Origin of the sequence: Streptacidiphilus jiangxiensis, assembly GCF_900109465.1 — a bacterium.
Taxonomy (GTDB): domain Bacteria; phylum Actinomycetota; class Actinomycetes; order Streptomycetales; family Streptomycetaceae; genus Streptacidiphilus; species Streptacidiphilus jiangxiensis.
Genome location: NZ_FOAZ01000011.1, coordinates 206,871 through 263,184, shown reverse-complemented (window position 1 = coordinate 263,184; position 56,314 = coordinate 206,871). Strand labels below are relative to the sequence as shown.

51 protein-coding genes, 2 tRNA genes and 1 pseudogene (1 of these 54 running past the window's edge) are annotated in these 56,314 nt (G+C 72.4%); 12 read left to right on the top strand and 42 right to left on the bottom strand.

Annotated features, from left to right (window positions below; all coding sequences use genetic code 11):
* Together BMY61_RS22295 and BMY61_RS22290 are read right to left on the bottom strand one after the other, a co-directional pair.
* Positions 1 to 80: the beginning of a hypothetical protein gene (locus tag BMY61_RS22295; RefSeq protein WP_042444512.1), read on the bottom strand. Its footprint begins 106 nt before the window's first position; only the first 80 of its 186 coding nucleotides appear in the window; its start codon is at positions 78 to 80; its stop codon lies beyond the left edge, outside the window.
* A gap of 9 nt (positions 81 to 89) precedes the next feature.
* The gene (locus tag BMY61_RS22290; RefSeq protein ID WP_042444510.1) at positions 90 to 518 is read right to left on the bottom strand and encodes a GNAT family N-acetyltransferase; all 429 of its coding nucleotides are present in this window, start codon (positions 516 to 518) and stop codon (positions 90 to 92) included.
* Positions 519 to 676: 158 nt separating this feature from the next.
* Here BMY61_RS22290 and BMY61_RS22285 point away from each other — a divergent pair, with 158 nt between their 5' ends.
* Positions 677 to 1,510, top strand: coding sequence for a lysozyme (locus BMY61_RS22285; RefSeq protein WP_042444508.1), 834 nt, complete (start codon positions 677 to 679; stop codon positions 1,508 to 1,510).
* Between the two features lie 33 nt (positions 1,511 to 1,543).
* Here BMY61_RS22285 and BMY61_RS22280 read toward each other — a convergent pair whose 3' ends face one another.
* Entirely contained in the window at positions 1,544 to 2,350 is an 807-nt protein-coding gene (locus BMY61_RS22280) for a helix-turn-helix domain-containing protein (protein WP_042444506.1), read from the bottom strand.
* A 66-nt stretch (positions 2,351 to 2,416) separates the two neighbouring features.
* Here BMY61_RS22280 and BMY61_RS22275 point away from each other — a divergent pair, with 66 nt between their 5' ends.
* On the top strand, positions 2,417 to 3,004 hold the full coding sequence (locus BMY61_RS22275; RefSeq protein ID WP_042444504.1) for a TIGR03086 family metal-binding protein: 588 nt from the start codon (positions 2,417 to 2,419) through the stop codon (positions 3,002 to 3,004).
* Positions 3,005 to 3,077: 73 nt separating this feature from the next.
* On the opposite strand, the gene BMY61_RS22270 is transcribed toward BMY61_RS22275, so the two are convergent.
* Together BMY61_RS22270 and lepA are read right to left on the bottom strand one after the other, a co-directional pair.
* Positions 3,078 to 4,994 (bottom strand): serine/threonine-protein kinase, encoded by a 1,917-nt coding sequence (locus BMY61_RS22270; RefSeq protein ID WP_177240384.1) that lies wholly within the window; start codon positions 4,992 to 4,994, stop codon positions 3,078 to 3,080.
* A 130-nt stretch (positions 4,995 to 5,124) separates the two neighbouring features.
* On the bottom strand, positions 5,125 to 6,999 hold the full coding sequence (lepA, locus tag BMY61_RS22265) for a translation elongation factor 4 (RefSeq protein WP_042444499.1): 1,875 nt from the start codon (positions 6,997 to 6,999) through the stop codon (positions 5,125 to 5,127).
* Positions 7,000 to 7,086: 87 nt separating this feature from the next.
* Between lepA and BMY61_RS22260 the strand changes: the two genes are divergently transcribed.
* Together BMY61_RS22260 and rpsT are read left to right on the top strand one after the other, a co-directional pair.
* Entirely contained in the window at positions 7,087 to 7,386 is a 300-nt protein-coding gene (locus BMY61_RS22260; protein WP_042444497.1) for an antibiotic biosynthesis monooxygenase family protein, read from the top strand.
* A gap of 107 nt (positions 7,387 to 7,493) precedes the next feature.
* Positions 7,494 to 7,760, top strand: a complete 267-nt coding sequence (rpsT, locus tag BMY61_RS22255) for a 30S ribosomal protein S20 (RefSeq protein ID WP_042444495.1) — start codon at positions 7,494 to 7,496, stop codon at positions 7,758 to 7,760.
* 344 nt (positions 7,761 to 8,104) lie between these two features.
* Here rpsT and holA read toward each other — a convergent pair whose 3' ends face one another.
* The 10 genes from holA to BMY61_RS22205 form a co-directional block, all read right to left on the bottom strand.
* On the bottom strand, positions 8,105 to 9,085 hold the full coding sequence (gene holA, locus BMY61_RS22250; protein WP_042444494.1) for a DNA polymerase III subunit delta: 981 nt from the start codon (positions 9,083 to 9,085) through the stop codon (positions 8,105 to 8,107).
* Positions 9,086 to 9,151: 66 nt separating this feature from the next.
* Positions 9,152 to 9,832, bottom strand: coding sequence for a DUF4232 domain-containing protein (locus BMY61_RS22245; protein WP_063773206.1), 681 nt, complete (start codon positions 9,830 to 9,832; stop codon positions 9,152 to 9,154).
* Between the two features lie 147 nt (positions 9,833 to 9,979).
* Entirely contained in the window at positions 9,980 to 11,236 is a 1,257-nt protein-coding gene (locus BMY61_RS22240) for an arsenic transporter (protein WP_042444804.1), read from the bottom strand.
* A gap of 80 nt (positions 11,237 to 11,316) precedes the next feature.
* Positions 11,317 to 11,580 (bottom strand): hypothetical protein, encoded by a 264-nt coding sequence (locus BMY61_RS22235; protein WP_042444492.1) that lies wholly within the window; start codon positions 11,578 to 11,580, stop codon positions 11,317 to 11,319.
* A gap of 14 nt (positions 11,581 to 11,594) precedes the next feature.
* Positions 11,595 to 13,922: a ComEC/Rec2 family competence protein gene (locus BMY61_RS22230; RefSeq protein WP_244904219.1), complete on the bottom strand. Its 2,328-nt coding sequence runs from the start codon at positions 13,920 to 13,922 to the stop codon at positions 11,595 to 11,597.
* A 188-nt stretch (positions 13,923 to 14,110) separates the two neighbouring features.
* Positions 14,111 to 14,800 carry a ComEA family DNA-binding protein gene (locus tag BMY61_RS22225; protein ID WP_063773210.1) on the bottom strand — a complete coding sequence of 230 codons (690 nt, stop codon included), beginning with the start codon at positions 14,798 to 14,800 and terminating at the stop codon, positions 14,111 to 14,113.
* A gap of 274 nt (positions 14,801 to 15,074) precedes the next feature.
* Positions 15,075 to 15,419 carry a hypothetical protein gene (locus BMY61_RS22220; protein ID WP_075004016.1) on the bottom strand — a complete coding sequence of 115 codons (345 nt, stop codon included), beginning with the start codon at positions 15,417 to 15,419 and terminating at the stop codon, positions 15,075 to 15,077.
* A gap of 98 nt (positions 15,420 to 15,517) precedes the next feature.
* Entirely contained in the window at positions 15,518 to 16,357 is an 840-nt protein-coding gene (locus tag BMY61_RS22215; RefSeq protein WP_042444486.1) for a DegV family protein, read from the bottom strand.
* Between the two features lie 83 nt (positions 16,358 to 16,440).
* The gene (leuS, locus tag BMY61_RS22210) at positions 16,441 to 19,335 is read right to left on the bottom strand and encodes a leucine--tRNA ligase (RefSeq protein ID WP_042444484.1); all 2,895 of its coding nucleotides are present in this window, start codon (positions 19,333 to 19,335) and stop codon (positions 16,441 to 16,443) included.
* 330 nt (positions 19,336 to 19,665) lie between these two features.
* Positions 19,666 to 21,654, bottom strand: a complete 1,989-nt coding sequence (locus BMY61_RS22205; protein ID WP_052438481.1) for a S53 family peptidase — start codon at positions 21,652 to 21,654, stop codon at positions 19,666 to 19,668.
* Positions 21,655 to 21,951: 297 nt separating this feature from the next.
* Here BMY61_RS22205 and BMY61_RS46390 point away from each other — a divergent pair, with 297 nt between their 5' ends.
* Entirely contained in the window at positions 21,952 to 23,616 is a 1,665-nt protein-coding gene (locus BMY61_RS46390) for a hypothetical protein (RefSeq protein ID WP_052438480.1), read from the top strand.
* The gene (locus BMY61_RS22195) at positions 23,613 to 25,097 is read left to right on the top strand and encodes an NADH-quinone oxidoreductase subunit NuoF family protein (protein WP_042444482.1); all 1,485 of its coding nucleotides are present in this window, start codon (positions 23,613 to 23,615) and stop codon (positions 25,095 to 25,097) included. The genes BMY61_RS46390 and BMY61_RS22195 overlap by 4 nt, the downstream gene beginning before the upstream one ends.
* Before the next feature lie 86 nt (positions 25,098 to 25,183).
* Here BMY61_RS22195 and BMY61_RS22190 read toward each other — a convergent pair.
* Positions 25,184 to 25,256: transfer RNA gene (locus tag BMY61_RS22190), tRNA-Ala, on the bottom strand.
* Between the two features lie 65 nt (positions 25,257 to 25,321).
* Positions 25,322 to 26,785: an MFS transporter gene (locus BMY61_RS22185; RefSeq protein ID WP_042444480.1), complete on the bottom strand. Its 1,464-nt coding sequence runs from the start codon at positions 26,783 to 26,785 to the stop codon at positions 25,322 to 25,324.
* Between the two features lie 109 nt (positions 26,786 to 26,894).
* On the opposite strand from BMY61_RS22185, the gene BMY61_RS22180 reads away from it, so the two are divergent.
* The gene (locus tag BMY61_RS22180; protein WP_042444478.1) at positions 26,895 to 27,755 is read left to right on the top strand and encodes a helix-turn-helix transcriptional regulator; all 861 of its coding nucleotides are present in this window, start codon (positions 26,895 to 26,897) and stop codon (positions 27,753 to 27,755) included.
* Between the two features lie 51 nt (positions 27,756 to 27,806).
* Here BMY61_RS22180 and BMY61_RS22175 read toward each other — a convergent pair.
* The 7 genes from BMY61_RS22175 to BMY61_RS46380 form a co-directional block, all read right to left on the bottom strand.
* Positions 27,807 to 27,879, bottom strand: a tRNA-Ala gene (locus tag BMY61_RS22175).
* A gap of 97 nt (positions 27,880 to 27,976) precedes the next feature.
* Complete coding sequence (locus BMY61_RS22170) at positions 27,977 to 28,624, bottom strand: histidine phosphatase family protein (protein WP_042444799.1); 648 nt, start codon at positions 28,622 to 28,624, stop codon at positions 27,977 to 27,979.
* Positions 28,621 to 29,106 carry a ribosome silencing factor gene (rsfS, locus tag BMY61_RS22165; protein WP_082014849.1) on the bottom strand — a complete coding sequence of 162 codons (486 nt, stop codon included), beginning with the start codon at positions 29,104 to 29,106 and terminating at the stop codon, positions 28,621 to 28,623. Before rsfS ends, BMY61_RS22170 begins: the two co-directional genes overlap by 4 nt.
* Positions 29,107 to 29,263: 157 nt before the next feature.
* The gene (locus tag BMY61_RS22160; protein ID WP_052438479.1) at positions 29,264 to 30,979 is read right to left on the bottom strand and encodes an LCP family protein; all 1,716 of its coding nucleotides are present in this window, start codon (positions 30,977 to 30,979) and stop codon (positions 29,264 to 29,266) included.
* A complete protein-coding gene (nadD, locus tag BMY61_RS22155; RefSeq protein ID WP_042444476.1) occupies positions 30,976 to 31,644 on the bottom strand; it encodes a nicotinate-nucleotide adenylyltransferase in 669 nt (222 codons plus the stop codon). Before nadD ends, BMY61_RS22160 begins: the two co-directional genes overlap by 4 nt.
* 75 nt (positions 31,645 to 31,719) lie before the next feature.
* Complete coding sequence (locus BMY61_RS46385; protein WP_169791841.1) at positions 31,720 to 31,866, bottom strand: hypothetical protein; 147 nt, start codon at positions 31,864 to 31,866, stop codon at positions 31,720 to 31,722.
* A 64-nt stretch (positions 31,867 to 31,930) separates the two neighbouring features.
* Entirely contained in the window at positions 31,931 to 32,074 is a 144-nt protein-coding gene (locus BMY61_RS46380; protein ID WP_169791840.1) for a hypothetical protein, read from the bottom strand.
* A gap of 134 nt (positions 32,075 to 32,208) precedes the next feature.
* On the opposite strand from BMY61_RS46380, the gene BMY61_RS22150 reads away from it, so the two are divergent.
* A complete protein-coding gene (locus BMY61_RS22150; RefSeq protein ID WP_042444474.1) occupies positions 32,209 to 33,300 on the top strand; it encodes a M48 family metallopeptidase in 1,092 nt (363 codons plus the stop codon).
* A 58-nt stretch (positions 33,301 to 33,358) separates the two neighbouring features.
* Here BMY61_RS22150 and BMY61_RS46375 read toward each other — a convergent pair whose 3' ends face one another.
* The 13 genes from BMY61_RS46375 to BMY61_RS22085 form a co-directional block, all read right to left on the bottom strand.
* A complete protein-coding gene (locus BMY61_RS46375) occupies positions 33,359 to 34,720 on the bottom strand; it encodes an SCO2583 family membrane protein (protein ID WP_052438478.1) in 1,362 nt (453 codons plus the stop codon).
* 143 nt (positions 34,721 to 34,863) lie between these two features.
* Positions 34,864 to 35,331, bottom strand: a complete 468-nt coding sequence (locus BMY61_RS22140) for an SCO2583/SCO2584 N-terminal domain-containing protein (protein WP_052438477.1) — start codon at positions 35,329 to 35,331, stop codon at positions 34,864 to 34,866.
* Positions 35,332 to 35,427: 96 nt separating this feature from the next.
* A complete protein-coding gene (locus BMY61_RS22135) occupies positions 35,428 to 36,738 on the bottom strand; it encodes a glutamate-5-semialdehyde dehydrogenase (RefSeq protein WP_042444472.1) in 1,311 nt (436 codons plus the stop codon).
* A 238-nt stretch (positions 36,739 to 36,976) separates the two neighbouring features.
* Positions 36,977 to 37,474 carry a hypothetical protein gene (locus BMY61_RS22130; protein WP_042444470.1) on the bottom strand — a complete coding sequence of 166 codons (498 nt, stop codon included), beginning with the start codon at positions 37,472 to 37,474 and terminating at the stop codon, positions 36,977 to 36,979.
* Positions 37,475 to 37,532: 58 nt separating this feature from the next.
* Entirely contained in the window at positions 37,533 to 38,666 is a 1,134-nt protein-coding gene (proB, locus tag BMY61_RS22125; RefSeq protein ID WP_042444794.1) for a glutamate 5-kinase, read from the bottom strand.
* 133 nt (positions 38,667 to 38,799) lie between these two features.
* Positions 38,800 to 40,281: a GTPase ObgE gene (obgE, locus tag BMY61_RS22120; RefSeq protein WP_042444467.1), complete on the bottom strand. Its 1,482-nt coding sequence runs from the start codon at positions 40,279 to 40,281 to the stop codon at positions 38,800 to 38,802.
* Between the two features lie 127 nt (positions 40,282 to 40,408).
* On the bottom strand, positions 40,409 to 40,663 hold the full coding sequence (gene rpmA, locus BMY61_RS22115; protein WP_042444465.1) for a 50S ribosomal protein L27: 255 nt from the start codon (positions 40,661 to 40,663) through the stop codon (positions 40,409 to 40,411).
* A 14-nt stretch (positions 40,664 to 40,677) separates the two neighbouring features.
* Positions 40,678 to 40,992 carry a 50S ribosomal protein L21 gene (rplU, locus tag BMY61_RS22110; protein WP_042444463.1) on the bottom strand — a complete coding sequence of 105 codons (315 nt, stop codon included), beginning with the start codon at positions 40,990 to 40,992 and terminating at the stop codon, positions 40,678 to 40,680.
* A gap of 257 nt (positions 40,993 to 41,249) precedes the next feature.
* Positions 41,250 to 44,990: an Rne/Rng family ribonuclease gene (locus BMY61_RS22105; RefSeq protein WP_075004015.1), complete on the bottom strand. Its 3,741-nt coding sequence runs from the start codon at positions 44,988 to 44,990 to the stop codon at positions 41,250 to 41,252.
* A 201-nt stretch (positions 44,991 to 45,191) separates the two neighbouring features.
* Entirely contained in the window at positions 45,192 to 45,995 is an 804-nt protein-coding gene (locus BMY61_RS22100) for a TIGR03936 family radical SAM-associated protein (protein WP_042449304.1), read from the bottom strand.
* 97 nt (positions 45,996 to 46,092) lie between these two features.
* Positions 46,093 to 46,518 (bottom strand): PIN domain-containing protein, encoded by a 426-nt coding sequence (locus tag BMY61_RS22095; RefSeq protein WP_052438785.1) that lies wholly within the window; start codon positions 46,516 to 46,518, stop codon positions 46,093 to 46,095.
* On the bottom strand, positions 46,494 to 46,733 hold the full coding sequence (locus tag BMY61_RS22090) for a type II toxin-antitoxin system VapB family antitoxin (protein WP_042449302.1): 240 nt from the start codon (positions 46,731 to 46,733) through the stop codon (positions 46,494 to 46,496). Before BMY61_RS22090 ends, BMY61_RS22095 begins: the two co-directional genes overlap by 25 nt.
* Position 46,734: 1 nt before the next feature.
* Entirely contained in the window at positions 46,735 to 47,253 is a 519-nt protein-coding gene (locus tag BMY61_RS22085; protein WP_042449299.1) for a CGNR zinc finger domain-containing protein, read from the bottom strand.
* 87 nt (positions 47,254 to 47,340) lie between these two features.
* Here BMY61_RS22085 and BMY61_RS22080 point away from each other — a divergent pair, with 87 nt between their 5' ends.
* A complete protein-coding gene (locus tag BMY61_RS22080) occupies positions 47,341 to 47,700 on the top strand; it encodes a VOC family protein (protein ID WP_042449296.1) in 360 nt (119 codons plus the stop codon).
* A 161-nt stretch (positions 47,701 to 47,861) separates the two neighbouring features.
* Positions 47,862 to 49,010 (top strand): GDSL-type esterase/lipase family protein, encoded by a 1,149-nt coding sequence (locus tag BMY61_RS22075; RefSeq protein WP_042449294.1) that lies wholly within the window; start codon positions 47,862 to 47,864, stop codon positions 49,008 to 49,010.
* Positions 49,011 to 49,048: 38 nt separating this feature from the next.
* On the opposite strand, the gene BMY61_RS22070 is transcribed toward BMY61_RS22075, so the two are convergent.
* From BMY61_RS22070 to BMY61_RS22060, 3 genes are all read right to left on the bottom strand, one after another.
* Positions 49,049 to 49,972 (bottom strand): RNA polymerase sigma-70 factor, encoded by a 924-nt coding sequence (locus BMY61_RS22070; RefSeq protein WP_042449292.1) that lies wholly within the window; start codon positions 49,970 to 49,972, stop codon positions 49,049 to 49,051.
* Between the two features lie 25 nt (positions 49,973 to 49,997).
* Entirely contained in the window at positions 49,998 to 50,471 is a 474-nt protein-coding gene (locus tag BMY61_RS22065) for a carboxymuconolactone decarboxylase family protein (protein WP_042449289.1), read from the bottom strand.
* 91 nt (positions 50,472 to 50,562) lie between these two features.
* A complete protein-coding gene (locus tag BMY61_RS22060; RefSeq protein WP_042449286.1) occupies positions 50,563 to 51,447 on the bottom strand; it encodes an AraC family transcriptional regulator in 885 nt (294 codons plus the stop codon).
* Positions 51,448 to 51,524: 77 nt separating this feature from the next.
* Between BMY61_RS22060 and BMY61_RS22055 the strand changes: the two are divergent.
* Positions 51,525 to 52,638 (top strand): annotated as a pseudogene (locus BMY61_RS22055) (serine hydrolase domain-containing protein).
* A gap of 69 nt (positions 52,639 to 52,707) precedes the next feature.
* Here the strand turns inward: BMY61_RS22055 and BMY61_RS22050 are convergent.
* Complete coding sequence (locus BMY61_RS22050) at positions 52,708 to 54,636, bottom strand: TIGR03960 family B12-binding radical SAM protein (RefSeq protein ID WP_042449283.1); 1,929 nt, start codon at positions 54,634 to 54,636, stop codon at positions 52,708 to 52,710.
* A 109-nt stretch (positions 54,637 to 54,745) separates the two neighbouring features.
* On the opposite strand from BMY61_RS22050, the gene BMY61_RS22045 reads away from it, so the two are divergent.
* Complete coding sequence (locus tag BMY61_RS22045; RefSeq protein WP_042449280.1) at positions 54,746 to 55,753, top strand: adenosine deaminase; 1,008 nt, start codon at positions 54,746 to 54,748, stop codon at positions 55,751 to 55,753.
* A gap of 42 nt (positions 55,754 to 55,795) precedes the next feature.
* Here the strand turns inward: BMY61_RS22045 and BMY61_RS46370 are convergent.
* Positions 55,796 to 56,314: hypothetical protein (locus BMY61_RS46370; protein WP_218161999.1), on the bottom strand; the 519-nt coding region annotated here is incomplete at its 5' end.

The following is a 56,314-nucleotide window of genomic DNA, read 5'->3' as shown; positions in this document are numbered from 1 at the left end:
ACAGTGATCAGCAGGCCACCGGCCCCCGCCAGGCGCGGATCGAGCAGGGGGTTGCGCGGCGGGTCCTCGTCGCGGGCCATCGGCCCAGGCTAGGACAGCTCCTTGAACATGTGAACATCCTGGTGACCACCCGGGATGCCGAGCGTGCGACCGGTCTCCCGGTAGCCGTGGCGCTGGTAGAAACCGGGCGCCTGGAAGGTGAACGAGGAGACCGCGGCGCGGTCGCAGCCGCGCCGCCGCGCCTCCTCCTCGGCGGCGTGCAGGATCCGGCTCCCCCAGCCCTCCGCACGGCTCTGCTCGCGCACCCAGAACATCTCGATCCCGAGCAGGCCACCCCAGGTCCAGCCGGCCAGACCCCCGACGATCTCACCCTCGTCGTCCAGGACCTTCACCGACAGCTGGCGCTGGTCCGCCGCGGTGGTTCCGGTGGCGGGGAAGTTGACCTCGTCCAGCCCGGCGGACAGCCGCGCGTTCAGCTCCGGATCGCGGTCGCCGACGCTCATATGATCACTCGTCATGGGCGCGAGTCTCGCACGGCCGCTCTTTCCCGGCGGCGGTCCACCCGCGTAGCATCCCTGTGGCATGGCTGCGACAAGCACCCCGTCCGGCCATCAGTTCGGCGTTCTCGCAAGCCCCTTGCCGTCCCTGCACGACGACACCACGGAGGCGCGACGCAATGAACTCACGCTCTTTGAACAGCCCAGCCTTCCGTCACAGACTCACCGCTGCCACGACGCTGCTCGCCGCCCTCGGCGTGCTCACGGCCGCACCGGCGAACGCCGCCCAGGCGTCGAAGCCGCCGCGTGGCGGCGCCTACATGGGCATCGGCGTCCGCGCGCACGGCGGCGCCGCAGGCGGCACCGGAGCCCTGCAACCCCTGGTCACCCAGACCGAGGGCGTGGACGTCTCCAGCTACCAGGGCAGCGTCGACTGGACGACGCTGTGGAACAGCGGCGTCCGCTGGGCCTACACCAAGGCCACCGAGGGGACCTACTACACCAACCCCGACTTCGCCCAGCAGTACAACGGCCCCTACAACGTCGGCATGATCCGGGCGGCCTACCACTTCGCCACTCCGGACACGACCTCGGGCGCCACGCAGGCGGACTACTTCGTCAACCACGGCGGCGGCTGGTCCGCCGACGGCAGGACCCTGCCGGGCGTCGTGGACCTCGAGTGGGACCCCTACGGCTCCGCCTGTTACGGCCTGTCGCCGAGCGCGATGGTCAACTGGATCGCGAGCTTCGTCAACGAGTACCACTACCGCACCAGCCGCTGGGCCGTGATCTACACGGCGACCTCCTGGTGGGTCCAGTGCACCGGCAACTACGGCGGGTTCGCCGCCAACGACCCCCTCTGGGTGGCCAACTACAACGGCTCCCCCGGCACCCTGCCGGCCGGCTGGGGCTACTACACCATGTGGCAGTACACCGACTCCGGCCCCTACGTCGGCGACCACGACAGGTTCAACGGTGACATCAGCCGCGTGCAGGCGCTCGCGCTGGGCTGAGTCCGGGCCGAGTCCGGGCCGAGTCCGGGCCGATCAGCGCTCGCCGCGTGCGTAGCGGCTGGGCGGGACGCCGACGACGGCGGTGAAGTCGCGGGTCAGATGGGCCTGGTCGGCGTAGCCGAGGTCCGCGGCCAGGGCCGCCCAGTCGAGGGACCCGGCATCGGCGCGCTGCGCCGCCTCGTGCAGACGGGCGCGGCGCAGCACCGCCTTCGGCGCGACGCCCACGTACTCGGCGAAGAGCCGTTGCAGGGTCCGCGGCGAGAGGTCGAACCGGGCGGCGACCTGCTCGACCCGCAGCATGGTGCGGTCGCCGGTCATCTCCCGCACCATCGCGGCCACCTGCACCGCCTGCGGGTCCGGCTCCGACGGCACGCGGGCGGTCAGGAACTCCTCGACCAGGACGACCATCGCGTCCGTCTCCGCGCAGGCCAGCACGCGCGGGCACAGGTCGTCCACCGCCGCGCCGAAGACCCGGTCGGCCGGGAGGACCTGGTCGGTGAGCTCCTGCACCGGGCCGGACGCGAACGCGCGGAAGCCGCCCGGCAGGAAGCGGACCCCGTGCACCTGGCCCGCGTCGACCAGGCGCCGTGTGTAGACGCCCCGGATCACGCCGTAGACCAGCGGGCCGACCGGCTCGAGGACCAGGTGGACGTTGGGATGCGAGAGCACCTGGGAGTCGTAGGGCGGCTGCCCCGTCACGTCCCAGCGGACGATCCAGTGGTACTCCACGTACGGGGCCAGCGCGGGCCCCGGCGGCGCGGTCGTGACCGTGAACCGGCTCGCGCCCTGCTCCGGGTGCAGGACGCCCCTGGGGGCCGTCCGGTCCTTGTCCTGCTCCATGACGGCCACCCTACGTCTGTCGCGTTTCTTCAAGACCGCGCGGCGCGCGACCCGTAACGTCGGGGCATGAACGCCAAGTCCGAACTTCCCGAGCTGTACGGCCCGCTCCACGCCGCCGCCACCGAGACCGTCCGCGTCGTGCGCGGCATCGACCCCGCCACGCTGGGCGCGGCGACGCCGTCGGCCGAGTGGGACCTGCGGGCCGTCGTGAACCACCTGATCCTGTGGACCGCCCACAACTTCGCACTCCGCGCAGAGGGCGGCTCGGTCCCCTCCGAGTGGTACGAGCGCGACTTCACGGCGGAGCCCGGCTGGGCCGAGGCCTACGCCCAGCAGGTCGACAAGGCCCTGCAGGCGTGGTCCGACCCCTCCGTCTGGGAGCGGGACATGCCGATGGGCGACTCCGCCGTCCCTGCGACGGCGATCGCCGGGATGATCATGCTGGAGTTCGCCCTCCACGGCTGGGAGGCCGCGGAGGCCTCCGGCCAGACGTACACCCTCGACGAGACGACGGCCACGGCCCTGCTCGGGCAGGTCGAGCAGTGGGCGGAGATGTTCCGCCAGTACGACGGCTTCGCCGAACCCGTGACGGTGCCGGACGACGCCCCGACATTCGCCCGCGCCCTGGCCCTGTCGGGCCGGGCACCGCGCTAGGGCCTTTCCTCCGCCCTGCGATGCGCCGCACCGGACAACCCGCGCTGATCCGACGCGGGTTCGAAGCCAGGCCCTAGCAGTTCTTGCTTCCCCGCAGGACGGGCCAGGTCAACGGACCGACGCCACCGTCGTTGCTGAGGCCGACGCAGGACTGGAAGGTCTCCACGGCCTTCTGGGTGCCAGGGCCGAACTGACCGTCGACGCCGCCTGACGACGAAATGAGGTTCGCAAGCTGCCCTCCCCTGTTGAGGAGCAGGCACTGCACCTCCTCGATCGCCGCGGTGCTGCCGTGACCGTGGATGTCGGTCTCCTCGCTCCCGGAGTAGTAGGTGCAGGCCTGGTCCCAGCTCGGGGTGCTGGGCGGCGGCGGAGGCGACGAGTGCGTCGCGGCGGGCGTCGTCTGCTGCGAGGCCGGGGTGGTCGCGGGGGAGCCGCCCGGGCCCGGCCCGCCCGGCTGCCCCGGAGCGCTCGCCGCGCCGGACGTGCCCGGACGGGCCGCCGTGGAGCCGGCCGGGCCCGAGGGGCGGACACCGGCGGTCCCCGTGGACGCCGTGGCGGACGGTCCCGCCGCACCGGAGGCTCCCGGGCTCGCCGGCACACCGTCCATGCTGCTGCCGCCGCCCTGCTGCGCGACCGTCTGCGAGCCGCCCGGCTTGCCGTTGCCGCCGGTCATGGCGATCGCGGTACCGGTGAGCGCGGCCACCGCGAGCACCGCCCCGACGGCGAGCAGGACGCCGCGGCGGCGCCCCTGCCGTGGCTCGGGTGCCGCGCCGGGTGCCGTGTCGGGGCCGACGGAGACGTAGGAGGGCAGGACCGGGGCGGGGGCCTGCGGTTCCGGCACCACCGGCACGGTCGGCGGGGTGGCCCGCACCGGACCGTGCAGCGGCGCCTGCGCCGTCGGCGGCGTGGGCGGTGCGGACGGCGAGAACGGCGCGGACGCCGCGGCGGTGGCGCGGCCGAGCAGCAGGGTGCCGTCGTCGGCGACCGGCGCCGGCGGCGCGTCCGGCGCCGGGAGCGGGAGGGCCTGGACGGCCTGGACCACCTCCACGCGGGACATGACGGTCGCGCTCAGCTCCGGCGGCCACGGCGCCGCTACTTGGCGCAGCGCCGCGCGCTCGGCCACCTCGGACGCGGTCGGACGGGCCTGCGGGTCCTTGTCGAGACACGTGCGGACGAGCTCGGCGAGCTGCGGGTCGGCCTGCTCGACCCGGGCCAGCACCTCTTCCTTCGGTTCCTCGAAGGCGACGCGGTGCAGCACGTCGACGCTCGTCCCGTCGCCGAAGGGGCCGTTGCCGGTCACCGCGAAGGCGAGGACGGAGCCGAGCGCGAACACGTCGGAGGAGCTGGCGACGGTCTGACCGCGCACCTGCTCGGGCGACATGTAGGCGGGGGTGCCCACCTGCTGGCCGGTGGTGGTGATGGCGCTGGTGTCGGCGGCCTGCGAGATGCCGAAGTCGATGACGCGGCAGCCGGCCGGACCCAGGATGACGTTGGACGGCTTGATGTCCCGGTGGACCACACCGACCCGCTCCATCGCCGTGACGGCCTGGGCGAGGTCGAGCGCGAGGCGCCAGGCGCCGGCCGCGCCGAGCGGGCCGGACGCGGCCACGGCCTCGGAGAGGGTGGGCCCGGGTATGTACTCGGTGGCCATCCACAGCAGGTCGCCGTCGTAGCCGCTGCCGAGCAGCACCGCGGCCTGCTCGCCGCGCACCCGCGCGAGCGCGGCGGACTCACGCTCGAAGCGCCTGCGGAAGCCCTCGTCCTCGGCGTACTCGGGCCGGATCACCTTGACGGCAGCCGGCGCTGACGTCACGTCATCAAGGTTGCGGCCCAAGTAGATCCGGCCCATCCCGCCACCGCCGAGCACGGCGACGACCGCGTAGGGGCCGACCCGGCGCGGGTCCGTCGCACGCAGCGGCTTGGCCCCCAGGCGGTCGAGGCCGACCGAGCTGAACATCCTGGGATCTGTGAATCCGTCCTGCTGCGTCATGTCCTGTCCCCGTCGGTGTAGATCCGCCCCCATCGGCACCGGGAGGTTACCGCAGTCGCACGCGCGTACGGCAAAGGCGAGGCCCCCACAGGTCTCACCTGTGGGGGCCTCAACTCCGGGCGGATCAGACCTACTTCTTCTTCTCCGCGGCGGCGGCGTTGTCGTCGGTCGACAGCGCGGCGATGAAGGCCTCCTGCGGGACCTCCACGCGGCCGACCATCTTCATACGCTTCTTGCCTTCCTTCTGCTTCTCCAGCAGCTTCCGCTTACGGGAGATGTCACCGCCGTAGCACTTGGCCAGAACGTCCTTGCGCATCGCGCGGACGGTCTCACGGGCGATGACGCGCGAGCCGATGGCGGCCTGGATCGGCACCTCGAACTGCTGGCGCGGGATCAGCTTCTGCAGCTTGCCGGCCATCATCACGCCGTAGCTGTAGGCCTTGTCGCGGTGGACGATCGCGGAGAAGGCGTCGACCTGCTCGCCCTGGAGCAGGATGTCCACGCGGACCAGGTTGGCGCTCTGCTCGCCGATGGGCTCGTAGTCGAGCGAGGCGTAGCCGCGGGTCTTGGACTTCAGCTGGTCGAAGAAGTCGAAGACGATCTCGGCGAGCGGCAGGTTGTAGCGGATCTCGACGCGGTCCTCGGAGAGGTAGTCCATGCCCTGGAGCACGCCGCGGCGGGCCTGGCACAGCTCCATGATGGCGCCGACGAACTCGTTGGGCGCCAGGATCGTGCCGCGCACGATCGGCTCGTGCACCTCGGCGATCTTGCCGCTCGGGAACTCGCTCGGGTTGGTGACGATGTGCTCGGTGCCGTCCTCCATGACCACCCGGTAGACCACGTTCGGGGCGGTGGAGATCAGGTCGAGGTTGAACTCACGCTCCAGGCGCTCCCGGATGATCTCCAGGTGCAGCAGGCCGAGGAAGCCACAGCGGTAGCCGAAGCCGAGCGCGACCGAGGTCTCCGGCTCGTAGACCAGCGCGGCGTCGTTCAGGCGCAGCTTGTCCAGCGCGTCGCGCAGCAGCGGGTAGTCCGAGCCGTCCAGCGGGTACAGGCCCGAGAAGACCATCGGCTTCGGGTCCTTGTAGCCGCCGAGCGCCTCGGTGGCGCCCTTGTGCATCGAGGTGATGGTGTCACCGACGCGGGACTGGCGGACGTCCTTCACACCGGTGATCAGGTAGCCCACCTCGCCGACGCCGAGGCCGTCGGCCACCTTGGGCTCCGGCGAGATGACGCCGATCTCCAGCAGCTCGTGGGTGGCGCCGGTCGACATCATCGCGATGCGCTCGCGCTTGTTGAGCTGGCCGTCCACGACACGGACATAGGTGACCACGCCGCGGTAGGCGTCGTAGACCGAGTCGAAGATCATCGCGCGGGCGGGGGCGTCCTTGACGCCGACCGGCGCCGGGACCTTCTCGACGACCGCGTCCAGGATGTCCTCGACGCCTAGACCCGTCTTGGCGGAGGCACGCAGCACGTCGGTGGGCTCGCAGCCGATGATCCGGGCGATCTCCTCCGCGTACTTCTCCGGCTGCGCGGCCGGGAGGTCGATCTTGTTCAGCACCGGAATGATCGTGAGGTCGTTCTCCAGCGCCAGGTACAGGTTGGCGAGGGTCTGCGCCTCGATGCCCTGCGCGGCGTCGACCACCAGGAGGGTGCCCTCGCAGGCCGCCAGCGAGCGGGAGACCTCATAGGTGAAGTCGACGTGGCCCGGCGTGTCGATCATGTTCAGGATGTGCGTGGTCCCGGTGCCGGCACCGGTGAGCGGCGCCCAGGGCAGACGCACGGCCTGCGACTTGATGGTGATACCGCGCTCGCGCTCGATGTCCATCCGGTCCAGGTACTGGGCGCGCATCTGCCGGGGGTCGACCACACCGGTGATCTGCAGCATCCGGTCGGCCAGCGTGGACTTGCCGTGGTCGATGTGGGCGATGATGCAGAAGTTGCGGATCAGCGCCGGATCGGTCTTGCTCGGCTGCGGAACGTTGACAGGGATGGCTGACACGCAGGATCCAGTTCTTCTGATCGGCCGGGGACACAGTTCTTCCCACCTATCGTCCCATGGCGTGGCGCTGGTGCAGAATCCTGGGTCATGATCATGGAATCCGCGCTGCTCGACGTCCGCCCCGGCCAGGAGGACGCCTTCCTCGCCGCGTTCGCCCAGGCCCGCCCGCTGATCGCCGTCCAGCGCGGCTTCCGCTCGCTGGAGCTGCGCCGCTGTGTGGACGAGGGCCGCGGCTCGCGCTTCCTGCTGCTGGTGGAGTGGGAGACCCTGGAGGACCACACCGAGGGCTTCCGGCAGTCCGCGGAGTACGGGCAGTGGCGGGAGCTGCTGCACCACTTCTACGACCCCTTCCCGCTGGTCGAACACTTCGGCGAGTCGGTGGTGTGAGCGGGGTCTGATATCGTTGACCCTCGTGTCTGTGCTGTGCCATGCCCTCTAACCTGGCTCGGCGCCGACGCAGTCCCAGAAGAATCAACTCAGACTGAGGCTCATTCGTGGCGAACATCAAGTCCCAGATCAAGCGCATCAAGACCAACGAGAAGGCTCGTCAGCGCAACAAGGCTGTCAAGTCCTCGCTGAAGACCGCCGTCCGCAAGACCCGTGAGGCTGTCGAGGCCGGCGACTTCGCCAAGGCCCAGGAGCTGGCCCGCGCCGCGTCCCGTGAGCTGGACAAGGCCGTCAGCAAGGGCGTCATCCACAAGAACCAGGCCGCGAACAAGAAGTCCGCGCTGGCTGTCAAGGTTGACGCGCTCAAGGCCTGAACCCCTTGATCTACCGCTCGCCGGACGCGATCCCTCTCAATCGCCCCGACCGAGCCGCACAACCCCGCAGCCCACGCGGCCTGCGTTCGCCACGCGGGTGGGCTGCACATAGCTGAAGCTGACGGAAAGGTCCTGCGCTCCCTTCGGGGAGGGCGGGACCTTTCTGGTTTTGCAGGCGAGACAGTTGCACCACCTCAGGAGGCGCAGCCTCCAGGGGCGCGAGGAACTGCGCGACAAGCCACTGACGTGCGGATGGTCCTCAACGCGCAGGGCCATCCGCACAGGGTGGTTTCTCGCGCAGTTCCTCGCGCCCCTGGGGAGTGCAACCGGGCCAAGCTGAAGCGCTATCGCGCTCGAGCGGCCTGGGCGACGGCGACGACACACTGCTCCAGCGCGTACGCCGGGTCGCCGCTGCCGCCCTTGACCGCGGCGTCCGCCTCGGCGATGGCCCGCAGCGCCGTCGCGACGCCGTCGCCCGACCAGCCGCGCATCTGCTGGCGGACGCGGTCGATCTTCCACGGCGGCATGCCGAGCTCGCGGGCGAGATCCGCCGGACGGAGCGAGCGGTCCGCCGTGGCGACGCGGCCGATCGCGCGGACGCCGGAGGCGAGCGCGAAGACGATGCCCGTGGGCTTCTCCCCCACCGCCAGCGCCCAGCGGAGCTGGCCGAGGGCGTCGGCCGTGCGGCCGGCCACCGCCAGGTCCGCGACCTGGAAGCCCGTCGACTCGGCCCGGCCGGTGTAGTAGCGGGCGACGACCGTCTCGTCGATCGTGCCCTCGGTGTCCGCGGCCAGCTGGCTGGCCGCGCTCGCCAGCTCCCGCAGATCGCCGCCCACGGCGTCCAGCAGGGCCCGGCAGGCGTCCTCGCTGGCCGACCGGCCCGCGCTGCGGAACTCCGCGCGGACGAAGGCGAGCTTCTCGGCGGGCTTGGTCAGCTTGGGGCACACCACCTCGCGCGCCCCGGCCTTCTTGCCCGCCTCCAGCAGCGCCTTGCCCTTCACGCCGCCGGCGTGGACGAGCAGCAGCAGGACGTCCGGCGCCGGATCCTCGATGTAGGCCTTGAGCTCCTTGACCACGTCCGCGCCCACGTCCTGCGCCGCGCGCACGACGATGACCTTGCGCTCGGAGAAGAGCGAGGGGCTGGTCAGCTCGCTCAGCATGCCGGGCTGGAGCGCGCCGGGCGCGAGATCGCGCACGTCGGTGTCCGGGTCGTCGGCGCGGGCCGCGGCGACCGTCTGCGCGACGGCGCGGTCGAGCAGCAGCTCCTCCTGCCCGACGATCACGGTCAGCGGGGAGAGCAGATCTTCGGAAGGTTTCCTGGCCATCGCCGACCACCCTATCCGGCACGACCGACAGCGGGGAGCGCGTCGCTCCCCGCCGAAGGGGTGGGCTCAGGGGCGGGTGCCGAGGAAGGGCGCAACCCAGACGACGTCGTCGCACTCGCCGAACCCGCGGTTCACGGAACCGATCTGAATCGCCCCGCCGTTGGCGAAGCCGCCGATCACCAGCGTCGGTGCGGACGTGGGGGTGGCGCCGGAGGCGCAGTAGCCGTCGGCCTCGCCCATCACCACGCGGAAGGTCAGCCGCAGCCACGCGCTGTGGCCGGGCGCCAGGCGCACCGGGTGCGCGGTGCCGCGCCGAGTGACCTTGAGCGGCCGGTTGCGGGTCGGGTCGCCCTCGCCGGCCACCGCGACGGTCGGGAAGCCCGTCAGGGTGCAGGTGTGCCCGCCGGTGTTGGTCAGCTTGACGAAGTCGTCGTAGGTCGAGGTGGCCGCGTCGGACGGCTGTGCCTCGGCGGGCGATGCCGTCAGCGACTCGGCCGTGCAGCGGACCGGGTCCACGGCCAGGGGCACCCCGGCGGAGGCCGTCGCGGTGGCCGCCGGGCCGCCGTCGGAGACGGGAGAGGCCGCCACGGCGCCCGCGGAGGCAGACGAGGCGGCGGAAGCGCCGGAGCTCGGAGCAGAGGCCGAGGCGGCCGAGGTGCCCGACCCCTGACAGGCCGTCAGCAACAGGCAGGCCGAGGCCAGGAGCGTCGCGGTCACGGTGGCGGGGCGTATGCGGGCAGTCGTCATGGTGGATCCCCCCATGGGATGACGCGGCACGTCTCGTGCGTGCCGTCATTCCGCGAGGACGAGAGTCCCGAACGTCCGGTTGCGCCCTGATACGTCTGTGACGCGGGCGTGACATGATCGCCACAGGTGGCGGACAGACCAGGACGTTCAGACCCCGATGAGCTGCAGCCCGCCCCACAGCGCCACGACGGAGGCGACGAGTGCGGCCGGGACGGTGAGCAGCCCGAGGCGGGTGAACTCGCCCAGCTCCACCTCCGCGCCGTGCTCACCCACGATGCGCCGCCACAGCAGCGTCGCCAGGGAGCCGGCATAGGTCAGGTTGGGGCCGATGTTGACGCCCAACAGCACCGCGAGGACCGCACCGGGTCCGGCCGGGGCTGCGAGCGGGACCAGGACCAGCGTCGCGGGCAGGTTGTTGATGACGTTCGCGAGCAGCGCCGCGAGCGCCGCGACGCCGAGCAGGGCGGGCAGCGCGGTGCCGGCGGGCACGAGATGGGCGAGGGCGGTGGCCATCCCGTTGTCGACCACGGCCCGCACGACGATGCCGAGCCCCAGTACGAACGCGAGGAACGGCAACGCGGCCGAGCGCACGATCGCCCGCGGCGTGGTGTGACGGCGGACCAGCGCGCGGACCGCGAGGACGAAGGCGCCTGCCGTCGCCGCCCAGGCCGGGTTGATCCCCAGCGCGGAGGTGAGCACGAAGCCACCCAGCGTGCAGGCGACGGTGACGAGAGCGAACAGCGGCAGCGCGGGCGGCGGCCCGGCATCCGGCTCGGTCGCGCCCGCGTCGAGGTCGGCGGCGAAGAACCGGCGCAGCACCACGTACTCGATGCCGACGGCCACCAGCCAGGGCAGCGCCATCAGCGCGGTGAAGCGGGTGAAGCTGAGGCCCGCCGCGGTGAACGCCAGCAGGTTGGTCAGGTTGGAGACCGGAAGGAGCAGGGAGGCGGAGTTGGACAGGTGCGCGCAGGCGTAGACGTGCGGCTTCGGGCGGGCGCCGAGCCGGGTCGCGGTCGCGAAGACCACGGGCGTGAGCAGGACGACGGTGGCGTCGAGGCTCAACACGGCGGTGGTCACCGCCGCGACGACGAAGACCTGTGCCAGCATGCGCCTCGACCGGCCGGCGGCGGTCCGCGCCATCCACGCACCGCAGGCCTCGAAGAGCCCCTCGTCGGCACAGAGCTGGGCGAGCACCAGCACCGCCGCGAGAAACCCGATGACCGGCCCGAGCCGCGCGGCCTCGGTGGCGGCGTGCGCGGGCGTGACGGCCCCCAGCGCGACCAGCAGGCCGGCCGCGGGCACCGCGACGACGGCCTCCGGCCAACCGAACGGCCGCACGACGGCGCAGACGAGCACGACCGCGAGCAGCAGGATCGACAGGCTCTCGGCGATGGGCGTGCTCAGCGGTACTCCTCGGACGGACCTTCGGTTGCACCATCCAGGGGCGCGAGGCTCTGCTGAGGTGTTGCAACCGACCCTAGTGCCTAGAAGTCCTCGAGCCAGCCGTCGAACTCGGCGGCGAGGTCGTGCAGGTCGGCGACGGAGAGGGTGATCGGGAGGGGCGGGTCCAGGACCACGAGCCACTGGGCGTCCTCCGCGTCGTCCTCGCCGGCCAGGGCCTCGCGGTGGAGTTCGGGCTCGGGAAGAGTCGGGTGGGCGGCGGTGAGGCGTGCCGAGAGCTCCTCCGCCGCGTCGCGGTCGGGGACTACGAGCACGTAGTGGTCGGTCTGGTCACTCGTCGTGGTCACGTGGCCATTATCCGCTACGCTCCGCGCACCGCGACGGCGAGGGCTCCGTCCGTGAGCAGGACCGCCAGGTCACCCTGCTGGTCCGTGCGGACGACGGTGGTGCCGAGGGAGCGCAGCAGGCGGAGCGTGGTGGGGGCCGGATGGCCGTAGCGGTTGCCGCGGCCGACCGAGAGCAGCGCCAGGCGGGGATGGAGCGCGGCGATCAGTGCCGGGTCCTGCTTGGCGGAGCCGTGGTGAGCGACCTTGAGCACGTCCACGGGCCCGACGGCGCCGAGGAGCCGCTGTTGGGCGGGAGGCTCCAGATCGCCCAGCAGCGCCATCCGCAGGCCCGGGAGGGTGACCAGGAGCGCGACCGAGGCGTTGTTGGGGCCGGGCGGGACTCCCTCCCCGGAGGGATCCGGCGGCCACAGCACCTCCCAGTGGAGCGCGCCGAGCGCGCGCCGCTCGCCGCGCACCGCGCGGATCAGCGGGACACCGGCCTCGGCGGTCCAGCGGCGGACGCGGGCGTACTCGGCCGGCGGGTCGTCGACCGTCGTGGTCTCCACCGCGCCGACGCGGCGGTCGTGCAGCACCCCGGGGAGGCCCTCGACGTGGTCGGCGTGGTCGTGGGTGAGAATCACCAGCGGGATCGTGGAGACGCCGAGGGCGCGCAGGCAGCCGTCGACGGCGTGCGGGTCGGGGCCGGTGTCGACGAGGACGGCGGTGCCCGGGTCGTCGCCGGGCGAGAGGACGAGGGCGTCGCCCTGGCCCACGTCGCAGGCGACCAGGCGCCAGCCGGGCGGGGGCCAGCCCGTGGCGAGCCGGGCCAGCGGGGGCGGACGGAGCAGCACCAGCAGCAGGCAGACCGCCAGGAACGCGGCCACCAGCGGGCGGCGCAGCCACGCGGCCGCGGCGACGAGGGCGCAGGTCACGGCGATCAGCAGGGCGGCGCCGAACCAGCCCACGGGCCAGTCCGTCTCGGCTCCGGGCAGGGCCGCGCCGAGGCGGGCCACCTGGATCAGCGCCCAGACCGGGACGGCGCCGACCCGGGCGATCCACTGCGCTCCGGTCAGCCACAGCGGGGCGACCGCGAGGGCGGCGAAGCCCAGCACCGTCGCCGGGGCGACGCACAGCTCGGCGAGCAGGTTGCAGGGGACGGCGACCAGGGAGAGCCGCCCGGAGCGCAGCACCAGCAGCGGACCGCACCAGGCCTGTGCCGCCGCGGCGGCGGCCAGCGGCTCGGCGAGACGGGCCGGGCAGCCGGCCGCGCGCAGGGCCTCGCCCCAGCGCGGGCCCACCGTGACCAACCCCGCCGTGGCGAGCGCGGAGAGCGCGAAGCCGTAGGAGTGGGCGAGGGCCGGGTCGGCGAGGATGAGCACCAGCGTGGCCCCGGCCAGGGCCGGCAGGGGGCTGCCGCGGCGGCCGGTGGCCAGGCCGAGCAGCATCACCAGGCCCGTCGCGGCGGCACGCAGCACGCTCGGGTCCGGCCGGCACAGGACGACGAAGGCGGCGGTCAGCAGGGCGCCGGCGAGGGCGGCGGCGCGCAGGGGCAGCCCGAGGCGGGCGGCGAGCCCGCCGCGCTCGGGGGTGCGGGCCCGGGAGGCGCGGCCGATCAGCAGCACCATCATGATCGACAGGTTGGAGCCGCTGACGGCGGTGAGGTGGGTGAGGTCGGTGGCCAGGAAGGCCTCGTCCAGCTCGGGGGTCATGGCGCTGGTGTCGCCGTCGACGAGGCCCGGCAGAAGGGCCCGCTCGTCCTCCGACAGCGGTGCGACGGCCTGCCGCAGCCCCGACCGCAGCGCGCCCGCCGCGCGCTGCGGGGCGTCGGGGCCGACCAGGACCCGGGGCTGATCCGCCGTCAGCAGTGTGGCGGCGATGTCGGGCGGCCCGTCGGGTGGGACGGGGCGGGCCCGGGCGGTGACGGCGACCTGTGTCGAGGGCAGCAGTCGCAGCCACTCCCCCGCCGCCGGGCCGCGCACGACCACACGGACGGGGGCGCTGGTGGCGGCGTCCGCGACGGCGTCGACGACGCCGCGCAGGACGACGTTGCCGTCGGTGGCGCGGCGCTGCGGATCCGTCGTCACCGTCAGCCGCACCGCGGCCGGACGGCCGGAGCGGGCCAGCGCGGGCACCGGGCCGCGTGTCAGGGCGGCTCCCGCCAGCCCGGTGCTGCACGCGGCGGCCGCCGCGCTGAGCAGCAGGGCCGCGAGCAGACGCGGCCGTACCCGGCCCAGCAGCAGCCCGAGCCCGAGCACCCCGGCGCCGCCGGCCGCGCCGAGCACCCACGCGGTGTGTGCGCCCCGCAGCGGCAGCAGCGCGGCGCTGAGGCCCCACACCACCACGGCGGGCCCCACCAGTCGCACGTCCAGCGGCCGTTCCTCCGCCGCGCGGGGGCCCTCCCCGGCCCGGGCCCCACCCGCGACCCTGCCGGCAGCCTCCGGGACGGCCCGGGGCACGGCAGACTTGGGCGCAGCGGGCTTCGGCGCGGCAGGAGCCGACTCCACCGAGGACAGGCCGCGGACCGACGCCGGGGGCTCCTCCCCACTCCCCCTCATGGGCGGAGCTGCGCGCGGAGGTCGGCCAGGCGGCGTTCGCCGAAGCCCGGGACCTGGCGGAGCTGGTCGACGGACTGGAACCCGCCGTGTTCCTGGCGGAACTGGATGATGCGCTGGGCCAAGACCGGGCCGATGCCGGGCAGGGCGTCCAGTTGGGCCTCGGTGGCGGCGTTGAGGCTGAGCGGACCGGAGGCGCGGGCGGCGGCGCCGGGCGGCGGGGGCGAGCCGGAGACGATGATCTCCTCGCCGTCGTTGACCTTGCGGGCGAGGTTGAGGCCGGTCAGGTCCGTACCGGGCAACGGGCCGCCCGCCGCGTTGAGGGCGTCCTGGACGCGCGAACCGGGCGGGAGGGTGCGCAGCCCGGGGCTGCGCACCTTGCCGGACACGTCGACGACCAGCGCGGTGATGGTCGTGCTGCCCGCCACCGGGACGCCCGGCCCGGGTGTGGGCGAGGAGGACGCGCCCGCCCCGACCGTCCCCTCCACGGCCGGGGCGGGGACGGCGACGGGCTCCGGGCGGCCGGCCCAGAAGTGCTGGATGCCGTAGCCGAGGGCGAGCAAGAGCAGGACGGCGAGCCCGAGCAGGGCCTTGCGGTCCAGGTCCCATCGCTCCTTGAGCGCGAGCGCGAGCGAGGAGGCGAGCGGAGGACGCAGCCGTGGTGGATCCGGGGCGGCCTGCGGCAGCACGGCCGTCACCTCCGGCCGCGGCATCGGGGCGGGAGGTGGGGCGGGAGGGGAAGGCGGAGTCCGAGCCGAGGCAAGGGCTTGGGCCTGAGGACCGAAGAGGGTGTCGACGCGGTGGCGTACCAGGGCCGTCGTCGCCTCACGACGGGCCCGGGCCGCAGGGGTCAGAGCGGTTCGCATGCGGCCGACGTTAGGAGCCCGCACACACAGGCGTCCCGGACGAACTGACGGCCTGTGGAAAACCTGCGTCTGTGGAGAACCGGCTCACTCGCGCGAGTTACCCGCCGGGCTCCTCCGGCACGAAACGGATCGCGCAGTGGCGGCAGAACATCTGCCGCTCCCAGTGCGCACGGGCCCGGCGGGCCTCGTCGACACCGCGCGAGACGACCATCGCGAGCACCGCGGCGACCAGCAGGAGCAGCAGGCCCAGCACCACGGCGCCGTCGATCACGAAGAACGCCCCGACGGCGGCGACGACGAGCGGCACCCCGTAGCTCGAGGCGCGCGTCGCCGGCGGCGCGAACGAGGACTTGAGGCCGCTGCCGTCGGGCAGGGCCAGATAGAAGTGGTCGAGTTTGACGACCTGTTCGGCCATCCCGCAGCTGGGGCAGGCGTGGGCCATGGCGTTCTCCTCCCGGTGCCCCTGGTGCGCCTGATGCTCGGAGGATGCCCGCGTGCGGGCGCGTCAATCCATGTCGTACACGGACCGGGGAAACGGGTTCAGCGCGGCGAGACGACGACCGCGAGCAGGCCCGGCCCCACGTGCGCGCCGATGACCGCGCCGACCTCGGAGACGACCAGTTCGCCCAGGTGCGGTACCTGCTCGCGCAGCCGGGCGGCCAGGGCCTCCGCGCGGTCGGGGGCGGCGAGGTGGTGGACCGCCAGGTCGACCTCGTCGCCGCCGGCGTGGGCGACGGCCAGCTCCTCCAGCCGGGCGATGGCGCGACTGGAGGTGCGGACCTTCTCCAGCGGCTGGATCTGACCGTCGGCCAGGTGCAGCAGCGGCTTGACCGCGAGTGCGGAGCCGAGCATGGCGCGGGCGGCGCCGATGCGACCGCCCCGGCGCAGGTACTCCAGGGTGTCGACGTAGAAGAGACCGGCCGTGCCCTTGGCCCGGGCGGTCGCGGCCTCGACGGCCTGGTCCGCGGTGCCACCGTCGCGGGCGGCCTCGGCGGCGGCGAGGACGCAGTAGCCGAGCGCCATGCCAACCATACGGGTGTCGACGACGCGCACCGGCAGCGGTGCCTCCTCGGCGGCGAGCAGCGCGGCCTCGTAGGTGCCGGAGAGGGCGGCGGACAGGTGCAGTGAGACGACCTCGCTCGCGCCCGCCTCGGCCGCGGCCCGGTACGCCTCGGCGAAGGCCTCGGGGTTGGGACGGGAGGTGGTGACCGGTGCCCTGCGCTGCAGCGCGGCGGCGACCTCGGCCGGGGAGATCTCGGTGCCCTCGGCGAGGGCCTGGTCGCCGATGACCACGCTGAGCGGGACGACGGAGATCCCGTGGCGGGCCACCTCCTCCTCCGGAAGGTACGCGGTGGAGTCGGTGAGGATGGCGACGGACATGGCCTGGAGGTTACCCGCCGGAAGACCGGAAGGGACAGGCGGACCCGTCCCTTCCGGTATCAGTTGTCGAACATCTCGGAGGATCAGACGACGATGTTGACCAGCTTCGGCGCGCGGACGATGACCTTGCGCACCTCGGCGCCGCCCAGCGCGGCCACGACCGCCGGGTCGGCCAGGGCCAGCGTCTCCAGCTCGGCGTCACCGATGGCCGGCGGCACCTCCAGGCGGGCCTTGACCTTGCCCTTGATCTGGACGACGCAGGTGACCGAGTCCTCCACCAGGTAGGCCGGGTCGGCCTCGGGCAGCTGGGCGTGGACCAGCGACTCCTCGTGGCCCAGCTTCTCCCACAGCTCCTCGGCGATGTGCGGGGCCAGCGGGGCGACCAGCAGCACCGCCTGCTCGGCCACGGCCCGCGGCGTGGAGCCGCGCTTGACCAGGAAGTTGTTCAGCTCGGTGGCCTTGGCGACCGCCGTGTTGAACCGCAGGTTCAGCATGTCCGTGCGGACGCCGTCGATCGCCTTGTTCAGCGCGCGCAGCGTCTCCTCGTCCGGCGTCTCGTCGGTGACGACGACCTCGCCGGTCTCCTCGTCCACGACCGTGCGCCACAGGCGCTGCAGGAAGCGGAAGGAGCCGACGACGGCGCGGGTGTCCCACGGACGGGAGACGTCCAGCGGGCCCATCGCCATCTCGTACAGGCGCAGCGTGTCGACGCTGTACTCGCCGGTGACCTCCTCCGGCGCCACCACGTTCTTCAGCGACTTGCCGATCTTGCCGATCTCGCGGCTGACCGGCTTGCCCTCGAAGTACCAGACGCCGTCGCGCTCCTCGGTCTCCGCGGCCGGGACCGGGAAGCCGCGCTCGTCGCGGTAGACGTAGGCCTGGATCATGCCCTGGTTGAACAGCTTGTGGAACGGCTCGCAGGAGCTGACGTGGCCCAGGTCGAACAGCACCTTGTGCCAGAAGCGCGCGTACAGCAGGTGCAGCACGGCGTGCTCGGCGCCACCGACGTACAGGTCGGCGCCGCCGGCCTTCTTCACCTCGGTCGGGCCCATCCAGTAGGCCTCGTTGACCGGGTTGACGACCTCGGTGTCGTCCTCCGGGTCCACGTAGCGCAGCTCGTACCAGCACGAACCGGCCCAGTTGGGCATGGTGTTGGTCTCGCGGCGGTACTGCTTGGGCCCGTCGCCCAGGTCCAGGGTGACGCTGACCCAGTCCTCGGCGCGCGACAGCGGCGTCTCGGGCTTGGTGTCCGCGTCGTCCGGGTCGAAGGTGCGCGGCGAGTAGTCCTCGATCTCGGGCAGCTCGACCGGCAGCATCGAGGCGGGCAGCGGGTGCGCGACGCCGTCCTCGTCGTAGACGATCGGGAACGGCTCGCCCCAGTAGCGCTGACGGCTGAACAGCCAGTCGCGCAGCTTGTAGTTGACGGTGCCCGCGCCGATGCCCTGGGTGGCCAGCCAGTCGGTGATGGCCTTCTTGGCGTCGACGACGCCCAGACCGTCCAGCGAGATGAAGTCGTTCTTCGAGTTGACGATGGCGGCGTCGTAGGAGTCGAACGAGTCGTCCCACGTCGACGGGTCGGTGCCGCGGTCGTCGGACGGCTGGACGACGCAGCGCATCGGCAGCCGGAACGCCCGCGCGAAGGCGAAGTCGCGGCTGTCGTGCGCCGGGACGGCCATGATCGCGCCGGTGCCGTAGCCCATCAGCACGTAGTCGGCGATGAAGACCGGGACCAGCTCGCCGCTGACCGGGTTGACCGCGTAGGAGCCGGTGAAGACACCGGTCTTGGTCTTGGCGTCGGCCTGGCGCTCCACGTCGGACTTGGCGGCGGCCTGACGGCGGTAGGCGTCGACGGCCTCGGTGGGCGTGGCGTAGCCACCGGTCCACTCGACCGGCAGGTCGCCATCGGCGGTCGGCCAGGCGGCCGGGACGATCGACTCGACCAGCTCGTGCTCGGGCGCCAGCACCATGTAGGTGGCGCCGAACAGCGTGTCCGGGCGGGTGGTGAAGACGGTGATGGCGGCGTCGCCGTCGCCCGCCTCGGTGGTGTGGACCTTGAAGTCGACCTTGGCGCCCTCGGAGCGGCCGATCCAGTTGCGCTGCTGCAGCTTGATGGCCTCGGGCCAGTCCAGCAGGTCCAGGTCGTCGATCAGGCGGTCCGCGTAGGCGGTGATCCGCATCATCCACTGCCGCAGGTTGGCCTTGAAGACGGGGAAGTTGCCGCGCTCGGAGCGACCGTCGGCGGTGACCTCCTCGTTGGCCAGCACGGTGCCCAGGCCCGGGCACCAGTTGACCGGGGCCTGCTTGACGAAGGCCAGGCGGTACTCACCCAGCAGCTCGTCCCGCTCGGCGGGCGTCAGCGCGGACCAGGCGCGGCCGTCCGGAGTCTGCACGGCGCCGGAGGCGAACTTCTCGACCAGCTCGGCGATCGGACGGGCGGCCTGCGCCTCCGGGTCGTACCAGGAGTTGAAGATCTGCAGGAAGATCCACTGGGTCCACTTGTAGTACGACGGGTCGATCGTGGAGATCGAGCGCCGCAGGTCGTGGCCCAGGCCCAGGCTGCGCAGCTGCTCCCGGTACTTGGCGATGTTCGCCTCGGTGGTCACCCGCGGGTGGGTGCCGGTCTGCACCGCGTACTGCTCGGCCGGCAGGCCGAAGGCGTCGAAGCCCATGGTGTGCAGCACGTTGTGCCCGGTCATCCGCAGGTGACGGGCGTACACGTCGGTCGCGATGTACCCCAGCGGGTGCCCCACGTGCAGGCCCGCGCCGGACGGGTACGGGAACATGTCCATGATGAACGCGTGCGGACGCGAGGCCGCGTCGGCGTCGGCGGCATCCGCCAGCGGCCCGACCGGGTTCGGGGCGGCGAAGACGCCGTCCTTCTCCCAGCGGTCCTGCCAACGGGCCTCGATCTGCGCCGCCAGGGCGTGGGTGTACCGGTACGGAGCGGCCGCAGCCGCCTCGGAGGTGCTCTCGCTCATCGTCCTCAGACTCCAGGGGTGCCAGCTCGGAAGGGTGATGCGTGCCGGAAAACGAAAAAACCCCTCGTCCATGAGGGGTCGCCACGCTGACTCCGGCCAACGTCGCTTCCGAACGGGCCGGTCCTTGTCAGCGCGGCCGGCTAAGGAGCAGGCGCGCAGTTCGCATGGCGCAAGGGTAGCAGGCGGTCACTTTGGGCTTCCGCAGGAGTTGCACCGTCCAGGGACGCGGGGAACTGCGCGACAAGCCACCCAGGTCATTGAGATCCCGAGCGGACAGGGCCATCCGCCTGCGGTGGGTTTCTCGCGCCGTTCCCCGCGCCCCTGTCGGCCCTAGCGGGCCGAGGCGGGGGCTCCGCCGAGAGGTCCGTAGGAGGGGATGTAGCCCGCGGACGGGGTGCCGACGCCGGTGACGTCGTCGTAGCCCTGCGTCGCGTGCAGCGACGAGTCGCGGCCGAGGGTGCGCAGGGAGGTGACCGTGCCGCCGGAGGCGTCGACGCTGTTGCTGTAGTCCAGTCGGACCTCCGCCAGCTGGACGTTCTTGCCGTACGGGGAGTCCGTGACGTCGTGCAGCGCCTGGGTGCCGTACCGCTCGTAGATCGCCGGGTTCGCGAACCCCAGCGGCCCGCCCGCTTCCTGCTGGGCCAGCGCCTGGATTCCGGCGATCACCGGGGAGGCGAGGCTCGTCCCGCCGATGCGGTACTCGCTGTACTTCGTGGTGCCGTCGGGGAACGTCTGGGTCTGGCCCATCAGGAAGCCGGTGCTGGAGTCCGCGACCGCGGCAATGTCCGGGACCACACGGTGCGCGTTGCCGGCGACCAGGGAGAGCGCGCCGGGGACGATCCCCTTCTGGTAGGACGGCTGCGCGACCCGCGCACTCGTCCCGCCGCCCGCGCCGGCCACGAACGCGCCGGGCAGAGAGGACCACGAGGTACCGGAGGAGTTCAGCAGCGACTTGTCCGTGCCCCAGCCGGTCTCGAAGAGGTACTGCCCGTCCGCGCCGACGGCGAGGGACGTGCCGCCGACGGCGGTCACCCAGGGCAGGGAGGCGGGCATGTCGGTCTGCTTCGCGCCGGTCGCGGCCTTCTCGTCGCCGCCGTCGCCGCTGGAGAAGTAGTAGCCGATGCCCTCGGCCGCGCCGGTCATGAAGATCTTGTCGTAGACCGGGTCCATCGCCGGGTCGCTGCCGAGCTCCGGCTCGCCCCAGCTGTCGCTGACGATGTCCGCCAGGTGGCCGTCGTTGACCTTGTTCAGCGCGTCGACCAGGTCGGCGTCACCGCAGGAGGCTGCGCCGATGTAGGTGAGGTTCGCGGCGGGGGCCATCGCGTGCACGGCCTCCAGGTCGAGCGTCTGCTCCCCGTACCAGCCGGAGGCGCCGCAGCCGTCGGGGGCGCTCATCGAGGGGTCCGCGGTGTGGGTCCAGGTGGTGGCGTCGACGCGGGTGAGCTGGCCGGCGACGTAGGGGGCGTCGCCGTGCGCGGTCGCGTACTGGGAGAGGTCGCTCAGCAGGGTCGGCGAGTCGTAGGCGTCGACAACGGCGATCTTCACGCCCGCCCCGGTGAGACCGGTCGCGGTGGCGCCGTAGGCGGCGCGCAGCTGCTTGCCGGTGTAGCCCCTGACCACGTACGGCATCACCCGGCCGTAGGCCTTGGGCACTGTGGTGGCGGACTGCGCGCCGTAGTAGTCGGACATCGGCGGCGCGTTGACGAAGGCGCTGCCGGGGCCCGGCAGGGTGTCGTCGTGGTGGGCCTGGTGCGGCGCCGAGTCGAGGCCGGTGACGGAGAGGACGTCGTCGGCGACCGAGGCCGGCACCGTGGTCAGCCCGTCCGGCGCGGTGTAGACATGACCGCCCTTGCGGTAGGCGTGCAGGTGGGCGCCGAAGGCACGGGTGGCAGCGGAGGCGTCACCAGCGACGGTGAGGTAGTGGCTGTTGCCGCCGACCACCCGGAAGCCGGCGCCGGTCAGCCAGGCCGTGACCGCGTCGATCTGCGCCTGGGACGGGGCGAAGCGCGCGCGGATCTGCTCAGGCGTCAGGAAGTGTCGGTACGAGCGGGAGTGGGGATCGGAGACGGCCTTGGCCTCGGCTGCGAGGGCGCGGCCGGCCCGTCCGGCGAGGTAGACGCGGGCCTCGACCCGGGACGTGCCGGGCACGACTCCCTGGTCGAGCTGCTCCGCGGTCCAGACGGGTGCCGTGCCGGGGAGGGGGACGCGGTCCGGCCTGGTCCGGTCGGCCGCGGCCGCGCTGGGGAGCGCGGCGGCGGCCGTGATCCCGGCGCACAGCAGGGACGCCGTCAGGGCCAGGAGCCTCCTGGTGGGACGCATGGAAGGAACACCTCTCTCGTCTGCGCGCCGTGTCGGTACGCGATCGACGGAAGGATGCGCAGCGGGGGGAGGCTCGGAGCAGGGATGCAGCCGCTCGCTCCGATGATTGGCTGATTATTCATCAGTTCGGGTTGTTGTTCTGTTCGAGCGTGTGTGCGTGAGTCGTGCGCCATTCGCGGCGGAAGTGTGCACATTTTCGAACGAATCATCAGACCCCCTTCCGCTGTCCGAACGTCTCGGTAACATCACGAACCCATCACGGCTCATCAGGCTCACGACTGGTCGGAGGCCCCTGAGATGACGATGCGACAGCCACGAGGAGGAGTCCGCGGCCGCCGCGGCTCCCGCGGAGGTTTACTGCCCGCGCTCCCCCCGTTCCCCCTCTTCCTGCTCGCGGTCTGCGCGGCGGTCACCATCGCCGCCACCGCCGTCCGCGCGCTCGTGTCCGGCGGCCACGCGCCGCAGGTGCTCAGCGGCACGGCGGAACGCCTGCTCGCCTTCCTCGACTACTTCGCGGGCGTCTTCACGCTCCTGTCCCTGACCGCGGCGGTGCTCTGCGGGCTGGCCGCGACCGACCGGCTCGTCCTCACGCCGCGCCTACGGGTCGCCGCCCAGTCGGTGCACCGCGCGACCTCCGTCGCGGCACTCGGGTTCCTCGCCACGCACATCGGCGTCAAGATCGCCGAGCACGACGCGAGCCCGCTGACCGCGCTGCTGCCCTTCGGCGGAGGGGCCACGTTCGCCGTCGGCCTCGGCACGCTGGCGGCGGACCTGCTCGTCCTCGCCGCCGCGACGGGCGCGGTGCGCGGTCGGTTCGCCGACGCGCGCCGCCCCGGGCTGTGGCGGGTCCTGCACGCCTCCGCGTACGCCTGCTGGCCCATCGCGCTCGCCCACGGCCTCACCGCCGGGCGAGCGGCGGCGGTCTGGGTCCTGTGGAGCTACGGCGTCTGCGGTGCGCTGGTCGCCCTCGCCCTCCTGATCCGGGCCCTCGGCCTGTTGGACCGCCTCGCGAGCAGTGGCCGGGCCGGCCGGGCCCGCGCCTACCGCGCCCGCCGCCCCTCGCGCGTGGCGCTCGCCGAACTGGGCGCGCTCTCGCGCGAACACGAACCCGTCCCCTACGCCACCCGCGCCACCCGCGCGGAGGCCCGGGAGCACGCGGAGACACGGGAGCACGTCCCGGCTGCCGCCGCCACCTCACCCGACCGCCCCCGCGAACATCCCCGCCTCGCCGACACCCCGCCCCACGGCGTCCCCGTGCACGGCGCGTTCGCGAACAACCCGGGCATCCCCGTCCAGGGCGCCCACCGCGCCCGGGCAGCAGGCAGGCCCGCCACGGCCGGACCGCTCGGCGCCTGGGCGGGCGCAGCCCCGACCGGCCCGACAGCCGGCGCGGCGTGGAGCGGTGGTGGCCACGGGGGCGGGGCCGGACACCGGGACTGGACCGGACACGAGGACTGGTCCGGGCAGGGCGCGCCCGCCGACCTCGAAGCGCCTCGGGGGCGTCACGCCGCAGGTGCCGGCAGGCCCGTGGGCGCCCACGCCCGGACCGGAGCCGAGGCGCCCGCCGCGGCCGGGGCTGCGGCCGGTGGGTACCAGCCTGCCGCGGCTCCCACCTGGGAGCAGGCCACCGGCCAGGTCCCGGTGCCGGGCGGCGACGGCGCGGTCGGATGGGAACACGCCACCGGCCAGATACCCACGGGCTGGTACGGCATCGGCGGGTGGAACGCAGCGGGTCAGGTCCCCGGGCCGGGCAGCGGCGGCCCGGCCGGGTGGGAGCACGCCACCGGCCAGATACCCACGGGCTGGTACGGCACCTCCGGGTGGGACGGAGCGAGCCAGGTCCCCGGTCCTGGCTGGACGCCGCAGCCGGGCGCGATGCCGGGTGGGTGGGCTGACTGGCCGTCGGGTGAGTGGGGTCCGCTCACCTGGGACGCCCCGGCGGCCGGAGGCGTGGTCGGATGAGTGCCGGGCTCGCGGTGACGGAGGTGCGGCGGCTGGGGCCGGCTCGGCTCAGTGCCGGGCTGGACCGCTGGGAGCGGCTGGACCTGGCCGCCCACGAGCGGACCCACGGCCCGCTGCCGCGCGTCTCCCAGGAGGCGCTGCTCGCCCTCGCCGAGCGGGTGGACCTGCGCGGACGCGGCGGCGCGGCCTTCCCGTTCGCACGCAAGGCGCACGCCGCGCTCGCCGCGACGCAGCGCGGCGGGCAGGCGCCCGTCCTCGTGGTCAACGCCACCGAGGGCGAGCCGCCGAGCGTCAAGGACGCGACGCTGCTCACCCGCACCCCGCACCTGGTGCTGGACGGCGTGTCCCTCGCCGCCGCGGCGTTCGGCGCCGCCGAGGTGGTCGTCGCGGTCGCGGCGGGCAGCCCGGGCGAGCTCTCCGTGCCCGCCGCGCTCGACGAACGGGCGCGCGCCCGCCGCGACCAGGTGCCGACGCGGACGGTCTGCGTGCCCGAGCGCTTCGTCTCCGGCGAGTCCGGCGCGCTCGTCCGCGCCGTCAACGGCCGTGACGCCGTCCCGTCGACGCGGCCCGTCCGGGCCGCCGAGGGCGGGCGCGGCGGAGTGCGCGGACGACCGACGCTGCTGTGCAACGCCGAGACATGGGCCCAGCTCGCCCTGCTCGTCCGGCTCGGCGCGGACGGCTACGCCGTCGTCGGCACGCCCGAGGAGTCGGGCACGCTGCTGGTCACCGTGAACCGGGCCGGCGGTCGGGCACCCGTCGTGGTGGAGATCCCCGCCGGGGCCCCGCTCGGCATCGTGCTGGACGCCTGCGGCGTCGACCCGGGGGCGGGCGTGCTGGTCGGCGGCTACCACGGCGGGTGGCTGCGGCCCGAGGTCGCCGAGCGCACCGCTCTCTCCCGGGCCGGCCTCACCGCCGCCGGGGGCGTGCTGGGCGCGGCGAGCGTCGCCGTGCTGCCGCAGGGCGTGTGCGCGCTGGGCGAGCTGACCCGTGTCGCGGGTTGGCTGGCCGGCGAGTCCGTGGGCCAGTGCGGCCCGTGCAGGCGCGGCCTGCCCGAGACGGCGGCAGCGCTGGCCGCATTGACGCGCGGGAGCGGCAGCCCCGAGGAGGTCCGCCACGCGGCGGCCCAGGGCCGCGGACGCGGCGCCTGCGCCCACCCCGACGGCACGGCGCGCTTCGTCCTGTCCGGACTGACCGCGTTCGCGGACGAGGTCACCGCGCACCAGCAGCACGGGGGCTGCGGTCGGCGCCCGGGCACCAGCCTCCCCCTGCCGGAACCCGCGGGCACCCGGCTCACCCTGGACTGGTCCCGCTGTGACGCCCACGGCCTGTGCGCGTCCCTCGCCCCGGACCTGCTCACCCTCGACCCCCACGGCTACCCCGTGTTCCGCACGGACGCCCCGATCGCCCCCTGGCAGGAGTCCCAGGCCCGCAGAGCAGTGGCGGGCTGCCCGGCGCTGGCCCTGCGCCTCCCGAGGGCGTAGCCCTCCAAGGGCGTCGTGCAACCTTGGGTCCGTGAAAAAAGCCGAGGGCCGGTATCCGTGGTGGATACCGGCCCTCGGACCTGCTGTGGAGCTACGGGGAATTGAACCCCGGACCTCTTGCATGCCATGCAAGCGCTCTACCAACTGAGCTACAGCCCCGTGCGCCTCGCGGCGACGTCCCTAACTGTACACGTTCCACGAGGCCGCCCACCAATCCGTTTCCCTCAGCGGGAACCGCCCCGTACGGGCCTGACCAGCACGGCCGCGCCCAGCATCAGCGCGGCCACCGCGCCGAGCGTGATCGCGAGGGCCGTGCCCGAGCTCGCCGGCGTCGCGCCGGGGTAGTGGACCTGGGAGAGGAAGAGCGTGCCGAGGGCGGCGACGCCCACGACCTGGCCCAGCTGAAGGACGGTCACCATGACACCGCTGGCGTCCGCCGCGTGCTCCGGTGCGACGCACCCGAGCGCGCGGGCGAAGAGGGGGCTATAGGCGCAGCCGCCCGCGATGCCGATGGCGAGGAGCGCGGCGCGCTCCGACCAGGAGACCGCGGCGCCGTCGCGGGCCAGCAGGGCGACCGCGGCGAAGGCCGACGCGGCGGCGACCAGGGCGAACTGGGGGAGCCCTCCGTGCAGGCGCTGCGGGAGGCGCTGCCACCACAGGCCGGCCGCGCCGAAGCCCAGCATCGTCGGGGCGACGGTGAGCCCACTGCGCAGCGCGCTCACGCCGAGGCCCGCCTGCAGGTGCATGGCCAGGGAGAAGGAGAACCCGGCGACGCCGGTCATCACCAGGAACATCGCGGCCGCGGCGGGCACCAGGCCGGGGGCCCGGAGCACGCGGCTGTGGATCAGCGGGTGGCCGCCGGAGCGGGCGAGGCCGCGCTCGACGAGGACGAAGGCCGTGAACAGCGCGACGCTCGCACCGAGCAGCGCCCAGCACCAGAGCGGCCAGTTCTCGTCGTGGCCGAGCACCAGCGGGATCACCAGGCTGCCGATCGCGGCCGCGAGCAGCAGCATGCCGCGTAGGTCCAACTGCCGCGTCCGCTCCCCCGCGACGGAGGGCAGCAGCCGTGCCCCGGCCACCAGCAGGGCCACGCCGATGGGGACGTTGACCAGGAACACCGGACGCCAGCCCCAGCCGAAGAGGTTCGCGCTGACCAGCGCGCCGCCCACGACCTGGCCGGTCACACCGCCGACGGCCAGCACCGCCGAGTAGACGCCCAGCGCCCGCACCCGCGCCGGGCCGGTGAAGGTGCGCTGGATCAGGCTCATCACCTGCGGCACCATCAGCGCGGCGCCGAGCCCCTGCAGCAGCCGGAAGCCGATCAGCGCGCCGACGCCGGGGGCGAGGCCGCAGGCCAGGGAGGCGGCGGTGAACAGGGCCAGCCCGCCGAGGAAGAGCCGGGTGAAGCCGTGGCGCTCGCCGAGGCGGGCGCCGGTGATCAGCAGGACCGCGTAGGCGATCCCGTAGCCGGCGACGACCAGCTGCAGCGCGGCACCGCCGGCGTGCAGGTCGACGCGCATGCCGGGGACGGCGACGTTGACGATGGTGACGTCGAGCAGGGCCATGAACTGGCCGGTGAGGACGAGTCCGAGCAGCAGGCCCGGACGGGCCGCGGCAGAGGTGCGGGCGGAAACGTCAGCGGCCCGGTCGGTCCGGGTCGCGACGCGCTCAGGCTGAGTGATCGTCATGGATCAAGCGTCGCGGCCGCGCGACGGTCGTGGAGAGAGCCCCTTGATGCTGGTACCGGGGGTACCCGTCGGCCCGCGAACTGTCGGTCCCGTCGGGCACGATAGGGGCATGACGACCGTCGCGACCGATCGCCGTGCCCAGCTCGCGGAGTTCCTCAAGACCCGCCGCGCGCGGGTGACCCCGGAGCAGGTGGGCCTGGCGCCGGGCCTGCGGCGGCGGACGCCGGGCCTGCGCCGCGAGGAGGTGGCACAGCTCGCCGGTGTCGGGGTGACCTGGTACACGTGGCTGGAGCAGGGGCGGCCGATCAACGCCAGCGAGCAGGTGCTGCAGGCGATCGCCAGGACGCTGCAGCTGGACCTCGCCGAGCAGGCGCACCTGCTGCGGCTGGCCGGCCTGCGTCCCGCCGTGCCGGATTCCATGGAGTGCGCCACCCAGCCGCAGGTGCAGTCGATCCTGGACGCGCTGGACCCGCTGCCCGCGGCGATCAGCAGCGCCCGTTACGACATCCTGCGCTGGAACGCGAGCTACGAGACGATCTTCCCGGGGGCCACGCTCTCGGACACCTACCGGCGCAACTCGCTGTGGGCGGCGGCCGTGGTGCCGCAGTGCTGCAGCGCCTTCGTCAACCGGGACGAGGAGCTGCCCCGCATGGTCGCGGTGCTGCGTTCCAACTACGTCGAGCACCTGGGCGAGCCGGAGTGGGAGACGTTCATCGCCGACCTGATCGCGGTGAGTGCCGACTTCGCCACACTCTGGGCCCAGCAGGACGTGGCGCTGCACTCCTCGCGGCTGAAGGTGTTCCGGCACGGTTCGGTGGGCGAGCTGCGGATGACGGCCACCAATCTGCAGGTGCTGGGCATGCCCACGGCCCGCATGGTGGTCTACACCCCGAACGACGACGAGACCCGCGAGCGGGTCTCGTTCCTGCAGGCCAACCCGGGCCTGGCGGTCGTCGACCACGTGCACTGAGCACGCGGGAACGCAGGAACCCCCCGGCGGGAGCCGGGGGGTTCCATTCTGTGGAGCTACGGGGAATTGAACCCCGGACCTCTTGCATGCCATGCAAGCGCTCTACCAACTGAGCTACAGCCCCTTGTCCTGCTTCGTTCCCGGGCGCTTCCGTGCCCTGCGAACGAAGAAGACTCTAGCGGTAGTGGGGCCGAACTGCGAAATCCGGCCCGACCCCCCGATCAGGTGTCGTCGCCGATGACCGGCTCCGGCAGGGTGCCGGCGTTGTGCTCCTCCAGGCGCCAGCCGCGGTAGCCGCGGCCCAGCACCGACCAGCAGCAGTTGGAGAGGCCGCCGAGCGCCTCCCAGCTGTGCGCGGGCAGGTCGAGCATGCGGCCGATCGCCATGCGGATGGTGCCGCCGTGGCTGACCACGACGAGCGTGCCCTCCTCCGGCAACGCGGAGATCGCGTCGAGCACCACCGGGACGGCCCGGTCGGCCACCTCGGTGTGCAGCTCGCCGCCGCCGCGGCGGACCGGCTCGCCCTGCTTCCAGAGCCGGTACTCCTCGCCGTACTTGGCCTGGATCTCGGTGTTGGTCAGGCCCTGCCAGGTGCCGGCGTAGGTCTCCCGCAGGCCCGGGTCGTGCTTGACCGGCAGACCCGTCACCTCGGCGAGCTGCTGCGCCGTGTCAGAGGCACGCTGCAGGTCGGACGAGACGATGGCGTCGGGCTTCAGCGAGGCCAGCAGACGCGCCGCACGGCGTGCCTGGGCCAGGCCCGTCTCCGTCAGCGGGATGTCCGTGGAGCCCTGGAAGCGGCCCTCCAGGTTCCACGACGTCTGGCCGTGCCGCCAGAAGACGACACGGCGTCCGCCGACCTGGCCGCTCAGCGCCGGGCCTTCTCGGCCTCGGCGGCCAGGACCGCCTCCACGTGGGCGAACTCGGCCGGCTGCGCGACGGGCACGCCGTCGACCTCCGCGGCCTCCTCGGCGCGCTTGCGGCTGGCCTTGGCGTCCTCCGGCAGCTCCAGCTCGGGGCAGTCCTTCCACAGCCGCTCCAGGCTGTAGTAGGCGCGCTCCTCGGAGTGCTGGACGTGGACGACGATGTCCAGGTAGTCGAGCAGGATCCAGCGGCCCTCACGCTCGCCCTCGCGGCGAACGGGCTTGGCCCCGCACTCCCCGGCGAGCCGCTCCTCGACCTCGTCCGCGATGGCCTTGACCTGGCGGTCGTTGGGCGCGGAGGCGAGCACGAAGGCGTCGGTGATGGCCAGGACCTCGCTGACGTCAAAGGCGATGATGTTGTGGGCCAGCTTGTCCGCGGCGGCCTGGGCGGCCGTGGCGACGAGTTCGAGGGCCCGGTCAGTTGCGGTCACAGCATGCTTTCCGTCGAGGGTCAGATACCTACAGGATCTCACGAACCGCCGACGCGCCGCGAAAGCCTTTCCTCTCGCGGCCCGAACAGGGGCCCAACCCGGCCCCGATCCGACCCGATCATGGCCCGATCACGGCCCGAACTCGGCCTGAACCGGGTCAGGGAGCTCCCTTGTAGTCACGACCGAGGGTCACCAGCAGGTCCACCGGGAGCGGCGAGGTGACCTTCTTCACAACGGAGACCGGCAGGCCGAGGTTCATCGCCAGCGCCTGGGCGTCCTTGAGCCGGGACGCGTCGTTGTACTCGATGACCGTGGTGGCACGGCTCGCCACCTTGGTGACGCCGGGCAGCAGGACGTAGCCGGCGTTGGTCATCGCCGCCGAGGCGTAGTCGACGGCCTTCGGCTTGCCGCCGGTGGCGTCGACGAGCTGGATGCGCGCGGCCGTCTGGCCGCCCTGGTTGCTGACCTTGCCCGCGAGCAGGCCGCTGACCATCGCGCTCGCGCTGGAGCCCAGGGTGCCGTTGCCCAGCACCGGCAGGGTCTCCGTCGAGTACTGGCCGCCGCGGGCGTCGCCGGAGAGCTTGGCCAGCAGTGCGCCGAGGGTGGAGTCGGAGAGGGACGGGTCGGACACCGCCCCCATGTGGGTGATGTCCGAGGCGGCCGAGGTGGGGTCCGTCGGCATGGCGGCGATGAGCGCCTGCAGCATGACGCCGAACCGGTTCATCTGGGTCTGGTCGCTCTCGCCCTTGGCCTTGTAGGTGGCGAAGGCCATGGCCGCGGCGCCGTTCACGAGGGAGTTCTGGCCGGCGGTGACCATCGTCTTGCCGTTGACCGCGATCGTGACGTCGGAGTTGATCTTCACGCCGCCGAGCATGTCGATCAGGTCCTGGAGGAACGGCGTCTGGATGTTCCAGGTGCCGGAGATGTCGGTGCCGAGCAGGTTGTTGATGCCGGTCCGGGTACCGTACGCGCCGACCTGGTCGACGGCGGTGTTCAGGGCCAGCAGTCCGGTGCCGGAGTCCGACGGGATGCCCAGCGTGCCGGGGAGCAGCAGGGTGACGCCCTTGGTCGGGGAGGGCTCGGAGATCAGCAGGGCGCTGTAGACGTTCTTGTTGAGGTCGTGCAGATGGACCGCGATGACCTCGCGCTTGTCGGCGGCGGGGACGGTCGCCGACGCGCCGGAGCCGATCTTGCCGGTGGCGAAGAGGTAACCGGCGGTCCCCCCGGCCGCCAGCACGACCACCACCGCCAGCGCGACGGCCCGGCTGCGCAGCTTGCGCCTGCGCTCGTCGCGGCGCTCACCGCGGGTCTCGGAGAACTTGACCCAGTCGATGACGTCGGTGGACTCCTCCGCGTCGTCGACGAACTCGAACTCCTCGTCGTTGTAGTGACGCTTCCCGCCGGAACCGGCCGGTCCGGCCCCCGGAGCGGGCTTGGGAGCGGGCCGCTCCTGCCGCGGGATGCGGGCCGCGGGCTCCGCCGCCGCAGGCTCCGGCTCCGCATAGGCCTGCGACTGCGACTGGGGCTGGGGCTGCGACTGGGGCTGCGACGGCGGGGGCTGGTACGCCGTCGAGAAGGACTGCGGGGGCTGCTGCTGGTACGCCTGCTGCTCGTAGCCGGTCTGGTGCTCGTAGCCGGCCTGCTGCTGGTACGGGTCCTGCAGCGGCTGCTGGTAGGCAGCGTACGGGTCGTAGGCAGGCGCGTAGGGGTCGTACTCCTGCTGGTACCCGGTGTACTGCTGCTGCTCGTACGAGGCCTCGTACTGCTGCTGCGACGGCTGCGGGGGCTGCGCCTGCTGCTGGTGCGGGGTCTGCGAAGGGAAGACCCACTCACCCGTGTAGGGGTCCTGGTAAGCCTGCTCGAATCCGCTCACGACGTCCCTATCCCTGTGCCGTCGAGGGCCCCGGCCGAGGCCGCGGGCGCGTACAGGTGGCGCTTGTCGATGTAGCGCACCACGCCGTCCGGCACCAGGTACCAGACGGGCTCGCCGCGGGCGACGCGCTCGCGGCAGTCGGTGGAGGAGATGGCCAGAGCGGGCACCTCCACCAGGGTGGCACCGCCGGGCGGCAGACCCGGATCCGTCAGCGTGTGCCCCGGCCTGGTCACTCCGATGAAGTGCGCGAGATCGAAGAGCTGCTCGGCCTTGCGCCAGGAGAAGATCTGCTCCAGGGCGTCCGCCCCGGTGATGAAGAACAGGTCGGCGTCCGGGTGGATCGCCTGGAGATCACGCAGCGTGTCGATCGTGAAGGTCGGGCCCTCGCGGTCGATGTCGATGCGACTGACCGAGAACTGCGGGTTCTCCGCGGTGGCGATGACCGTCATCAGATAGCGGTCCTCGGCGGCGGAGACGACCCGGCCGCTCTTCTGCCACGGCTCGCCCGTCGGCACGAAGACGACCTCGTCCAGGTGGAAGAGGCTGGCGACCTCGCTGGCCGCGACCAGGTGGCCGTGGTGGATCGGGTCGAAGGTGCCACCCATGACACCGAGCCGCTTCTTCTGCGGCTCGACACCCGCCGACGCCTCGGCATGCTCTCTCATAGCGGGTCACCCTACGCGATCCGATTGGGCCACGGCCGTTCGGTCCGTGGCCCCGGAGCTCGACGCGGGCGGGTCTCAGCGGTCCTTGTTGAAGCTGACGGTGACGACCAGGAGCAGCAGAAGGATGAGCAGGGCGCCACCGCCGGTGAGCCACGGCTGGAGACTGTTGTGCTGGCCGTTGCCCTCAGCGAGCTGGGCGGCCGTGGCGACGAAATTGGTCATCTGAGGGGAGGCTTTCTGACTCGGTGGCAGGTCGGGCAGGTGGTGCTCATGCTACGCACTTCGCTCAGTCGCGGTAGCCGCGCAGCAGCAACCACGCCATCAGCACCACTCCGGCGATCGCCGCGATGACGATCACGCGCAGGAACATGCCCGGACCGCTGCCGTTGGAGATGGCTGCGAGCTGGTTCAGCGTGCCGATGGTGTGCATGGGATGTCCTTCGTACGGAGAGGTGGCGCCTTCCGAGCCTAGTCCTGCGCTTACGGGAACCCGACACCGGCCCGGAACGTCTCCCCGAAAGGGACGAGCGAGAGCCAGGCAGCACCTTCGGGAGGACGCAGCAGATGACCCAGCCCAACGACAGCAGCAAGGTTCCCAGCCGGACCCGCAAGCGGTTCCCCGGCATCTCGACGCGGGCCTGGGAGCACCCGGCCGACCGCTCGGCCCTGGTGGCACTGCGCAAGCTCAGCGGCTTCGACGACATCCTGAAGAAGCTCGGCGGCTTCGTCTCCGAGCGCGCGGTGCGGCTGATGTTCCTGGCCAGTGCGGTGCGCGCGTCCGAGCGGCAGTTCCCGCAGCTGCACGAGATGGTCCGCGACGCCGCCTACATCCTGGACCTGGAGAAGGTCCCGGCGCTGTACGTCACCCAGGACCCGAAGCCGAACGCCATGTGCATCGGCATGGACGCCCCGGTGATCGTGGTGACCACCTCCCTGGTCGAGCTGCTCGACGAGGAGGAGATGCGGGCGGTCATCGGCCACGAGGTCGCCCACGCGATGTCCGGCCACGCGGTCTACCGCACGATGCTGATCATCCTGACCAACCTGGCCCAGCGGATCGCGTTCATCCCGCTCGGCGGGCTCGCCATCATGGGCCTGATCACCGCGCTCAACGAGTGGTTCCGCAAGGCGGAGCTCTCCTGCGACCGGGCCGGGCTGCTGGTGGGGCAGGACCTGCAGGCCTCGATGCGCGGCCTGATGAAGCTGGCCGGCGGCCACCACCTGCACGAGATGAACACCGACGCCTTCCTGGAGCAGGCCGAGGAGTACGACAAGGCGGGCGACCTGCGCGACGGCGTGATCAAGCTGCTGCAGGTGCTGCCGCAGTCGCACCCGTTCGCGGCGGTCCGGGTGGCGAAGATCAAGCAGTGGGCGGAGAGCGACGAGTACCGCTCGATCATGGCCGGCGCGTACCCGCGTCGCGAGGACGACCCGAACGCCTCCGTGCGCGAGCAGGCCAAGGCGGCCGCGGACTCCTACGCGCAGAGCTTCAAGGACACCAAGGACCCGCTGATGGGCCTGGTCCGCGACATCGCGGGCGGCACCGCCGACCTGGGTGGCAAGCTGCGCGACGTCTTCGCGGGCCGCACCAGCGGCGGCGACAGCAACGGCAACGGCGAGAACGGTCACAACGGCACGCCGCAGGACGGCGAGTAGCCGCGAGTGCGTGAAGGGGCCCTTCGGACCGAGTGGTCCGAAGGGCCCCTTCATGTCACTACAACGCCCAGGAGAGCTGCCCGCAGACCGTCCACGCGCTGCGCGTGTGATCGAACGGGTCGATCGCGCCGGGCGTGCCCGACGCGCTCGGGCTCGGCCGCAGGGTCGGACCGGCCTTGGCGGAGCCCTTTCCGGCCCCGGCCCCGGCCGCGGTCGGCGTGGTCGGGAAGAGCGGCTGGAGGAAGGCGCTGTTGTCGGCGGCGCAGCTGGTGGCGCCGGCCTGCGTCACCGAGTCGACGACCTGGAGGGCCCCACCGGCGATGTCGTCCTGGGTCAGCCAGTAGGTGAGCGCCCGGCGCACCACGTAGTAGACGACCGGCGGGGTGTCGGCGGCCTTCGCCGAGGTGCCGCGCGACGCCGATGCGGACGGGGAGGGCGAGGCCGCCGACGCGGGCGACAGCGCGTAGACGAACGTGTAGTCGCTCGTGACCTCGAGCGTGTCGGCGTCCAGCTCGCGGTAGGTGATCTGGTGGCCCGGGGCCGCCTCGACCAGCACCTGGTCGGTGGCCAGCCGCACCTTGGACGGGTCGAAGCGCACCATCCAGCCGGTCGCGAGGTGGCGCTCGTCGTTCGCGGGGTGGTTCACGCTGTCGTCGAACTGCGCCAGCTGCCCGCCGGAGAGGTACTGGCGGACGCTGTCCGTGTCGTGGCCGGAGACGACGTCGGGGTCGAGCGAGGAGACCTTCAGGTAGTTGAGCACGATCTGCAGCGCCGTGTTGACCTGGTCGTGGGTGAAGTGGTCGGTGTGGCGCGGGTTGGGCAGGTTGAAGCCGGTGGCCCCGATCGGCAGCAACTCCGAGCCCGGGAGCCCGGCGTAGACCGGGTCGTGGCCGATCACGGCGGGCCCGGAGGCCGACGCGGAGGCCGAGGCGGAAGCGGAGGCCGAGGCGGACGCGCTGCCCGAGGGCGCCCCGGACGGGCTGCCGGACGCGCCGGACGCGGACGCGGAGGCCGCGGCCGAGGCCGCGAGGGAGGCCGCGAGGGAGGACGAGAGCGGCACCGGGTTGCGGTCCGTCGGGATGCCGGCCGGGCCCGGCTCCAGCGGGACGACCTGCGAGGTGAGATTGGCGGCCGCACCGGTGATCGGCGGGACGTACGGATGCCGCACGCCCATGTAGACCGCAGTCGCGAAGGCGAAGCCGATCAGCAGCATCAGGGCCAGGGCCTGGCGCGGCAGTCCGCCGCGGCCACCCCGTCGCCGCACCGAGCGGTGCGCCCCGGAGAGGCGTTCGCTGGCCGAGAGCTCCTGGATCCGCGCAGCCCGAATGAACGACTCGTCGAACACGACGGATCGGAACTCGTCCTCGCCCCCGGCGCCGCCCTCCGGCCCGCCCTCGGGGGGCTCTGCCCGGCCACCCATGCGTCCAGGGTAAATCGCCCGGAGCCGAAGCGGTCAGGCCCGCCCCGCAACTTCTGCCCCCGCGCCTCGATTGACTGTTCGTCAGCCGACGAAATATCCGCCCATTCCGGACAAAAAGGACACCAGCGGGTCATGGTCACGCCTCAGCTGTGCGCGAGAACCGTCGATTCACCCGTGGGAGTGTTCTGGTTTCCGGGTGCGGACGGCGCCGTCGGGGCCGGGCTCTGGTGAGTCGCCGGCGCTCCGGAACCACCCGACGCGCGATAGACGGCGGCGGCCGCCGCCATCACCGCGACCACTCCTATGACGACGAGCATCACCCGCGCGATCATCCGGTGCCAGCCGCCGACGTGATCCGTCTCGTAGGGCAGCGGCCGCAGCTCCAGCGGCAGGCCGTCCGGGTCGTCGTCGGAGTCGTCCGGATAGTCGACCACGGGCACCCGCGTCGGCCCGCTCAGCGAACGCTCGCGCGCCGAGGGCTCGTGCACCAGGGCCGCCCGGACGAAGGCCTCGTCGAACACCACGGCCGCGAACTCCCCGCCCGGCTGGCCGTGGTCGTCGTCACCCGCGCCTTCGACGGAGTCGAAGCCGTGGCCGGGGCCGTCGGACACAGCATCAGCGTAGGGCAGCCCGCCCGCTTTGTCTGCGTCTTGCCGCCAGACGGCCGCACGGGGTCGACACGGCGTCGACTCCCCACCCACGCGAGGTCAGCGGCGGATGTGCCCGTCCCCGGTGACGATGTACTTCGTGGACGTCAGTTCCGGCAGACCCATCGGGCCGCGCGCGTGCAGCTTCTGCGTCGAGATGCCGATCTCGGCGCCGAAACCGAACTGGCCGCCGTCGGTGAAGCGCGTCGAGGCGTTGACCGCGACCGTCGTCGAGTCCACCAACTGGGTGAAGCGACGGGCAGCCGCCTGAGAGGTCGTCACGATCGCCTCGGTGTGCCCCGAGGTCCACAGCCGGATGTGCGCGACCGCGTCCTCCAGCGAGTCCACGACGCCGGCGGCGATGTCGTAGGAGAGGTACTCCGTCTCCCAGTCCTCCGCCGTCGCCGGCACCACGACGGCCTTGCTGCCCTCACGCTCGGCGACGGCCTGGACCCGCGGATCGGCGTGCACCGTCACCCCCGCGTCCGCGAGCGCGGCGAGCGCGAGCGGGAGGAACGCGTCGGCGATGTCCTTGTGGACGAGCAGCGTCTCGGCGGCGTTGCAGACGCTGACGCGGTGGGCCTTGGAGTTGATCAGGATCTCCACGGCCATGGCGAGGTCCGCCTCGGCGTCCACGTAGACGTGGCAGTTGCCCGTGCCCGTCTCGATCACCGGGACCGTCGACTGCTCCACGACCGTCCGGATCAGCCCCGCGCCACCGCGAGGGATCAGCACATCCACCATGCCGCGCGCCCGCATCAGTTCCTGCACGCTCTCGCGGCTCTCCCCCGGCACCAACTGGACCGCGTCCGCGGGCAGACCGGCACCGCCGACGGCGTCCCGGATCACCTCGACCAGCTTGCGGTTCGACGCGATCGCGGAGCTGGAGCCGCGCAGCAGCACGGCGTTGCCGGACTTCAGGCAGAGCGCGGCGGCGTCAACGGTCACGTTGGGACGCGCCTCGTAGATGATGCCGACGACGCCGAGGGGCACGCGCACCTGGCGCACATCTAGCCCGTTGGGGAGCGTGTAGCCGCGGATGACCTCCCCGACCGGGTCCGGCAGCCCCGCGACCTTGCGGACGTCGTCCGCGATCGCCGCGATCCGCTCCCGGGTCAGCGTCAGCCGGTCGATCACGGCCTCGTCCGTGCCGTTCGCCCTGGCCTGCGCCACGTCCTCGGCGTTCGCCTCGACGATCTCCCGCGTCCGCACCTGCAGCGCGTCGGCGATGGCGAGCAGCGCCTCGTCCTTCGGCGTCCGCGGCAGTGGCGCGATGGTCGCGGCGGCGGCCTTCGCCCGGTAGGCAGCCTGGAGCACCGGCGACTTCGGCAGCGGCGAGGGCAGATCGGGAGAGGGGAACTCAGTGCTCATGCGCTACAGCGTACGGCTTTGACCTCCGCCACCCTGGGGCGTTCCCGCCGAGTGAGACGGTGCCTGAGGCTTCGCTCCCGCCCGAGGTTGCACCTCCAGGGGCGCGAGGAACTGCGCGAGGAACCAACGGCGTGCGGATGGCCCTGCACGTTGAGGACCATCCGCTCGTCACTGGCTTGTCGCGCAGTTCCTCGCGCCCCTGGATGGTGCAACTTCCCCATCGCCCCAAACGCAGAGGTCAGTACGGGTGCACGCCGCCGAGGAAGGCCGGGGGTTCGGCGTAGCCCTCGGCGATGCGCTGGTGGTAGGTCGGGCGGTCGACGACCTCCAAGCCGACGACCTCCCACGGCGGCAACCCCGCCGAGCTGCGGTGCTCGCCCCACAGCCGCAGCGCCAGCGCCGCCGCGTCCTGGAGGGTGTCCGCCTGCTCCCAGTAGCGGATCTCCGCGTGGTCCACGGCGTAGCGGGCCGTGAGGAACGGGGGGTGTTCGTGGGCGAGCTGCTCGAGGCCCTGCTTCAGCGCCGGGAGCGGGGTGACCCGCCCGGCCACGTTCAGCACGACGTGCCATATGCGGGCCCGCTGCCCGATCTCCGCAGCACTGGAGCCCGGCTGCGGATGGCCGCCCGGTCTGGACTCCGACTCGTGGTCCCCCGGCGCCCCACCGCCGGGGATGCTGGTCAGCACCACCCTGCCCTTGCCCACGGGCCCCGCGCCCGGGCTGCGCCTGTATCCCACCGGCGGCCTCCTGTCGGCGAATCGTCCCCGCGGTCCCAAGGCAGCCGCCACCCGCCGCTCAGCCGGTCAGCACGACGAGGTCGTCGCGGTGCACGACCTCCCGCTCGTACGCGGGGCCCAGTTCCCGGGCCAGGTCCCGCGTCGACCGGCCGAGCAGCCGGGGAAGCTCCCTTGCATCAAAGTTGACCAGCCCGCGCGCGACGATGTGGCCGTTTTCGTCAAGAAGGTCCACCGGATCGCCCGCAGCGAAATCACCGTCAACTCCCGTCACACCAGCCGGGAGCAGGGACGTTCGCCGTTCCACGACGGCTGCGACGGCGCCCGCGTCGAGGGTGACCGCGCCACGGGGCGAACTGGCGTGCTCCAGCCAGAGCAGGCGGTCGGCCGCCCGGCGGCCGGTGCGATGGAAGAGCGTGCCGGTGTCGCGGCCCGCGAGGGCGTCCGCGGCGTGGCGGGCGGCGGTCAGCACGACGGGGATGCCGGCACCGGTGGCGATCCGCGCGGCCTCGACCTTGGTGACCATGCCGCCGGTGCCGACGCCGGCCTTGCCGGCGCTGCCGATCTCGATGCCCGCGAGGTCCTGCGGGCCGTGCACCTCGGCGATGCGGCTGGTGCCGGGCTTGCTCGGGTCGCCGTCGTAGAGGCCGTCCACGTCGGAGAGCAGGACCAGCAGGTCGGCCCGGACCAGGTGGGCGACGAGCGCGGCCAGGCGGTCGTTGTCGCCGAAGCGGATCTCGGCGGTGGCGACGGTGTCGTTCTCGTTGACGATCGGGACCGCGCCCATCACCAGCAGCTGCTCCAGCGTGCGGTAGGCGTTGCGGTAGTGGGCGCGACGGCTGGCGTCGTCCGCCGTCAGCAGCACCTGGCCCACGCGCAGGCCGTAGCGGGCGAAGGAGGCGGTGTAGCGGGCCACCAGCAGGCCCTGGCCGACGCTGGCGGCGGCCTGCTGGCGGGCGAGGTCGGTGGGGCGCTTCTCCAGGCCCAGCGGGGCGAGGCCGGCCGCGATCGCGCCGGAGGAGACCAGCACGATCTCGACCGGCTCCTCCTCGCTGCCCAGCGCGCGATTGCCGTGCTCGTGTGCGCGGGCCAGGACGTCGACGAGGGCGTCCACACGGTCCGCGTCGAGGCCGCCCGCGGCGGTGGTGAGCGACGAGGAGCCCACCTTCACCACGATCCGTCGCGCCCGCAGCACGTCTTCCCGCAGGGTGGTGCCAGTCACGCCGTCGCTCCCGTACGTCCGATGCCCCTCAGTACCAACTGTGAGCAGCAATCTACGCGAAGCGGGCGGCGTGACTCATCCCGGTTTCAGCCAGCGGGACGGGGACTCAGTAGTCCTCGTCGTCGTCCGCCTCGATGGCGTGGCGGCTCAGCGGGTCGAAGTGGGCGAACTCCTCGGCGGCGGCGTCGGCGCGCTTGGCCTCCCGCTCCTTGCGGCGGTCGACGGCCGGACGCGGGGTCTCGAAGCGGTGGTCCTCGCCGCGGCGGCCCAGCATCTCCGCGCCGGCGGCCATGGACGGCTCCCAGTCGAAGACGACGGCGTTCTCGGTCGCACCGATGACGACGGTGTCGCCCTCACGGGCACCGGCCTTGGCCAGCGCCTCCTCGACGCCGAGGCGGTTGAGCCGGTCGGCGAGGTAGCCGACGGCCTCGTCGTTGTTGAAGTCCGTCTGCTTGACCCAGCGCTCCGGCTTCGAGCCGGTGACACGGTAGAGGTCCTCGTCCTGGTCGTAGACGACCTCGAAGCCCGCGTCGTCCACGGCCTTCGGGCGGATGACGATGCGGGTGGCCTCCTCGACCGGCTTTGCGGCGCGCGCCTCGGCGACGATCTTGGCGAGGGCGAAGGTCAGCTCGCGCAGACCCTTGTGGGCCACCGCGGAGACCTCGAAGACCTGGTAGCCGCGCTCCTCCAGGGAGGGACGGACCAGGTCGGCCAGGTCCTGGCCGTCCGGGACGTCGATCTTGTTGAGGACGACGATGCGCGGACGGTCCTCCAGACCGCCGTACTGCTTGAGCTCCTCCTCGATCACCTCGAGGTCGGAGAGCGGGTCGCGGTCGGACTCCAGCGTGGCGGTGTCCAGCACGTGCACCAGCACCGAGCAGCGCTCGACGTGGCGCAGGAACTCCAGGCCCAGACCCCGGCCCTGGCTCGCACCCGGGATCAGACCCGGCACGTCGGCCATCGTGAAGACGGTCGAACCGGCGGTCACCACACCGAGGTTGGGGATCAGGGTGGTGAACGGGTAGTCGGCGATCTTCGGCTTGGCGGCGGAGACCACCGAGATCAGCGAGGACTTGCCAGCACTCGGGTAGCCGACCAGCGCCACGTCGGCGACGGACTTGAGCTCCAGCACGATGTCGGTCGCGTCGCCCGGCTCGCCGAGCAGCGCGAAGCCCGGCGCCTTGCGGCGGGCCGAGGCGAGCGCCGCGTTGCCGAGGCCGCCGACGCCGCCCGCGGCGGCGACGTAGGAGGTGCCGTTGCCGATCAGGTCGGCCAGCACGTTGCCGCGCTTGTCCATGACGACGGTGCCGTCCGGCACGTACAGGACCAGGTCCTCGCCCTCGGCGCCGGTGCGGTTGCCGCCCGCGCCCGGCTTGCCGTTGCCGGCCTTGCGGTGGGGGCTGTGGTGGTACTCGAGCAGCGTGGTGACCTGCGGGTCGACGACGAGCGTGACGCTGCCGCCACGGCCGCCGTTGCCGCCGTCCGGGCCGCCGAGCGGCTTGAACTTCTCGCGGTGTACGGAGGCGCAGCCGTGGCCCCCGTTGCCCGCGGCGACGTGCAGTTCGACGCGGTCGACGAAGGTGGTCATGATGCGGGCGCCTCTCGTTGGCGGAAAGAAACAACAACAAGTCTTCTCAAACACCAAGGGTGGACCGGAATGTTCCGATCCACCCTCAGCGAGGTACTGCTACGTCCTGCGTGTCGGCCTAAGAAGCTCAGGCGACCGGGACGATGTTGACGACCTTGCGGCCACGGCGCGTGCCGAACTCGACGGCACCGGCCTGCAGCGCGAACAGCGTGTCGTCGCCGCCACGGCCGACGCCCGCACCCGGGTGGAAGTGGGTGCCACGCTGGCGGACCAGGATCTCGCCCGCGTTGACGACCTGGCCACCGAAGCGCTTCACGCCGAGGCGCTGAGCGTTCGAGTCACGACCGTTGCGAGTAGAACTCGCACCCTTCTTGTGAGCCATGTTCCCCTCGCCCCTTACTTCGCCGAGTCGATGCTGGTCACGCGAAGCGCGGTGTGGCGCTGACGGTGGCCCATACGCTTCTTGTAGCCGGTCTTGTTCTTGTACTTCTGGATGCGGATCTTGTCGCCCTTGTGGTGGTCGACCACCTCGGCGCGGACCTTCACGCCCGCCAGGACCCACGGGTCGCTGGTGATCGCGTCACCGTCGACGACCAGGATCGTCGAGAGCTCAACGGTCTCGCCAACCTTGGCGTCGACCTTGTCGGCCTCGAAAACATCGCCGACGGCAACCTTGTGCTGCCGTCCGCCGCTACGCACGATCGCGTACACGTTGAACCCTTCTCGATTCGGTCGGACCTCTGACGCCAGCCGCACCGGGCCGAATACCCGGGGGCCTCTCCCCGACGGAAACACCAGGGAGGGATGTGCTCAGAAGTAGGCGCGACTCGCTGATTGCAAAGCACGCCGAGGGTCAAGACTACGGAAGCCAGGAGCCGGGGTCAAACCGGCCCCTATACCCCCGTGTGCGTCATCGACGCAGCTCGGGGCCGGTCCGCAGGTGCGGACCGGCCCCGAGCTGTCGCTCGTTACTCCGACGCCGGGGAGGCCTCGGGCTCGCTCGCGGCGGCCTTCTTCGAGGTCCGCTTGGTGGCCGTCTTCTTCGCGGCGGTCTTCTTGGCCGCGACCTTCTTGGCCGCCACCTTCCGCGTGGCGCGCTTGCGGGCGGGCGCAGCGGGGGCCTCGGCCGTCTCGACGTCGCCCGCGTCGATGTCGCCGCTCTCGATCGGCGCCTCCGCACCGGCCGGCTCGACGACGACCTCGGCGGCCTCGACGATCGGCAGGGCGGCCTGCTCGGCGGCCGACTCGCTCGGGATCACGACCACGGCGGGCTCGGCGCCGACCGTCGTCGTGGCCTTGCGGACCGCGCGACGGCGGGTGCGACCGCGCGTCGCCGGCGCCTCGATCATCGCCTCGACGAACTCCTCGGCCTCCGCCTGCGCGGCGCTGTCCACGACCGGGGCCGCGACCACGGCCTCGAGCGTCAGCGGCGCGGGCTCCGCGGCCACGACGACCTCCGCCGTCACCGGCTCGGCCTCGACGAGCTCGATCTCCTCGTGCTCGTGGTCCTCGTGCTCGTGGACCTCGGCCACCTCACCGGCGCCGCGGCCGCGACGGCGGCGCTTGGAGCCACCCTCCTCGGCCTGCGGCTGACCGCCGCCGACACCCGGCTTCGGGCCGGCGAAGCCCTTGGGCGCGGGCGAGGCCTGGTCCATGTGGACGATGACACCGCGGCCGTTGCAGTGGACGCAGGTCTCGGAGAAGGACTCCAGCAGACCCTGGCCGACCCGCTTGCGGGTCATCTGCACCAGGCCCAGCGAGGTCACCTCGGCCACCTGGTGCTTGGTCCGGTCCCGGCCCAGGCACTCCAGCAGACGACGCAGCACCAGGTCACGGTTGGACTCCAGCACCATGTCGATGAAGTCGATGACGATGATGCCGCCCAGGTCCCGCAGACGAAGCTGGCGGACGATCTCCTCCGCGGCCTCGATGTTGTTGCGGGTGACCGTCTCCTCCAGGTTGCCGCCCTGGCCGGTGAACTTGCCGGTGTTGACGTCGACGACGACCATCGCCTCGGTCTTGTCGATCACCAGCGAGCCGCCGCTGGGCAGCCAGACCTTGCGGTCCAGCGCCTTCATCAGCTGCTCGTCGATCCGGTAGGTCGCGAAGACGTCGACCTCGGAGGTCCACTTCTGCAGGCGCGGCGCGAGGTCCGGGGCGACGGAGGAGACGTACTCGTGGATCGTCGTCCAGGCGTTCTCGCCGGAGACGATGACCTTGGAGAAGTCCTCGTTGAAGATGTCGCGGACCACGCGGACGGTCATGTCCGGCTCGCCGTAGAGGAGAACCGGGGCGTTGCCGCTGCCCGCCTTCTTCTGGATGTCCTCCCACTGCTGCTGCAGCCGCTGGACGTCGCGGGTCAGCTCCTCCTCCGAGGCGCCCTCGGCGGCCGTGCGCACGATGACGCCGGCGTCGTCCGGGACGATCTTCTTGAGGATGGACTTCAGGCGCGCGCGCTCGGTGTCGGGCAGCTTGCGGCTGATGCCGGTCATCGAGCCCTCGGGCACGTAGACCAGGTAGCGGCCGGGCAGCGAGATCTGGCTGGTCAGGCGGGCGCCCTTGTGGCCGATCGGGTCCTTGGAGACCTGGACCAGCACGGACTGGCCGGACTTCAGCACCGACTCGATCCGGCGCGGGCCGTTCTTCAGCCCCAGCTGGGAGAAGTTGACCTCACCGGCGTAGAGCACGGCGTTGCGGCCCTTGCCGATGTCGACGAAGGCGGCCTCCATCGACGGCAGCACGTTCTGCACCTTGCCCAGGTACACGTTGCCGACGTAGGAGCTGGCCTGCTCCTTGTTGACGTAGTGCTCGACGAGGACGTTGTCCTCCAGCACACCGATCTGGGTGCGCTCGCCGGACTGGCGCACGACCATGACGCGCTCGACCGCCTCGCGGCGGGCCAGGAACTCGGCCTCGGTGATGATCGGGACGCGGCGGCGGCCCTGCTCGCGACCCTCGCGGCGGCGCTGCTTCTTCGCCTCCAGGCGGGTGGAGCCCTTGATGGACTGCACCTCGTCCGGGTCGAACGGCGCCTCGCCGGAGCGGCGGCGCGGCTCGCGGACCTTCACGACGGTGCGCTCCGGGTCGCCGTCGGTCGGCTCGGCCTCCGGGGCGGCGTCCCCGCTGCGGCGGCGACGGCGACGACGGCGACGGCTGGAGGCGGACAGGGCCTCGCCGAGCTCGTCGTCCTCGCCCTCCTCGTCCTCGGACTCCTCGCCCTCGGCGGACTCGTCGGCGGCCTCATGGTCCTCGGTGTCACCCTCGCCACGGCGACGGCGACGGCCGCCACGACGGCGACGGCGGGAGGACGGACGGCCCTCCTCGGCGTGCTGCTCCTCGGCCTCGGTGTCCTCGTCCTCCTCCTCGGCGTCCTCGTCCGCGTGGTCGGCGGCGACGAACGCCGGCGAGGTCGCACGGCGACGACGACGGCGGCCGAAGCTCGGCTGCTCGTCCTCCTCGTCCTCGTGCTCCTCCTCGACCTCGGCGCCCAGCGGCTCGCGGGTCGCGACCTGCTCGAACACGGCGGGCTCGGTCGGCGCGGCGGGAGCGGCGGCGCGGCGGCGGCTGCGACGACGGCCGGTGGTCTCCTCGGCGGACTCCTCCTCCGACGCCGGGGCGGCCACCACGGCCTCCTCGACGACGGGCGAAGCGGTGGGCGCCTCGGCGCGACGCCGACTGCGACGACGCGGCTCGGCGGCGGCCTCGTCCGGCACGACAAAGGCGGCGGCCGGCGCGGCGCGACGCTCGGCGGCGGGCGCGCCCTGCTCGCCGGCGGCAGCGGGCGCAGCGGGCGCCTGGAACACGGGCGCCTGGAACACGGCGGTGGCCGGACGCACGGCACGACGACGCGCCCGCGGCGCGGGCTCCTCGCCGGCAGGGGCCTCGGCGGCGGGAGCGGCGGGCGTGGCCGCGGCGGCGGCACGCTGCTGCAGGGCCGTCAGGCGGCGCTCCAGCTCCGTCCCGGGCGCGACGGTCATCCCGCCACTGACGCGGGCGACCACGTCGGTGACGAGCGCCTCCAGCGCGGTCCCGGCGACCAACCCGGCCTCGACCTGCTGCTCGACCTGGTCCAGCTCCCCGAGCAGCGCGAGGCTGTCGGAGGCGGGGGCGGGCCGCTCGGCGGCGGGCACGGCAGCACCGGCCTGCGCGGAGCCGGCGGCGGGCGCCTCGGCGCCCTCGGCGGCAGCGGCCTCGACCGGGGCGGCCTCGGCCTTCTTACGGGTACGGCGAGCGCGCTTGCGCGGCTCCGGCGCCTCCTCGGCGCCCGGCTCCGCGCTCTCGGCGGCGGGAGCCTGCGTGGCAGCCGTCTCGGCGGCAGGAGCCTGGGCGGCGGAGCGGGCCGCAGCGGGGGCCTGCGCGGTGTCAGCCGCAGCGGCGGGCGCCTCGGCGGCAGCGGCCTCGACCGGCTCGGCCTCGGCCTTCTTCCGGGTACGGCGAGCGCGCTTGCGCGGCTCCGGCGCCTCCTCGGCGGCGGCCACGGCGCTGTCGGCAGAGGCGGCAGCAGTCTCGGCGGCAGGTGCCTGCGCGGCGGAGCCGGCGCGAGTCGTCCTGGCGGGGGGCGCTTCGGCCTCCGCAGGAGCGTCCGTCGTCGGCGGGCCGGCAGGGCGGCTCGCGGCGCGGCGGCGGCGCGGGGCGGCCTTGGGGGCCGCGGCCGGCGTATCGCTCTGGTCGCGCTGTTCGTTGTTCTCGTTGTCGGTGATGTCGGGCATGCGGGCGGTTCTCCCGTCACGCCCCCGGGCGCCGCGCCGGTGAGGCGGGCGCCGCACGGGGGCTCGCGTATGTCGTAGTGGCGCCCCCGCGGGGTTCGCGGCGGTGCCGAAGTCTTCTGGTCGCACCCCTAGACCCGGCCCCGGATGGCTCCCAGGGCGCCGGTCGGGCGCCGACGACGCCGCGTCGACGACCCGTCGCCGCTACGCGAGCTCCGGCCGGGCCTCCTCGGAGCCCAGGGCTCCAAGGGCCGCGGCCGCGTCGCGGTCGGACGCGAACGGGTCGGTCACCGCACCGGTCTCCTCGTCGAGCGGCCCCTGCGCCAGCCTGGTCACCCCAGCGGGGACCGGCAGCGCGAGGTCGGCCGTCGCACGAAGCCCGGTCAGGACGTCGTCGGGTCGGACGGCGGGTGTTGCGTGCCGAACAACCAGCCGCAGTATCGCACAGGCGCGGCCTGCGGGGATATCGGTCGTACTTTCCGGTAGGGCGGGCGTACCCGCGTCCACCTGGGCATCCACGACCTGCAGCGAGATCACCGCGCCGCGCGCGTCGAAGCTGCGCAGGCCGTTCTTGGTCTGCCGCTCCACGGTGACCTCGTCGGCGGCGAGGAACGCGGAGACGGCGGCGCGGGCGGTGTCGGGCCCGACACCGTCCAGCTTGAGCTGCCAGACCGAGGCCTGCAGCCGCTCCATGAAGTCCTTGACGTGCACCTCGACCGCGTCGATCACGTCCAGGCCGGTCGGCAGCGACTCGTCCAGCTGCTTGCGCAGCAGCTCCGGGTCGCGGTGCTCGGCGAGAGCCAGCTCCACGTACTCGGCCTCACTCGCGGCACCGGTGGGCGCGGCGTTCATGAAGCTGATCCGCGGGTGCGGGGTGAAGCCGGCGGAGTACGCCATCGGGACGGCGGAACGCCGCAGGGCGCGCTCAAGGGCCCGCTGGAAGTCGCGGTGACTGGTGAAGCGGAGGCGCCCGCGCTTGGTGTAGCGGAGACGGATCCGCTGGACCACAGGGGCGGGCGGCGGACCATCGGGCGTGCGGCGTGCCAGTGCGCTCAGTCCTTCGGGAGTAGGGGCGGTCGTGCGCCTACAAGGGTACGCGGGTGCGTCAGTCGATCGAGCCGGGCTCCGCCAGCCAGCGGGTGGGCAGGCCCACGAGACGGCCGAGGCGGTCGAGCCCCTCGTCGTAGTGGAGGAGCGTCAGACCGTGGTGGGCGGCGGTCGCGGCCGGGAGCAGCGCGGCCGGATGGCCGAGGCGGAGCTCTCCCTGACGGGCGAGCCGTTCCTGATACTCCTCGGCCAGCCGGAACACGTCGGGCGGCATGGACCAGGCGGTGTAGACCGTGGTGAGTCCGGTGCGCATGCGCGCGTACTCCTCACCGGTGCGGGCGGAGCCCAGCAGTTGCAGCGCGGTGGCCTGGCACAGGCCGACCTGACCGGCGGCGACCTGCTCGCGCCAGGCGACGACCACGTCGGGGCGCATCATCCGCCCGACGGCGGAGACGTCGATCAGGTAACCGGGATCCCCTGCCAAGCCTCCACACCTCCCTCGGCCTGCGCCGACATCGACGCGTCGAAGGCTCCGGACTCGAACAGCTCGATCATCTGCTCCAGGGCCCGTTCGCGTTTGGCACGGGCGCCTATCGCGCGGAGAGCGGTGTTGACCGTCTCCTTCTTGGTCCTCGTGCCGAGAACCTCGGCTGCGAACGCGAGCGCCTCTTCGTCGAGGTCGATCAGGGTCTTCGCCATATCACTCAGCATATTCGGAAGAGGGGACTGCAGAAACATTTCCTCTGGCCCGATAGGCGCGCATCTTCGCACGGCTTCCACATACGGCCATGCTGCACCAACGGCCCCTTCCGGCCGGTGAGCGGTCGTAGTAGAGCCAGCGGCAGGAGTCCGCCGCGCAGGCCTTCAGCCGCAGCCAGTCCTTTCCGCCACCGGCCACCGCGACCGCGACCTGCGCGAACAGCAGCTCGGTGGGCGACAGTCCGGGCGCGGGCGCCAGTTCCGCGCTTCCGTCGGCCTGCGGGACGAGGACGAGCGGCGCGAGCGCGAGCTGCCGCGTGAATATCCCCAACGACCGCTCGGGTACATCCAGACCGGCGTGCGCTGCACATACGTCCCGCAGCAGCTCACGGAAGACGCGTGCTCGGGGGAGGTCCACACCCGGGCCGACGAAGGCCTCCAACCCGTCCACGCCGCTCTCGACGTCGAGCGTGTTGACCAGGTCCTGGACGAGCCTCAGCGGCTCCGGGGCATCTCCCATGCTTGCGATGTTACCGATTCTCCGGCAGCATCCAGTAACGACAGCGGTTACCCCAAGACCGGTTTCACAGGTAACAGGAGGCTCGACATGATCGGCACCTTGCGCGCCTACGCCCTCGACTGCCCCGATCCCGTCGCGCTCGCGGGCTTCTACGCCGAGCTCGTCGGCGGCAAGATCGACGACGAGGACGACGAGTGGGTGGAACTGGTCCGCGACCAGGGCCCGACCCTCGCCTTCCAGCGCGTGGAGGGCTTCCGCGCACCCGCATGGCCCACGCAGGACGCCCCGCAGCAGGCGCACATCGACATCGGCGTCACCGACATCGACGCCGCCCAGGCGCAGGTGCTGGCACTCGGCGCGACACTGCTGGAGGACTGGGACGGCACCAAGGGCTGGCGGGTCTTCGCCGACCCCGCCGGCCATCCGTTCTGTCTGTGTGCGTGCTGAATTCTCGAATTTCGCTACGGAAAGGGGCGTAAATACAGGGCGCCCCTTTCCGGACGATCCCTCAGGAAATAAACGCCGTAGTTACCTTGCGGTAGCAATCACCCGTGTGCCAGATTCTGCGCACCGGCCGGTGAACCCCAACCCTCACCTGGAGTTCACCCATGATTGCCTCCGCAAGAACGGTGCGACTCGCCGTCGCATCACTGACCACGCTTTTTGCGCTCTTCAACGGGACCGGCACCGCGCACGCCACCGGCGGCACCGGTCCCGCCGCCGTCGTCTCCATGGGAGACAGCTACATCTCCGGAGAGGCCGGCCGCTGGCAGGGCAACAGCGACGACACCTCCGGCAGCCGCGACGGCACCGACCGCGCCTACGTGGGCGGCAGCTACGACCCCACCGTCGTCTACGGCCCGACCTACGCCAGCGGGTGCGACCGCTCGGACACGGCCGAGATCAACAGCGCGCCCGGCCTGAACGCCACCCGCTTCAACATCGCCTGCTCCGGCGCCACCACGGCGAACGTGCTGCGCGCCTCCGACGGCGGCCAGAGCTTCAAGGGCGAGGCCCCGCAGGCCGACCAGCTCGCCCGGATCGCCGCGAGCAACAACGTGCAGACCGTCGTGCTCTCCATCGGCGGCAACGACCTCGGCTTCACCAGCGTCATCACCAGCTGCGTGGAGGACTACGAGCTCTGGTACAGCTACTGCAACGGCTCCCAGCAGCAGAAGATCGCCGCTGCCCTCCCGGGCGCCATGGCAGGAGTGGGCAAGGCGATCGACTCCGTCAACGCCGCGATGGCCTCGGACGGCTACGCGCCCGGCAGCTACCGGATCATCCTCCAGTCCTACCCCTCCCCCATCCCCCGCAGCAGCGAGAACCGCTACTCCGAGAGCGGCTGGGCCCGTACCAGCACCGGCGGCTGCCCGTTCTGGGACGGCGACTCCGACTGGGCCCGCGACACCCTGATCCCGGAGATCTCCTCCGCCCTGCGCAACGTCGCCGACGCCAAGGGCGTCCAGTTCCTCGACCTGGAGAACGCCCTCCAGGGCCACGAGGTCTGCTCCACGTCCACCCAGCTCGCGACACCCACCCAGGCCCCCTCCGCGGCCACCAGCGAATGGGCCCGCTTCCTGACCACCGGCATGACCCAGGGCACCGAACAGGAGTCCTTCCACCCCAACGCCTACGGAGAGCAGGCCCTCGGCCACTGCCTCTCGCTCATCGCCGCCCAGTCCTCCGGCGACTGGTCCTGCACGGACACCCCGGGCGAGGACACCTCAGGCATGACGCTGAGCGCGATGCCCTGACCTACCGGCCCCGACCCCGCGCCTCCCACGGCGCGGGGTCACTCCGCGAGGCGTCGGGCGTCCCTGAACTCCCGCGAGAGCGCCCAGGGGTCGGCGACCGCGCCGACGTGCCCGAGCTTTTCGGGGTTGAGCACCAACCGGATCGCCTGGATCTGCCCGCCCTGCACGTCCAGCGCCATGGCCTGCAGCACCAGCCCGGACCGGTCGCGGAAGATCGCGCCCGGCTGTCCGTTGATCTCGTGCGGCTCGACGGTCACGTCCATCCGGGCCAGCACCGGGAAGACCGCACCGAGCAGACGGGCCACCTTCTCGCTCCCCATGATCGCCCGCGCCAGCTGCGGCGCCTTGCCGCCGCCGTCGCCGACCATCGACGCGTCCGCGGCCAGCAGGTCCTGAAGACCGGCCACGTCCCCCTCGGCGAGCGCCTCGAAGAACCGCGCCGCGAGTTCGTCGCGTTCCTTGCGCTCCGCCTCGAAGCGCGGACGGCCCGCCTGCATGTGCCGCCGCGACCGCACCACGAGCTGGCGGCAGGCCGCCTCGGACCGACCCACCGCCGCCGCGATCTCGTCGAACCCGAAGCCGAACACCTCCCGCAGCACGAACACCGCCCGTTCCAGCGGGCTGAGCCGCTCCAGCAGCAACAACGCGGCCATCGACACCGAGTCGGCCAGCTCCGCCGCCCGCGCCGGATCCTGGTACGGATCCTCCAGCAGCGGCTCGGGGAACCACGGCCCGACGTACTCCTCGCGCCGGACCCGCGCCGAACGCAGCACGTCGATCGAGATCCGGGTCACCACGGCGGACAGGAAGGCCTTGGCCGAGGCGGGCTCGGTCGGGGACGCCTCGAAGCGCAGCCAGCTCTCCTGGACCGCGTCCTCGGCCTCCGCCACGCTGCCCAGGATCCGGTAGGCGATGGAGAACAACAGCGGCCGCAGTTCCTCGAAGTCCTCGACCTTGCCCATGTGCCGACCCCTGCCTGACGCGATCTCAGTGTGCCTGTCCCGCCTGGTGGTTTCCCCCGGGTTGGCGGGTGATGATGTTCATCCGGTTGGCCAGGTTCATGAACGAGACCAGCAGCACGAGCGCGGCCAGCTGGCCCTCGTCGTAGTGCTTCGCGGCGTTCGCCCACACCTCGTCGCTGACACCCTGCCCGGCGTCCGCGACCCGCGTGCCCTCCTCGGCGAACTCCAGCGCGGCCCGCTCGGCCTCGGTGAAGACCGTGGCCTCCCGCCACGCCGCGACCAGGTGCAGCCGCAGGTGGCTCTCCCCCGCCGCCGCGGCCTCCTTGACGTGCATGTCGATGCACCCGGCGCACCCGTTGATCTGGCTCACCCGCAGCGAGACCAGCTCCTGCGTCTCGGCCGGCAGCGCGGTGCCCCGCAGCTCCTTGCCCGCGGCCATCAGGTACTTGATCGCCTTGCCGGTGGCCGGCTCGGCAAGGATGTTCAGTCGCGCGTCCATGGGGTGCTCCCTGTGTGATCCCTTCGTGCTTCCGTACACGGGACGAGACAGCGCGCGCTGCTGTGACACGGGAGCGCGAAAAAGCCGGCGTTCACGTCCCGGCGTCGCCGCTGCGGCGCTCGACCGGGATCCACAGCTGGGAGTCGGTCTCCGCGCCGAGCTCCACGGGCCGCGTCCGCAGGAGCTCCGGGCCTGGTCGGCTCACGTACGGGTTCGAAGGGAACCAGAGCGTGAACACGTCCCGCCACAACTCCTGGAGGGCGCCCGGATAGGGCCCGTGGTTGTCGAAGACCGCCCAGGTCCCGGCAGGCACCTCCATGGCGTCGAGCTCCTCGGCGGACGCCTCGGGACCGGTCACCACACCGATCCAGTAGTCGGCCTCGGCGCCCTCCTCGCGGCTGTCGGTCAGGTACACCGCCGCCGACAGGATCCCCGCCGGCTCCCGGTCGCCGGACAGCTCCTTCATCCGCCCGACCGTCCGGCTGTCCAGGCCCGCCAGGTGGGCCGCGGCGTCCGCGTTGAGCCCCTCGTGCACGAGCGGGACTCGGGCCTTCCTCCCGAAGATCCGGAACGGCTCCTTCTCCACGATCCGGTACCGCATCGCCGTGCCGCCCTCGACGACGACACGGAAGGAGATGCGCGGCTGCGCCGTGAGCACCGCGCCCGTGCGCCGGGCCTCACCCGGCCCGGTCCCGTGCACCGAGCGGAACGCGCGAGCGAACGCCTCGCCCGAGCCGTACCCGTAGCGGACCGCGACATCGAGCAGCGTCAGCTCCCCGGCCAGCACCTCGGCCCCGGCGAGGGTCATCCGCCGCCGCCGCAGGTAGACCGGGAGCGGCATCCCGGCCAGCGTGGAGAACATCCGCCGGAAGTGGTATTCCGACACCGCGGCGATCCGGGCCGCCTCAGCCACGTCGACCTCCCGGTCGAGGCAGGCCTCCAGGTGGTCCAGCGCCTGATTCAGCCGCTCCAGCACGTGTGTCCGTCCTTCCGACAAAACCGGTAGGGGCACGGTCGGGCGGGAAGCCCCGGCATCACCTGAGGCTTGGTTCCATGACTGATGTTAAGGGGACCTACGAACCGAGGTTCGCCGCCGTCCACGCGGCACTGGCGGAGTCGCTCGACAAGGACGACGTGGGCGCCTCCGTCGCCGTGTACCTCGACGGCGAGCCGGTGGTCGATCTCTGGGGCGGGTACGCCGACGCGGACCGCTCGGTCGGCTGGGAGCGTGACACCCTCACCGGCGTGAACTCGACGACCAAGAACATGACCGCCCTGTGCGCGCTCGTCCTGGCCGACCGGGGCCTGCTGGAGCTGTCCGCGCCGGTCTGCGCCTACTGGCCCGAGTTCAGCGCGGCCGGCAAGGAGCGGGTGCTGGTGCGGCACGTACTGTCCCACACCGCGGGGCTGCCCGAACTCCCCGGGCCGACCGCGGTCGAGGACCTCTACGACTGGGAGACCGTGACGGCACGGCTGGCCGCGCAGGCCCCCGCCTGGGAACCCGGGACGGCCGCCGGCTACCACGCGCTGACCTTCGGGTATCTCAGGTGAGATCGTCCGGCGGGTCACCGGCCGTACCCTCGGCGCGTTCTTCGCCGAGGAGGTGGCCGGGCCGCTGGACGCGGACTTCCACATCGGGCTCTCCCCCGAGCACGACCACCGCGTCGCTCCGCTCGTCCCGCCCCCGTCGCTCACCGACGAGTACGTCGCCGCCGCACCCCCTGGGCCGGGTGGCGTGCCACGGGAGACCTCCGGTGCCGTGATCCGGGTCAGGGACGTCAACTCGCTGCCCTGGCGTCGTGCGCAGATCCCGGCCGTGAACGGCTTCGGCAACGCGCGCTCGGTCGCCCTCGTCCAGTCGGTCCTGGCGAACCGGGGCACCTCGGGCGGCGTGCGGCTGTTGTCCCCGCAGGGGTGTGAGCCGGCGTGGCAGGAGGTGTTCCGCGGTCAGGACCGGGTCCTGGGGACGCCGATGTGCTGGACAGTCGGCTTCGGCAGGTTCGGCAGCGCCTTCGGCTGGGGCGGTTGGGGCGGCTCGATGGTCGCGAGCGACCCCGACGCCCGGATGACGGTGGCCTACGTCATGAGCCAGATGATCGACCGGGACCGGCAGGAGGACCACCGCGGTCTGGAAATGGTCATGGCCGCCTACAGCGGACTGCGCTGAGACGCGAAGGCCGGCCCCGTCGGACGACGGGACCGGCCTTCGCTTTCGGCTACGGCGACGGGGCCGCGGCTACTGGTTGACGACCGTCAGCGGCAGCAGCTTCTTGCCCGTCGGGCCGACCTGGATCTGGGTGTCCATCTGCGGGCACACGCCGCAGTCGAAGCACGGGGTCCAACGGCAGTCGTCGACCTCGACCTCCTCCAGGGCGTCCTGCCAGTCCTCCCAGAGCCAGTCCTTGTCCAGGCCGGAGTCCAGGTGGTCCCAGGGCAGGACCTCCTCGTACTGGCGCTCGCGGGTGGTGTACCAGGCGACGTCGACGCCGGTGCCGGCGAGGCCCTTCTCGGCGCTGCGGATCCAGCGGTCGTAGGAGAAGTGCTCGCGCCAGCCGTCGAAGCGGCCGCCGTCCTCGTAGACGGCGCGGATGACCGCGCCGACGCGGCGGTCGCCGCGGGAGAGGAGGCCCTCGATCAGGCCCGGCTTGCCGTCGTGGTAGCGGTAGCCGATGTTGCGGCCGTACTTGCGGTCGCCCCGGATCGCGTCGCGCAGCTTGATCAGGCGCGCGTCGGTCTCCTCGACCCCCAGCTGCGGGGCCCACTGGAACGGCGTGTGCGGCTTGGGCACGAAGCCGCCGATGGAGACGGTGCAGCGGATGTCGTTGGTGCCGGTGACCTCGCGGCCCTTGGCGATGACGTTCTTCGCCATCTCGGCGATCTGCATGACGTCCTCGTCGGTCTCCGTGGGGAGACCGGCCATGAAGTACAGCTTCACCTGGCGCCAGCCGTTGCCGTACGCGGTGGCGACCGTGCGGATGAGGTCCTCCTCGGACACCATCTTGTTGATCACCTTGCGCAGGCGCTCGCTGCCGCCCTCGGGCGCGAAGGTCAGGCCGGAGCGGCGACCGTTGCGGGAGAGCTCGTTGGCGAGGTCGATGTTGAAGGCGTCCACACGGGTCGACGGCAGGGAGAGGCCGACCTTGTCGTCCTCGTAGCGGTCGGCCAGGCCCTTGGCGATGTCGCCGATCTCGGTGTGGTCGGCGGAGGAGAGCGACAGCAGGCCGACCTCCTCGAAGCCGGTGGCCTTCAGGCCCGCCTCGACCATCTCGCCGATGCCGGTGATGGAGCGCTCGCGCACCGGGCGGGTGATCATGCCCGCCTGGCAGAAGCGGCAGCCGCGGGTGCAGCCGCGGAAGATCTCCACCGACATGCGCTCGTGGACCGTCTCCGCCAGCGGCACCAGCGGCTGCTTCGGGTAGGGCCACTCGTCGAGGTCCATGACGGTGTGCTTGGACACGCGCCACGGCACGCCCGGACGGTTCGGCACCACGCGCGCGATGCGGCCGTCCGGCAGGTACTCGACGTCGTAGAAGCGCGGGATGTAGACGCCGCCGGTGCGGGCGAGGCGCAGCAGCACCTCGTCGCGGCCACCGGGACGGCCCTCCGCCTTCCAGGCGCGGATGATCTCGGTCATGTCGAGGACGGCCTGCTCGCCGTCGCCGACGACGGCCGCGTCCATGAAGTCCGCGATCGGCTCCGGGTTGAACGCGGCGTGGCCGCCCGCGAGGACGATCGGGTCCTCGAGGGTGCGGTCGGCGGCGAGCATCGGGATGCCGGCGAGGTCGAGGGCGGTGAGCATGTTCGTGTAGCCGAGCTCGGTGGAGAAGCTCAGGCCGAACACGTCGAAGGCCTTGACCGGGCGGTGGGCGTCGACGGTGAACTGCGGCACGCTGTGCTCACGCATCAGCGCCTCGAGGTCCGGCCAGACGCTGTATGTGCGCTCGGCCAGGACCCCCTCGCGCTCGTTGAGCACCTCGTAGAGGATCATGACGCCCTGGTTGGGCAGGCCGACCTCGTACGCGTCGGGATACATGAGGGCCCAGCGGACATCGCAGGCGTCCCAGTCCTTGACGGTCGAGTTGAGCTCGCCGCCGACGTACTGGATCGGCTTCTGGACGTGCGGGAGGAGGGCCTCCAGGCGCGGGAAGACCGACTCGACAGACATAGAGGCAGGGACTTTCGTGTGGACACCGGGGTGACCCTCAAGGTTACCGCAGCGACTAAGGTGTGTGGTTTGACCCGAATGTCCCCACCAGACCAGAGGTAGTCGCACTGTGTCACCCCTCCCCAAGGCCGAGCTGCACCTGCACATCGAGGGCACGCTGGAGCCCGAGCTCGCCTTCGAGCTGGCGCACCGCAACGGGGTGGATCTGCCCTACGCCGACCCGGACCAGCTGCGGGCCGCGTACGCCTTCTCCGACCTGCAGTCCTTCCTGGACCTCTACTACCAGCTGATGGACGTGCTGCGGACCGAGGACGACTTCACCGCGCTCGCCGAGGCCTACCTCGCGCGCGCGGCGCGTGAGGGCGTCCGGCATGCGGAGATCTTCTTCGACCCGCAGGCGCACACCTCGCGGGGCGTGGAGCTGGACGCGGTGGTGCGCGGCCTGCGCCGCGCGCTGGACGCGTCGATGGAGCGGCACGGCATCAGCACCAAGCTGATCATGTGCTTCCTGCGGGACCTGCCGCAGGAGTCGGCGCTGTCGACGTTCGAGGCCTGCCGCCCGTACTTCGGCACGGCGATCGCGGGCGTCGGCCTGGACTCGGCGGAGGTCGGCAACCCGGCCTCGAAGTTCGCGGACGTGTACCGCCTGGCCCGCGAGGCCGGCCTGCACCTGGTCGCCCACGCGGGCGAGGAGGGCGGCCCGGACTACGTGTGGGAGGCGCTGGACGTGCTGGGCGTCGAGCGGATCGACCACGGCATCCGGGCGATCGAGGACCCGAAGCTGGTGGAGCGCCTGGTCACGGACCGGATCCCGCTGACGGTCTGCCCGTTCTCCAACGTGCGACTGCGGTGTGTGGACACCCTCGCCGAGCACCCGCTGCCCGCCATGCTGGCGGCCGGCCTGCAGGTGACGCTCAACTCGGACGACCCGGCGTACTTCGGCGGCTACGTCGACGAGAACTTCGTCGGCGTGCGGGACGCGCTCGGGCTGAGCGACGAGCAACTGCGGCTGCTGGCGCGGAACTCCTTCGACGCGTCGTTCCTGGAGGACGACGAGGAGCGGCGCGCCGAGCTGCTCGCGGAGGTCGAGGCGTACGCCTTCCCGGCGCGCGCCTGAGCGCCCGGCCTGAGCCCGAGGGCGCAGGCCGGGCGGCCGACCTCAGTCGAGCCGGCGGGCGTTCTTCTCGGGCTCGCCCAGGCGGACCAGCGCCGGCTGGGTCGTGATCTTCGTCCAGGCGTTGGGACAGGTCACGTCCGTGGAGCCGGTGGCGAACGTGCACGTGGTGCCGTAGACGTCGCCGGCGGTGGTGATCGCCTCCACGAAGAGGACGTTGCCGTGATCGGAAACGCCGACCCCGCAGGGTGCGATGCCGGTCCCGATCGCCTGGGTCTGGACCCAGACGGTGGCTCCGCCAGGAGGATCGGCCTTCATGTCACCCACATCGACGTGACCGTTCTTGACCACTGCGGTGTAGAGGATGTCCCCGTGCACCCAGGTGTCCATGTTCACGCAGGGCCCGGTCGCTCCCGTGGCACCCGTCGCACCGGTCGCACCGGTCGCACCGGTCGCGCCGGTCGCGCCGGTCGCGCCGGTGGCACCGTTGTTGCCGGTCGGACCCGTCGCACCCGTGGCACCGTTGTTGCCGGTCGGACCCGTCGCGCCGGTGGCACCGTTGTT

What these genes read in the sequence shown, in the direction of transcription:
- BMY61_RS22290 (WP_042444510.1), bottom strand. Translation starts at nt 518, where the DNA reads ATGACGAGTGATCATATGAGCGTCGGCGACCGCGATCCGGAGCTGAAC.
- BMY61_RS22285 (WP_042444508.1), top strand. Translation starts at nt 677, where the DNA reads ATGAACTCACGCTCTTTGAACAGCCCAGCCTTCCGTCACAGACTCACC.
- BMY61_RS22280 (WP_042444506.1), bottom strand. Translation starts at nt 2,350, where the DNA reads ATGGAGCAGGACAAGGACCGGACGGCCCCCAGGGGCGTCCTGCACCCG.
- BMY61_RS22275 (WP_042444504.1), top strand. Translation starts at nt 2,417, where the DNA reads ATGAACGCCAAGTCCGAACTTCCCGAGCTGTACGGCCCGCTCCACGCC.
- BMY61_RS22270 (WP_177240384.1), bottom strand. Translation starts at nt 4,994, where the DNA reads ATGACGCAGCAGGACGGATTCACAGATCCCAGGATGTTCAGCTCGGTC.
- BMY61_RS22260 (WP_042444497.1), top strand. Translation starts at nt 7,087, where the DNA reads ATGATCATGGAATCCGCGCTGCTCGACGTCCGCCCCGGCCAGGAGGAC.
- holA (WP_042444494.1), bottom strand. Translation starts at nt 9,085, where the DNA reads ATGGCCAGGAAACCTTCCGAAGATCTGCTCTCCCCGCTGACCGTGATC.
- BMY61_RS22245 (WP_063773206.1), bottom strand. Translation starts at nt 9,832, where the DNA reads ATGACGACTGCCCGCATACGCCCCGCCACCGTGACCGCGACGCTCCTG.
- BMY61_RS22220 (WP_075004016.1), bottom strand. Translation starts at nt 15,419, where the DNA reads ATGGCCCACGCCTGCCCCAGCTGCGGGATGGCCGAACAGGTCGTCAAA.
- BMY61_RS22215 (WP_042444486.1), bottom strand. Translation starts at nt 16,357, where the DNA reads ATGTCCGTCGCCATCCTCACCGACTCCACCGCGTACCTTCCGGAGGAG.
- leuS (WP_042444484.1), bottom strand. Translation starts at nt 19,335, where the DNA reads ATGAGCGAGAGCACCTCCGAGGCGGCTGCGGCCGCTCCGTACCGGTAC.
- BMY61_RS22205 (WP_052438481.1), bottom strand. Translation starts at nt 21,654, where the DNA reads ATGCGTCCCACCAGGAGGCTCCTGGCCCTGACGGCGTCCCTGCTGTGC.
- BMY61_RS46390 (WP_052438480.1), top strand. Translation starts at nt 21,952, where the DNA reads ATGACGATGCGACAGCCACGAGGAGGAGTCCGCGGCCGCCGCGGCTCC.
- BMY61_RS22195 (WP_042444482.1), top strand. Translation starts at nt 23,613, where the DNA reads ATGAGTGCCGGGCTCGCGGTGACGGAGGTGCGGCGGCTGGGGCCGGCT.
- BMY61_RS22185 (WP_042444480.1), bottom strand. Translation starts at nt 26,785, where the DNA reads ATGACGATCACTCAGCCTGAGCGCGTCGCGACCCGGACCGACCGGGCC.
- BMY61_RS22180 (WP_042444478.1), top strand. Translation starts at nt 26,895, where the DNA reads ATGACGACCGTCGCGACCGATCGCCGTGCCCAGCTCGCGGAGTTCCTC.
- nadD (WP_042444476.1), bottom strand. Translation starts at nt 31,644, where the DNA reads ATGAGAGAGCATGCCGAGGCGTCGGCGGGTGTCGAGCCGCAGAAGAAG.
- BMY61_RS46385 (WP_169791841.1), bottom strand. Translation starts at nt 31,866, where the DNA reads ATGACCAATTTCGTCGCCACGGCCGCCCAGCTCGCTGAGGGCAACGGC.
- BMY61_RS46380 (WP_169791840.1), bottom strand. Translation starts at nt 32,074, where the DNA reads ATGCACACCATCGGCACGCTGAACCAGCTCGCAGCCATCTCCAACGGC.
- BMY61_RS22150 (WP_042444474.1), top strand. Translation starts at nt 32,209, where the DNA reads ATGACCCAGCCCAACGACAGCAGCAAGGTTCCCAGCCGGACCCGCAAG.
- BMY61_RS46375 (WP_052438478.1), bottom strand. Translation starts at nt 34,720, where the DNA reads ATGGGTGGCCGGGCAGAGCCCCCCGAGGGCGGGCCGGAGGGCGGCGCC.
- BMY61_RS22135 (WP_042444472.1), bottom strand. Translation starts at nt 36,738, where the DNA reads ATGAGCACTGAGTTCCCCTCTCCCGATCTGCCCTCGCCGCTGCCGAAG.
- obgE (WP_042444467.1), bottom strand. Translation starts at nt 40,281, where the DNA reads ATGACCACCTTCGTCGACCGCGTCGAACTGCACGTCGCCGCGGGCAAC.
- rpmA (WP_042444465.1), bottom strand. Translation starts at nt 40,663, where the DNA reads ATGGCTCACAAGAAGGGTGCGAGTTCTACTCGCAACGGTCGTGACTCG.
- BMY61_RS22105 (WP_075004015.1), bottom strand. Translation starts at nt 44,990, where the DNA reads ATGCCCGACATCACCGACAACGAGAACAACGAACAGCGCGACCAGAGC.
- BMY61_RS22090 (WP_042449302.1), bottom strand. Translation starts at nt 46,733, where the DNA reads ATGGCGAAGACCCTGATCGACCTCGACGAAGAGGCGCTCGCGTTCGCA.
- BMY61_RS22085 (WP_042449299.1), bottom strand. Translation starts at nt 47,253, where the DNA reads ATGGGAGATGCCCCGGAGCCGCTGAGGCTCGTCCAGGACCTGGTCAAC.
- BMY61_RS22080 (WP_042449296.1), top strand. Translation starts at nt 47,341, where the DNA reads ATGATCGGCACCTTGCGCGCCTACGCCCTCGACTGCCCCGATCCCGTC.
- BMY61_RS22075 (WP_042449294.1), top strand. Translation starts at nt 47,862, where the DNA reads ATGATTGCCTCCGCAAGAACGGTGCGACTCGCCGTCGCATCACTGACC.
- BMY61_RS22070 (WP_042449292.1), bottom strand. Translation starts at nt 49,972, where the DNA reads ATGGGCAAGGTCGAGGACTTCGAGGAACTGCGGCCGCTGTTGTTCTCC.
- BMY61_RS22065 (WP_042449289.1), bottom strand. Translation starts at nt 50,471, where the DNA reads ATGGACGCGCGACTGAACATCCTTGCCGAGCCGGCCACCGGCAAGGCG.
- BMY61_RS22050 (WP_042449283.1), bottom strand. Translation starts at nt 54,636, where the DNA reads ATGTCTGTCGAGTCGGTCTTCCCGCGCCTGGAGGCCCTCCTCCCGCAC.